The sequence below is a fragment of the Streptomyces sp. NPDC043876 genome, assembly GCF_056435825.1.
This window is the reverse complement of record NZ_JBWKDV010000003.1, coordinates 674,313-730,483: the sequence shown is the minus strand read 5'-3', so window position 1 is coordinate 730,483 and position 56,171 is coordinate 674,313. Positions and strand designations below refer to the sequence as shown.

Genomic DNA, 56,171 nt, shown 5'->3' with positions numbered 1-56,171 from the left:
GCCGTCGCGCAGGACGTCGGCGCGGGGGCCGGGGCCCTTGCCGGTCTTCTGGTTGGCGCTCGTCACCAGGGCGTCGAGCTGGGCGTCCGGAAGTTTCGTGAAGGCGCGGTAGCCGTTGTTGGAGCCGATCACGCGGTGCTTGGCGTCGACCACGCGCACCTCCCCCATACCGGGGCGCCGGAGCAGCGCGTTGATGAAGTCGATGCGCAGCTCGCCGACCACGGCCGCGCCGCCGAGCGCGGGGGCCTCGGCGTACTCGGTGATCAGCGGCTCGTTGCCTTCGTCGGTCACGGTCAGCGCTTCGCGCGAGCCCGCCTTGGTCCCGCCGTGGTGGGGCTTGGCGCCGGCCCGGGCCAGAACGGTGCCGTCGGGCTTCAGTACGTACAGCGAGGCGTAGCGGGCGTGCTCGCCGCGGGTGCGCTCCAGTACGGCCGTCAGCTCGGCCGGGGTGTCCTTGGCGGTCAGGACGGAGGCGACGGAGGTGAGGTCGGCGTGTCCTTCGTTGAGGGCCCGGCGCACCCGGTCGGCGACGGTGTCGGTGCGTTCGCGCTGGTCGTCGACGATGGTCTGGGGCACCTTGACGGCGGTACCCGCGCGGTTCAGGGTCAGCAGGAGCGGCGCGGACCACCCGAGCAGGAGGACCGCGCACACCAGGAGCAGGGCCCGCGTGCCGATCCGGCCGCGGCGGCCCGGTCGCGGGCTGTCGGCGGGCGCGCCCGGTTCTCCGAGCAGCTGGCGGCGCAGCCGGTCCAGGGCGGCGCCGATGCGGGCCGCCTCGCCGTACTTGGGGAGGGTGACGGGGCGGTTGAGGTCACCGCGGCCGATCCGGCGGCTCTCCAGGAACAACTGGAGCAGCGGGCGCTGCACGGTGACGACGAGCAGGGCCACGGCGAGCGCGCCCAGGGCCAGCAGGGCGCCGGCCGCCGCGACCCAGAAGAAGGAGTCGCCCACGGCGGAGCGCTGCTCGGTGGCGCTGACGAACGAGACGACGCTGAGGCCGAGGGCGGTGGCGTCGGTGCCCACGCCGGGCGCCGGACCGGAGAGCTTCGCGTATCCGCCCACGGACCGGCGCCCGGCAGCGGAGTCTCCCAGCAGGGAGCCGCTGACGCCGGGGAAGCCACCGGATCCGGGGTCCTTGGACTGGAGCGGGTTGCGCTTGGCCTTGTCCGCGGCGGTCCGGGCGAAGGTGGTGAGCTGCTTGCCCTCGCGTTCCGAGCTGCCGATGCCGCTGCTGCCGAGGACCTGGCCCGAGGCGTCGAGGACGGCGATGGCGCGGCCCTTGCCCAGGCTGACGCCCGGCACCTTCAGGGTGCTGGAGGCGACGAGGAGCTGTTGGGGGTGGCCCTGCCAGGACAGCAGGCCGAGGGTGAGGAGGCGGACCTCGCCGTTCTCCAGCCGCACCATGCGGGGGGCGAGGCCGTTCTCGGCGCTCAGCGTGGTCAGGTCGAGGGCGGTCAGCGGAAGGTTCTCCCCGCGCTGTGCTTCGAGCCGCCCGGACTTGATCTCGATGACGGCCGTGCCGCGCCACTTCTGGTAGACGCTGCCGAGCTTGTCGAGGACCGAGTCCGGCGAGACGGGCTCACCGGCGCCGAACAGGGACGTGGTCCGGCCGATGTCGGTGATGCTCTCGTCGAGCGAGGCGCGCAGGGCGATGGCGCCGTCCTCCGCGAAGTGCTGCTGCGAGGTGAGGACGGCGGGCGGTACGGCTCCCCTGCCGATGTGACCGAGCTGGAACGCGGTGAGGGCGGCAAGGGTCAGCAGCAGCACGGACAGGGCTGCGATGGGCGGCCGGATGCCGCCCAGCAGGGACATGTCCGCCCTACGGCGGGTCCGGCGCCGCCGCTTCGATCGCGACGCGGCCAACACGGGCTCCTCTTCGTTGTGTCCTGGAGCCGGTGCGGCACGAGGGGGAATGGTGGCGGGTCCGGACAAAGGGAAGGTTTGGTACCAGCCACCATGTGGGCCGAATGCGCCACTCCGCTATCTTCATATGACTATGAGTGCGCCCTTGACCACGCGGATAACAATTGCACTACTGTGCGCATCGCTTGCTGCGGTATGTGCTCTTTGGGTGGTTTTCGCATATAGGCCCCACGGGGCACCGCCCGCCGGACCGTCCGCGTCCGGCCCCGGCCCCCGCCCCACCCCCGACAACGACCTGGAGCACCGGATCGGCCGCTTCACCGCGAGCTTCGGTGAGCGCGGCGGCTACCGCGTCCCCACGACCGGGGAACGGGCGGCGCTCACCCGTGGCGTCGCCCTCCTGCTCGACGGAGATCCGGACGCGGCCAGGGCGCAGCTCGCCACCGTCGGCTTCACCCTGAACACCGTGACCGACTCCGTCAGCGGGCGCCGGTACGCGGAGGTCGCGGACGGCGACGGCGCATCGGGGCGCGACGCCCGCGGCTGGGGCCGGGTGTACGTGGACCTCGACCACGCCCCTCTGTGGTCGGTCCAGGTCCCGCACCCCATCGCGGACGCCCGTACGGAGCTGCTGGGCGCGCGGGTGCTGCGCGGGGCGCCGGGCGGGGTGATGGTGCTCGCCGGGGCCCACCGCAACGCGGGCGTGGACGGGTCGGCGGACATGGCGCACCGCACGGACTCCTTCTTCCACGGCGTGGTCGACGAGCTGATGCGGCGGCACCTGCCGGGGATCCAGCTGCACGGTTTCGCCAACGAGTCCTTCCCCGGCCGTGACGCGGTGGTGTCCACCGGAGCGGGCGACAAGGCGGCGGCGGACGCGAAGCAGCTGACCGCGGCGCTGAGGGGCGACGGACTGACGGTGTGCACGGCGTACGCCGAGAAGTGCCGGCTCTCGGGCAAGGAGAACGAGCAGGGCCAGGTCGCGGCCGGGGACGACGTCCGGTTCCTGCACCTCGAACTGAACCGGTCGGTGAGGGGGGACGACGCGGCCCTCGACCGCACCGCAGCGTCGATCACGACCCTCACCGGCCGCTGGTCCCGGCCGGACGCCTGACGTCGGCCGGGCTCGGTCCGCCCCGGCCGCGTCACGGCCCCGTCACGGCAGGTCGGCGGGCGGCGGTCCCGGCTCCGGTGCGTACACGTGCGGGCCGTCGCCCTGCCACTCGATCACCGCCGAGTCGCCGTAGACGACCAGGTCCGGATCCTCGACGCCGAGCCGGCGGAGGAACTCGACGATGTCCTCGTCGCGGTGCGCGACACCGAGGATCGTGTCCACGCCGCGCACGCGGATCGTCACCCGTCGGCCCCCGCTCGACGCGATCCGGTGCACGACGATCGGTGCATGCTCCATCCCCTCAGCGTGGGGGCTCCCGCCCGGTCCGGCACGCCGAGGAGGCTGTCCGGGCGCGGGGCGGGCGGGCACGGCATGCCTATTACAATCTCGATCTTCTGATGATCAGCTGAGGCGTCTGACGGGGGATGGAACATGCGGTTCACGCAACGGGTGCCGGTCTTCGCGGCGGCGGTGCTCGCGCTGCCGCTGCTGGCGGGCTGCGCCGGCGGCGGCACGACGGGGGCGGCGGGAGCGGCCGGGGCCGTGCCGCCGAGCAGCGGGGCTCCGGCGGGCGGGAACGCGGCGGGCGGGAGCGCCGGCGACCCGACGTTCCGCGGCAAGGATCTGGTGATCAGCGCCGGCTGCACCGTGCCCGCCTCCCGACCCGCTTCGGTGTGGGTCCAGGGGTTCGACCCGTCCACCTGGAAGAAGGTGGCCTCGGTGGAGTTCACGCTGCCCGCTCAGGTGGTGATCGACAAACGGGCCCGGGAGGAGCTGAGCGCCCTGTACTCGCTGTGCGCGGAGAACCTCCCGCACCAGGAGCCGGCCGACGGCCTCGCGGCCACCGACGCGGCCTTCGGACCCCGGGTCCGCCAGCTCTTCGACCGTGACTTCACCAAACTCGCGGTCGTCACCGCCGACGACCGGACGGGCGCGCGCCACGTCGGTTACGTCGACCGGGCCGGCAGCTTCACCGACCTCACCGGCGACGGCGGCGGCGACGGCTTCGCCCCCACCCCGAAGGAACAGGACGCCCTGTTCTCGCCCGACGGGGCGAACGTCTGGTTCACCTACCTCGACGCCGCCCGCCGCCAGCACATCGCCACCCGCTCCACCTCCGGGACCCACCAGCTCACCGAGCAGTGGGCCGGGGAGCGGCCCGCCGCCGTCCACAGCGTCCTGATGCTCGGGGGCACTCCGCTGCGGGGCGTACTCGGTGACAGCCCGCACTTCAGCCCCGACGGCAAGCGGGTCGCCGATTTCATCCTCGGGCGCGGCCGCGGCATCGCCCCGGTCACCGCGAGCGGCCCGCTGACGACCGGCAGCGTCCTTCCCCTGCCCGACAGCGAGTGCCGGCCGTCCGGGTGGCTCGACCACCACACCCTGCTCTGCGCGCACGGCGAGTCGGGTGCGGGCTCCCAGCACCTCAACAACGTCTGGACCGTCGACGTCGACCGGCTGCGCGCCGACGACGAGCGAAAGCCCACGGACGGCGCCGGCCCCGACCTGCTCCCGGTGACCGACCGCAAGAACCTCCCGCTCGCCGTCTCCGCGGACGGCAAGCGCCTGCTCCTGCGCTCGGTCCAGGGGACGGTCGAGCAGCCCTACGTCACCGACCTCTCCCCGGGGGCCCGACCCCAGCAGATCACCGCTCCGGACGCGGCCACCGCCCTCGGTTACGGCGATGTCGTCCTCGAATGGCGTTGATGCCGTGAGGGCGGAGGCCTGACCGGTCGAGGCGGAGCGAGGGCCGTCCCGATGGGCGGACCGGTACGCCACGCGAGTGAAGGTGCGCGTCGCCGCGCCGAACCCATCCGCTCCTCCCGGCCGCGCTGGAAGTCTGGTGGGCCTGGCCGTGGTGGCCTGGCCCAGCAGGCCGGCGGAACGCTTGGAAAGGATCATCCGTGGCAGTGACATCGACCGAGCCGATCGCACCGGTTCCCACGCCGGGGCGGACGCGCGGGCAGGTGGTGGTGTCGTGGCTGACGACGACCGACCACAAGAAGATCGGGCACCTGTACCTGATCGCGTCCTTCGGATTCTTCCTCGTCGGCGGTGTGCTGGCCCTGCTGCTGCGGGCCGAGCTGGCCCGGCCCGGGATCCAACTGATCTCCAATGAGCAGTACAACCAGATCTTCACCCTGCACGGCACGATCATGCTGCTGTTCTTCGCGACTCCCACCTTCGCCGGATTCGCCAACGCGATCATGCCGCTGCAGATCGGCGCGCCCGACGTGGCGTTCCCGCGGCTGAACATGCTCTCGTTCTGGCTGTTCTTCTTCGGCGGGCTGATCGTCGTCGCCAGTCTGCTCACCCCGCAGGGCACGGCGGACTTCGGCTGGACCGCGTACACGCCGCTGAGCAGTGCGGAGCGTACGCCGTTCGTCGGAGCCGATATGTGGATCATGGGCCTGGCGCTGTCCGGGTTCGGGACGATCCTCGGTTCCGTGAACTTCGCGACCACGATCATCTGCATGCGCATGCCCGGGATGACGATGTTCCGGCTGCCGATCTTCACCTGGAACGTCCTGCTGACCTCGGTGCTCGTGCTGTTCGCGTTCCCTGTGCTGGCAGCGGCGCTGCTGGTGCTGGAGGCGGACCGCAAGTTCGGCGCGCACGTCTTCGACCCGACGAACGGGGGGCCGATTCTGTGGCAGCACCTGTTCTGGTTCTTCGGGCACCCGGAGGTCTACATCATCGCGCTGCCGTTCTTCGGGATCATCACGGAGATCATCCCGGTGTTCTCGCGCAAGCCGATCTTCGGGTACCTCGGTCTGGTCGGGGCCACCATCTCCATCGCCGGCCTGTCCCTGACGGTGTGGGCGCACCACATGTTCGCCACCCAGGCGGTGCTGCTGCCGTTCTTCTCGTTCATGACGTTCCTGATCGCGGTGCCGACCGGGGTGAAGTTCTTCAACTGGATCGGCACGATGTGGAAGGGGTCCATCTCCTTCGAGACGCCGATGCTGTGGTCGGTCGGTTTCCTCGTGACGTTCCTCTTCGGCGGTCTGACCGGGATCATCCTGGCCTCGCCGCCGATGGACTTCCACGTCACCGACTCCTACTTCGTCGTCGCCCACTTCCACTACGTCGTGTTCGGCACGGTCGTCTTCGCCACCTTCGCCGGCTTCTACTTCTGGTGGCCCAAGATGACCGGCACGATGCTCGACGAACGCCTCGGCAAGGTCCACTTCTGGACCCTGTTCGTCGGCTTCCACCTCACCTTCCTCGTCCAGCACTGGCTGGGGGCCGAGGGCATGCCCCGCCGCTACGCCGACTACCTGGCCGCCGACGGGTTCACGGCGCTCAACACCCTGTCCTCGATCGGGGCCTTCCTGCTGGGCGCCTCCACCCTCCCCTTCCTGTACAACCTGTGGAAGACGGCCAAGTACGCCCCCCGCGTCACCGTCGACGACCCCTGGGGCTACGGCCGTTCGCTGGAATGGGCCACCTCGTGCCCCCCTCCCCGGCACAACTTCGTCACGCTGCCCCGGGTCCGCTCCGAGTCGCCCGCGTTCGACCTCCACCACGTCGAGATCGCCGAACTCGCACGCCAGGAGAACGACGGACAGCGCGACGCGATCGATCAGGACGGAGCCGACGCCCCGCGCCACAGCGGCCCGGGCGACCAGCCGCGCGCCTGAGCGGCGGACGAGGCGGAAGGGAGGGGTGCACGCGGTGCGCGAGGACACCAGCGGCGTGGAGGCGGGCCTGGCCCGTCTGGAGGGCTACCTCATCAGCCAGGCCGCCCGCCGGGAAGCCCACCAGGAGGCACTTGCGTTCAGCCGCCGCCTGACCTGGCTCGGGCCCGGCGAGCAGCGGGAGATCGCCGCCCTCCTCGAGGAGCGGCACCTGGCATGGAAGCGGGAGATGCTCCGCGCGGTGATCGCCCGGAGCCAACAGCTCCGTACGGAGTACCAGGCCCGCTACGAGCGGCTGCGCCGACGCCTCGCCCTGATCACCGCCCTGGGCGTCGCAGGGACCGTGGCCCTGCTGACGGCCGTGTACCTGATCGCGCAACGCTGAGCGGCACGATGGCGTCAGCGGCGGTCGCACCATGCCGGTGTGCCCATGGTGCTCATCCCCTCATCGGCTGATCCGCTTCCGTGAGGTGGTCCCGGCCGGCCCGGCAACAGGTGTGCGTGGCGGTGCAGGCGCCGGCCGTCTCCTGCGGGTGCCGGCTCCGCGCGCTTGGCCCCCCGCATCAGCATCAGCAGCCCGAGGATCTGATCGTGCCGGCCGCGCCGCAGACCCTCACGGCTGCCCACCCGCTCGGCGCCGTGGTGAACGTGCACTGCCATGGCAACCCCCATGCTCTTGGGTACTACGGTTTTCTCCGCGGCTACCCGCTCCGGATCCCGTAAGCACGACGGCAGGTCCGACAAACTGCCCCGAAGCCACTTTCAGCCTGTTGGCCCATGTCCAATGGCCGCTTTGCAGCAACGGTCCTCTCATGGAGTCGGGCGGTCGTCCCCCATCCGGCCGCCACGGAAGAAGGGCCTGGATCATGTACGAAATGCGCGCAGAGTCACCCGGCCAGTCCGAAACCCTCTGGCACGTCCTCTCCCGCGGCCAGACGGCCGCCACGCTGTGCGGCTACCGACTGCCTCAGGAGCAGACGGTCACCGCGCTCGTGTCGGAAGGCGCAGCGGAGCGCTACTGCGTCCGCTGCATGACCGCCTTCCGGGCCGCCATGGAGCAGCACGCGCCCCGCGCGGCCGAGGGAGGAAGGGAGCCGGTGGTCGCGTAGACCGGATCACCCCCGATGACCCGCCCGGCCCGAGCAGCCTCCCCGCCGGACGAGTGTCCCGGAGCGGGTCGGGTATGCGCCGGTCGTTACCGAAGGGGTGGCCGCCCACCCCTTCACCGTGCGGATCGCCCGGGTGGGCGGAGGGAGAGATCCTTGATGGGCATGCTCGACAGTCTGCGGCCCCACCGCGGACACCTGTGTTCACTGATCGGCTTCGCCGGTTACACGGCCGGCTGGGCGATGGTGCGACACCGGACCGGACGGCCTTGGCCCGCCCCCTCCCGCCCGTGGGAACTCCTCCTCACCGCGACGGCCACCTTCCGGCTCAGCCGCCTCCTCGGCAAGGCCACCGTGACGCGGCCCTTGCGCGCGCCCTTCACCACGGTGGAGGGCGTCGGCGCTCCGGCGGAATTCAACGAGACCCCGCGCGAGGAGCCGGGCAAGAACGCGGTGGGTGAGTTGATCAGCTGCCCGTTCTGCCTGAGCGTGTGGGTGGCGGCCACCCTGACCGGCGCCCGCGCCCTGTGGCCGGAGGCCACGCGCACGGCGACGGAAGCGCTGGCCGCCGTGGCGGTCTCGGACGTCCTCCAGTTCGGGTATTCCGAACTGACGCAGCGCGCGGACCACTGAGCTTCCGCCGGCCGTCAACCCGCGCGCCCGGGGGCGCAAGGGCGGCTCGTCCGCGGAGGCGGCCGTGGACGACAGCCCCGGAGCTCGCCGTCAGGCCGACGCCTCCCCTGCCGGGCGGTGGCAGCGATCGCCTACGCCCTGAACCACCCGGGTGAACCGGAGGGATCCGCATGCTCCGCGAGCCGCTCGGCCACGGGGCCGCGTGAGCCGTGCGCGACGCGAGCCGGCCGGGAATTGCGGGGTTTCGAGGCGGGCCGCCCGGGTCACACGTGAAAAGGCCAGAAGGCCCGCCACCTGCATCTGGAGATGTAATGTCCGAAAAGAATCCGGTCAAGGCCGTAGCCGAGAAGATCGCCGACGTCATGCACGCCGGCGCGGCGGACGGCCCCGAGGAAGGGATTCCCGGCAAGCCGGCTCCCGTCTCTCCGCAGCTCGCCGAACCGGTGGAACCGGTGCAGCCCCTGCCGCCGAAGGCGGATCAGAGCGCACCCGAGACGGTGAGCCCGACGGGTCAGCCCACCGGCGCGGAGCACGCCCGCATGGCGCAGAGCGGCGCCTACCTGACGACCGCGCAGGGCGTCCGGCTGCGGGACACCGACCATTCGCTGAAGGCGGGGGCGCGGGGGCCGGTGCTGCTCCAGGACCACCACCTGCGCGAAAAACTCATGCACTTCGACCACGAGCGGATCCCGGAGCGTGTGGTCCACGCCCGGGGCGCCGCCGCCCACGGCGTCTTCCAGTCGTACGGGACCGCCCAGACGGTCAGCAAGGCCGCCTTCCTCGCCGCGGACGTCGAGACGCCGGTGTTCGTCCGCTTCTCCACGGTGCTCGGTTCGCGCGGCTCCGCGGACACGGTGCGCGACACCCGCGGCTTCGCCACGAAGTTCTACACGGAGGAAGGCGTCTTCGACCTGGTCGGGAACAACATCCCCGTCTTCTTCATCCAGGACGCGATCAAGTTCCCCGACATCATCCACGCCGGCAAGCCCCACCCGGACCGGGAGATCCCGCAGGCGCAGAGCGCGCACGACACGTTCTGGGACTTCGTGTCCCTGCACACCGAGGCCACGCACCACACCCTGTGGAACATGTCCGACCGCGGCATCCCGCGCTCCTACCGCATGATGGAGGGCTTCGGCGTCCACACCTTCCGCCTGGTCAACGACCAGGGCGCCACGACCTTGGTGAAGTTCCACTGGAAGCCCAAGCTCGGCGTGCACTCCCTGGTATGGGAAGAGGCGCAGCTCCTCGCGGGCGTCGACCCGGACTTCCACCGGCGGGATCTGTACGACGCCATCGAGGCCGGCGCGTTCCCCCAGTGGGAGCTCGGCATCCAGATCTTCCCCGACACCGACGACCAGATGTTCGAAGGCATCGACCTCCTCGACCCGACGAAGATCGTGCCGGAGGAGCTGGCTCCGGTGCAGCCGGTCGGCCTGCTGACGCTCAACGCGAACCCGTCGAACTTCTTCGCCGAGGTGGAGCAGGTCGCCTTCCACGTGGGTCACCTGGTCCCCGGTATCGACGCCACCGACGACCCGCTGCTGGCCGGGCGGATGTTCTCCTACCTGGACACCCAGCTCACCCGGCTCGGCGGCCCGAACTTCGGGCAGCTGCCGATCAACCGTACGCACGCGCCCGTCAACGACATGCTCCGCGACGGCTTCCACCAGAGCGCCGTCCACCGGGGAGTCGCCCCGTACAAGCCCAACAGCCTGGACGGCGGCTGTCCGTTCTTCGCGGGAGCCGACGCGGGCGCGTTCATCGACGTACCGGTCGAGGTGCCGGCCGGACGCAAGGTCCGGGAGGCACCCGCCTCCTTCAGCGACCACTTCTCCCAGGCGCGCCTCTTCTGGCTCAGCATGTCCCCCGTGGAGCGCGAGCACATCATCGCCGCTTACACCTTCGAACTCGGCAAGTGCTACGAACAGGCTGTGAAGGAACGCACCTTGGGCGTCCTCGCCAACATCGACCCCGAGCTGTGCGCTCAGGTCGCGGCCGGGCTGGGCCTGCCCGCACCCGCCGCCACCGAACCCCTCGCAGAGGCCGCCCCGAGCCCCGCCCTGTCGCAGGTCGGCGCCACCTGGCCGCTGGACGGACGCGTCATCGGCATCGTCACCGGCCCCTCGGCCGACCTGGCGGGCGTGCGCCAACTCCGCCAGGAAATCCTGGACGCGGGCATGGTGCCCCTGGTCATCGCCCCGGCCGGCGGCGTGCTCGGCTCCGACGGTGACCCGATCACCGTCCAGCGCACCTTCGCCACCGCCCGTTCCGTCGAGTTCGACGCCCTGGTCTTCGCCGGCGTCCCGGGAGTGGGAGCCGACGCGTACGGCGCCCGCGACGCCAAGGCCGGGGCTCCCGGTGCCCCCGTCGGCGACCCCCGGGTCCTCACGCTGCTCACCGAGGCGTACCGCCACGGAAAGGCCCTCGCCGGGTGGGGCGGCGCCGAAGCGCTCTTCGAGGCCGCGGGCATCTCCGTGGGCGAGCCGGGTGTCATCGTGACGGAGCAGGCTCAGGCGCTGTCCCAGCTGTCGGAGCTCCTCGCGGCACACCGCGTCTGGGAACGCTTCCCCGCCGCAGCCTGACGCGACCGCCCTCCCCTCCGGGGGACCGGCGAGCCCCGGACCCCGAAGGTCCGGGGCTCGCCGCGTGTGACGCACCCGGCCGCTCACACCGGCTGCGGGGCGCGGCCCGTCGTACGGCGTCGGCGTCGCTCCTCGGCACGGCCGGTGGCCCGGTACCACGAGGCGGCCACGACGACGGCCAGGGCCGCTTCGACCAGGTCGCCGCCGTAGTACATGAGCTGCGCCCCGGCGTGCAGGTCGGCGGGGCTGAAGACGGTGCCCGGGGGCGACGCCGCGTACAGCGTCCTGGCCAGCGCCGCGTGCGCCGCGCCGACGACCAGCAGACTCGCGCCCCGCACGCCCACGCTCCAGCGGCGGCGCACGGGTTCGAGCCGGCAGACGGCGAAGGTGAACAGCAGGCCGGCGACCAGGACGTGTACGTGGACGAGGGCGTGCAGCCACGGAGCGTCGCGCGCGGCGGCCAGGAGCGGGGTGCGGTACACCAACCAGAGCCCTCCGATGTCCAGGAGGCCTGCCACCGGGGGGAAGAGGAGCCATCCGATCGGGCGGGAGCGGACGAGCGCCAGCAGTGCGCGTCGCGGCGCACCGGAGGGCAGGACGCGCAGGGCGAGGGTGACGGGGCGGGCCACCGCGAGCAGCAGCGGGGCCGCCATGGCGATGATCAGGTGCTGCGTCATGTGGGCGGTGAACGGGCCGCCGGGCGGCTCCCCCGTGACCGCCCAGAGCAGAGCGGCGCCGCCGGCGGCGAAGGACACGTCGCGTCCCCGGCTCCAGAGGTCCCCGCGCCGTCGTAGCCGGCGTGCCGCGAGGAAATAGGCGGCGCAGGCCGCCGGCACGGCCACTGCCGTGACCGCTTCGAACGGGCCGGGACCGGCGGCCGGGCCGGGATGGGAGTGCGCGAGGATCACGGCGCCGACTCCCCCGCGCCGCCGCGCCGTGCCCGGACGGCCAGCGCCGCGCCGCCCAGCAGCAGGACCAGCGCGGCCGCGTTCCAGGCCCAGTCGTACGGAGTGACGTCCACGCCGTACCGGATCTGGTGCAGGCGCAGGAGCTTGTGGTCCACGATCCCGTCGAACAGCTGGAAGAGGCCCAGCCCCAGGCAGAACCCGGCCCGGGCATGGCCCCCGGCCAGGGTCCGGCGCCGCCGGAGATCGGCGTAGAGGAAGAAACCGGCGACCAGGGCCAGCAGCTCGGCGGTGTGCAGCAGGCCGTCGGACAGGAGGCCCACGCCGCTGGTGGAACGGTCGTAGAAGTGGTGCCATCCCAGGATCTGGTGGAAGACGATCTCGTCGACGGCGGCCATGACCGCCATGCCGATCAGCCCGCACACCAGGAGCGAACGCCGCGGCTCGGGCGGCGCCCCCGGTGTCGTGGGTGTGGGGGCCGGTGAACTCATGGGGACTGCCTTCCGCCGCGCTTGAATGGGTCTGCTGACGGATACGCCTACCCCGTTCGGCCGGTAGCCGCATGGGCATCCGGCCGGCGGGGAAGGCGCCTCGCTGACCGCACCCCGCTCGACCTACCCGAACGGCCGGTCCGGGACGAGGCCCGGACCGGCGAGGAACGGTGGCACCGATGGAGCCGAGACGACCCAAAGCCCTTCGCGACGCGGCGCTCGACGCCCCGGCGGAACGCGTGCACCCGTCACACCGCGCCGGCGGTGGACCGGGCGCGGAAGGCCGCCGCGACCGGCCCGTGAGCGCGCCGCAGGCGCCCGCGCAGGGTGTCGCGCCCGGGCCGGAGGACCTGCGGGAGCTGGCGGACTGGGTGCGCATCGCGTCCGTCTCCAGCGACCCCGACCGCGCCGACGACGTACGGCGCTCCGCCCACTGGCTGGTGGAGGCGATGCGCCGGACCGGCGTGCCTCGTGCGGAGATCTGGGAGACCGACGGCCTCCCGGCCGTCTACGCCACCTGGCCCGCGGCCGACCCCGGCGCACCGGTCCTGCTGGTCTACAGCCATCACGACGTCCACGCCGTCGACCCCGGCGAATGGCGGGTCACCGAGCCGTTCTCGCCGCTCCTGCGGGACGGCCTGCTCCACGGCCGGGGGGCGTCGGACGCCAAGGGCCAGATCATGGCCCATCTGTGGGCCCTGCGCGCGCACATGGCGCGGCGCGACGCTCCGGCGGTGACGGTGAAGTACCTGATCGAGGGGGAGGAAGAGATCGGCTCGGTGCACCTGGCCGACCTCCTGTCGGAGCACGCCGGTGATCTGGACGCGGATCTCGTGATGGTGTCCGATTCGATGCTGTGGTCCCTGGAGGAGCCCACGGTGTGCGTCACGGTGCGCGGGTCGGTCACCGCCTCCCTCACCGTCCGCGGCGCCGACCGCGACCTCCACAGCGGCGCCGTGTCCGGCGCCGCCGCGAACGCGGCGGTCGAACTGGGCCGCCTGGTCGGCCTGTTGAGCGACGCGTCGCACCGCGTCACCCTGCCCGGCTTCTACGACGCGGTGGCCGAACCCGGCCCGGACCTGCGCGCCGGCATCGACGCCCTGCGCTTCGACCTGGCGGACTGGCGGGCCCGTACCGGCACCTTCGACGCCCCCGGCGAGAAGGGGTTCACGGTGCCCGAGCGCCTGTGGACCCGCCCCTCCGCCGAGGTCGCCCGCCTCACGGCCGGCCGTACCGACGCCCCGGCACTGGGCCTCGTCCCGGCGGAGGCCGGCGCCGACCTGCTCTTGCGGCTCGTACCCGATCAGCGGGCCGACGAGGTCGCCGACCAGTTGCGCGCCTGGCTGGCCGGGCACCGGCGGCCCGGCTTCAGCTACGACCTCGACGTCTCCTCCACCATCTCGGACCCCTACCGGACCCCGGTCGGCCACCCCGCGCTCGCCGCTCTCACCCGGGCCGTCAGCGATGCCTACGGGTCCCCCGCCCGGCACATCGGCAACGGTGGCGCGGCTCCCGCGGCGCAGCTCGCCCGCGCCTGCGAGGGACCGGTGCTCTTCTTCGGTACCGGCCTCCCCGAGGACGGCTGGCACGGCCCCGACGAGCGCGTCGCGGTCCGGGCCCTTCGCCTCGGGGTAGGCGCGCTGGCCCGCTTCCTCGACACCGTGCCCGCGCGTCCCTGACCGGTCGGCGGCGGACTACGTGAGGGCGGTCATCACCTCCCGCGCCGCCCGCGCGCCTTCGGTGGCACCGCCTTCCATGAAGCCCTGGAAGTCGTAGCTGCAGTGTTCGCCGCCGATGTGGACGTTGCCCTGGGCGGTGCCTTCGTAGCGTGCGTAGCGGTGCAGGTAGCCGGTGGGCCAGTAGGAGTAGGCGCCGAGCGAGTACGGGTTGCGGTGCCATGCGGACAGCTGGGCGCGTCCGGTCCAGGCGGAGCCTGTGTGCGGGAAGAACGCGTCGATCCCGGTCAGCATGCGCTGGGCGAGGTCCCGTACGTAGGGGTCGCTCTCGGTGGCGAAGGGGGTCGCGGGGGTGAGGGACCCGGCGAGGCTGCCGCCGCCGTACTGGAGGAGGATGCCGCCGGTGCCGGGCTGGACCTTGGTGGTGTCCCAGGTCTGCTGGACGGCGGAGTCGGTGAAGCAGTCTCCGGCGGAGATGCCGGGCCAGGGGCCGGTGCCGCGCCAAGGACGGCTGCTGAACTGCATGTTGAGCTTGGTGCAGTAGCCCATCCGCGCGTCGCGGAGCAGATCGCGCATGAGGGGGTCGAAGCCCGCCCGGGTGGTGTCGATGCGCTGGAGGACCGGGAGCGGGAGGCACAGGACGGTGTGGTCGGCGGTGGTGGTGCGGGTGGCGCCGGAGTCGTTGAAGGTCAGCGTCTGGGTGCCGTCGGCGTTGGCCCGTACGGCGAGCAGTTCGCGGCCCATGACGATCGATCCGGTGGGCAGGGCGGAGGCGATGGCGTGCGGAAGGCGGTCGTTGCCACCGGTGATGTGGTAGCGCTCGTTGGACAGGCCCCAGACGTTGAAGTTTCCCGGGTTGGGCTGGTAACCCATCAGCAGGACGAGGGCGAGTGCGGACTGGGCGGTGGTGTCGGCGCCGTATTCGACGGTGTAGGCGACGTCGATGAAGCGGCCGAGCCGCGAGCCGTGGCCGCCGGGGACCCGGCTGTCGATCCACTCGTACAGGCTCATGTTGTCCAGGGCCGTGCCGGTGGGGGTGGTGGTGTTCCAGCTGACTTCGCCGGAGTCCTGCAGGTCCCGGTGCAGGGCCTGGTAGACGGCCTTGAAGTCCTCGTCGGCCTGGGTACGGGAGTAGTACGCGCCGCCCAGCCAGAGGACTTCCTCCGCGCCGTTGGGGCCGCCGCCGAGGAAGTCCTCGGTGGGCAGGTTGAAGCGACGGCACAGTTCGAGGATCTTCTTGTGGCTGGTGTCGATGAGCTCGCCGCCGATTTCGGAGGTCTGCCCGTACGCCCAGTGGTCGCGCTGGGTCCACATCCGCCCACCGACCCGGGACGGGTTGGCCTCGTAGAGGGTGCAGGGGATGCCGGCGTCCTTCAGCGTAAGGGCGGCGGTGAGGCCGGAGATGCCGGCGCCGACCACGGCGACGCGGGCGGAGGTCAGCGGCTTCTTGCCGGGGGCCGGCTCGGCGGCGTGCGCGGGCGCGGGCCCGGCCGCCGAGACGGCGACGGCCGTGCCCAGGCCGAGGGCGGCGGCCCGGGTCAGGAGTTCGCGGCGGCTGGAGCCGCGGACCTCCGCGGTCGGCATCCGCAGGCGGTCGGCGGCGGCGCGGTCGGCGGCGAGGCGGCGCAGCGCATGCATGAGGGGCGTACGGGCCATGGCGGAGCTCCTAGACGTTCGCGGCGGGCGAGGACGGGGACGTGGAGCGGGAGGGGGTCTCGGCGGGAGCGGCGGGCTCGGCCGGATCGGTGGGCTCGTCGGCGTCGGTGCGCTCGGTGGCGTCCTCCAGGACGATCCGGCCGATGACCTCGTAGCGTTCGGGAGCTCTGACCTTGAGGTAGAAGCCCAGGCCGAGGCCGCCGAGGAAGACCGCGCCGACGATCCAGGGGATGAGGGTGAAGACGACGGAGCCGGCTGCCGTGCCGGCGGCGGTCTCCATGTTCAGGACCAGCAGGACCACGACCGCGGTCATGCCGATCCCGCCGAGCAGCGGCGCGGTGAAGGTCCTGAACCAGTGCCGGTCCTCGGGGTGGTGCGTGCGGAAGTAGCCGATGACGGCGAAGGAGCACAGGGTCTGGACGATGAGGATGGCCATCGTGCCGAGGATCGCGAGGAGGGTGTACAGGTGCAGGTAGGGGTCCTGCCCGGTGAGCCAGAAGCCGGCGACGATGGTGGTGGCGATGGCGCTCTGCACGACGGAGGCGAGGTACGGGGATCCGTGCCGGGGGTGGGTGTGGCCGAGCTTCGGCGACAGGAAGCCCTCGCGGCCGATGGCGTAGAGGTAGCGGGCGGCGCACTGGTGGAAGGCCATGCCGCAGGCGAAGGAACCGGTGAGCAGCAGCCACTGGAAGGCGTTGACGGCCCAGGGCCCGATGAAGGTCTGCGTGGGGGCGAAGAAGAGGTCGAGGGGGCTGGCGGAGGCGGACAGCTCGACGGACTTGGCGAGGCCGTTGCCGGAGATGGTCATCCAGGAGACGTAGATGTAGAAGAGGCCGACGCCGACCACGGAGATGAGGGTGGCCTTGGGGATGACCCGCTTGGGGTCCCGGGACTCCTCGCCGTACATGGCGGTGGACTCGAAGCCGACCCAGGACCAGAAGGCGAAGAAGAGGCCGAGTCCGGCGGAGGTGCCGGTGAAGGCGTTCCTCGGGTCGACCGGTTCCAGCGGGATGCCGTCCGGGCCGCCGCCCGCGAGCAGCACGGCGGTGGCGACGGCGAACAGGACGGCTATCTCGCCGATCAGCATGACGCCGAGCGCCTTGGCGGTGAGGTTGATGTCGAAGTGCGCGAGGACGGCGGTGACGCCGAGCATGGCGGCCGCGTAGAGGATCCACGGGAGGTCGACGCCGAGCTGGTCGTGGACGGTCGTCCGGGCGAAGTAGGAGAAGACGCCGACGATCGAGGCCTCGAAGACGATGTAGGCGAGGACGGCGAGCATGCCGGAGGCCATGCCCGCGATCCGGCCGAGCCCGTGGGATATGTAGCCGTAGAAGGCTCCGGCGGCCGTGATGCGCTTGGCCATGGCGACGTAGCCGACGGCGAAGACCGTGAGGACGAGGGTGGCGAAGAGGTAGCCGGCCGGTGCGCCGGTGCCGTTGCCGAAGCCGACGGCGATCGGCAGGTTTCCGGTCATGGCCGTGATCGGTGCGGCGGTCGCCACCGCCATGAAGACGACGCCGACCAGGCCGACGGAGTTGGCCTTCAATCGCTGGACGGGCGGCGCGGTGGGAGCGGGTGACGATCCGTCGGTGATGCCGTCGCTCATGGGGCCTCTTTCCTTGTGAGGGCGCCACTCTCTCCCCGGGTGACCCACGCCACAATCGGCAGGGAGTCCGGTTATCGCCCCGCAGACCCGACGGGTTGTCGGGGACATGACGAGCTTTCCCCTTTCCGTGACCGCCGCGTGATCCAGCTGGAATCCGAAGGGGGCGGTACCGGCCATTCCGCTTCACGCGTACGCAACTTCGTTCAAAACAGGTTAAGTTGACCTCCCGCCCAGCGGGAGCGGCAACCCCGAGAGACAGAAACAGGCATGCACGCGAAGAACGAACCGGGGCAGGTACCGTCGGCGTCCGGTGGGGGCGGGGCGCCCGCGCGGGGCGTGGGCGGGCACCAGGACACCCCGGAAGCGGCGCGGTGGTTCGAGGCCCTCGCGTCGTACGCCCCCGCGGCCGGCTTCATCCGCGACGGGCAGGGCCGGTACCTGTGGGTGAACGCCGCCTACGCCCACCTCTACGGGATGGAACCGCACGCGGTCGTCGGCCGGACGGTCGAGGAGATCGACGCCCCCGACGACGCCGCCATGTTCCGGGCCCTGGACCGCGACGTGCTGGCGTCGCGCCGGCCCGTCCGGCACACCCTCGTCTTCCGGCACCCCGACGGGACGCCCCGGCAGGTGACCGGGCACCGGTTCGTCCTGGACCTCGGCCAGGGCCCCCGCGTCGGAGGCATCTACACGGACGTCACCGACCAGGCCCGGGCCCTGGAGGACAAGGCCGCCGCGGTGGAGGAACTGCACGCCCTGTGGGAGCGGTCGGGCCTCGCGATCGTCACCCTGGACCTGCGCGGCCGCGTCCAGCGGGTCAGCGGGGAGGTCGCGGCCCTGCTCGGAGGCGACCGCGCCGCGCTGGAGGGCAGCCGCGCCCTGGGGCACGTGCGCGGGGACGGCCGGGCGGTGCGCCGCGCGTGGGCCGACCTCGTCGCCGGAAAGGCGTCCCGGCGCACCTGTTCCGTGGTCTGCGCCACGGCGTCCGGCGAGAGCAAGGTGCTCCGCGCGGATCTCGCGGTCGTCCGGCGCCAGGGGGCTCCCGACCGCGTCTCGGCCGTACTGACCTCGCACAGCGCCGCGTTCGGCGCGCCCGTCCCGACGAGCCCCGTGCAGCTACGGGTCCTCTCCCTGATGGCCGGCGGCCGCTCCAACGCGGCCATCGCCGCCGACCTGGGACTCTCGCGCCAGGCCCTGGACTACCACCTGCGCCGGCTGCGCGTCGCCCTCGACGCGGACTCGCGCCCCGCCCTGGTGGCGCGCGCCTACACCCTCGGCATCCTCGACCCCCGGGTCTGGCCGCCGCGCGCGGCCGTCCCGCCGTATCAGGGCTGACCGGCGGCCGGATGCGCCCCCTCCCGGCGCAATCGCCGCAGGACGACCCCCACGACGAGCAGCAGCAGGCAGGTGCCCGCCGCCGCGTGCACGAGGAGGGCGTCGAGGCGGTCCGCCGCCAGGTAGGCGCCGACCGCCAGCGCCACCAGTGCGCACACGCCGCGGTCGATGATGGACTCCACCGACAGCAGGGTCGCCCGGTAGGGGGTCGGCGGGATCGCCGCGTTGATCAGGTTGCGCTGCACCGGGTACGCGAGGCCCGCCGCGGCGGCGAACACGCACAGCCACACGATCGTGCCGAGGCTCCCGGCCAGCGTCGTGGCCGCCAGGGTGACGGCCATCACCACGCTGAGGGCGGTCACCACCGTGGTGTCGGAGACTCTGCGGCGCAGCCAGCCGGTCCTGGCCGAGCCCACGGCCTCGGCGACCGTCATGGCGGACAGCACCGCACCGTGGTCGGCGACCGGGAGGTGCTTTTCGAGGAGCAGTGGCTGGAAGAGGTTGACCTGGCAGATGCGGGCGAGGGTGAACACGGCCACGCCCTGCACCATCAGCGGCCCCAGCGCCCGTGAGGTGCGGAGCACCTTCGCGGCCTGGCGGGCCGAATCGAGGAGCCCGGCGCGCTCGGCGGGCGGATCGCCGCCCCCGCGGGGAGCCGGGATCGACGGGCGGGACGTGAGCGCGGGCAGGGCGGCCGCGCAGGCCAGCGAACCGAGCGCGGAGACGGCGGTCAGCACGTAGGGGGCTTCGTGCCGGACGTGCATCAGGACGCCGACCAGCGGCCAGCAGGCGATCTTGGCCCAGAGGCCCAGCGCGCGGGCGGTGCCCTCCGCCTGGACGTAGTGGTCCTGCGCGCCGTGCTCGTGCAGGTACTCGTACAGGTAGGCGCTGGAGGCCCCGGACACCAGCGAGCGGGCGACGGCGATGGCCAGGAAGTGCGCCATGAAGCCCGCGAAGGACGGCGAGGCGACGGGGAGGAGGTTCGCCGCGATCATCGCGGCGGCCCCGAGCTGCATGCAGCGGCGCTGTCCGATGCGGTCGGCGATGAAGCCGGTGGGTATCTCCAGCAGGCAGAACGCCACGTAGTACACGCTCTGGATGCCGAAGATCTGACTGTCCGACAGGCCCGCCTGCTTCTGGTACTGGTAGAAGACGGGCATCCACCACAGCAGGTTGAACAGCAGCTGGAACCCGTTGTTCAGCCGGATCACGCGGAGCACCGCGGCGGGCGGCCGGACGCGGCGTTTCACGCGGGTGGGCAGGGAGAGGGGCATGGAGGTGACCTTCGGGTGGGACGACGGTGCGGCCGTGGACGTGCGGACGGATCAGGCGCTGTACGGGCGCAGCTGGAGGATGCGCAGCTCGCCCTCCGGCCCGAGCAGCCACTCGATGTCGAGCGGTCCCGCGAAGGTGTAGTCCGTGGCGAAGTGGGACTGGAGCAGGCGCCCCGCCAGTGCCAGCCGGCCCAGGTGGGCCCGCGTGTCCTGGGGCAGGTCCTCGGTTGCCGCGCCCAGCGAGAGGGTGCGGCCGCCGCCCTCGACCGTGTTGTACAGGTACTGCAGCGGCATCGTCCGGCCGTCGACGACGTCGGCGGTGGATCCGTGCGCGCAGTTGAGGTACACGTTGCGGAAGTCGGCCCGGTTGGTCGGATTGCAGGTCACCATGACGCCCCCGAGCGGGGACGGCTCGTAGCGCTGGACGATCACCCCCATGTAGGTGTCGTCCAGGGAGATGCCGGCCTGGTGGCGCAGCCGCACGCTGCGCGGGGAGAGCAGTGAGGCCCAGACCTGGCGGATGGCGTCGAGCACTCCCGGCAGGTCGGCGACCTTGGTGTGGGATTCGTAGATCCCGGCGGCGGAGAAGCCCGGCAGGTCCTCGGCGTTCGAGGAGGACCGCACGGCGAAGCGGCCGGTGCCCGCCAGGTGTTCGACCAGCTGCGCGTCCAGGGCCTGCACCAGGTCCTCGGGCACCGGGAGGGTGCGTACCAGGTGCTGCAACTGGAGGCAGACCGTGTCGGCGGCGTCCAGGGAGTTCAGCTCCAGGGCCATCTTCAGCTTGCCGATGCTCTGCTGGACGGCCGGTGAGGAGTCCAGGAAGCGCTGCTGGACGGAGAAGGGAATGGCGATGCCCGCCGGCGCCTGGATGTGCCGGGAGAGGAACTCGCTCGCGTACTGGGCGAGTTCGCCGCCGTCGGGCATGTCGAGCCGGGCGGCCAGGTGGCCGAGCAGGTCGGCCCGGGGCGGGCGGGGCACGGAGTAGTAGCCGGTCAGCCGGGACGAGCCGTGGCGCAGGACGTGGTGCAGTTCGCCGAGGTTGGCCGCTTTGGTGCCGTAGCGGTTGCGGTCGCCTGCGCGTAAGTCGGAGAGCGGCACGAGGGGAACGTCCGTCACGTGCGGCGCGTCGAGGCGGATCCGCTGCGTGTGCCACGTCGGTTCGGCGAGGTCCGCGGGCTCCTCGGCGCGCTCGATGACGAACCCGTCGGCGGTGACCTCGTACCGGACCCAGGCACCCTCCAGCTTCTCGTCGGCGATCGTGTCGAGGACTCCGCGGACGATGGCGTTGGGGATGCCCCACCCGGCCGCCAGCATATTGGTGTGCGACAGCGGGGTGGTGGGCTGGGCGTTGACCAGGCCCGCGAGGCGCGGGATGTCGTCGGGGACCACCGGCATGGCGACGATGTCGTACCAGGTCAGGTCCGCGCGGGCGGCCAGGTACTCCTCGCGCGAGGCGAAGGCGCGGAGCCGGCCGGTGGCCGAGGCGAGCGTCAGCGGCACGAACGGCGCGGTCGCCATGAGCGCGTGGCCGCGCGCCCGGGGCACCACGGTCTCCGGCACCGCCGCGAGGGCGCTCTCCTGCCCGTGGTTGGCCGGTTTCACCAGCAGTTCCAGCGCGGGATCGAGGTGGGCCCGTACGAAGGAATGGAACTCGATCAGCAGCTCCGCGCCCATGGTGTCGGCCTCGGTGGTCTCCAGGACCATGAACGGCTCGTCGCGCTCCGGGCCGCCCCGGGAGTGCAGCGACAGTACGCCGAGCAGGAATCGGCGCTCGGGGTTCTGGTAGACGTCGTGGTTGAACTGGTCCAGCTGGGCGTCGAGTTGCTCCAGGGTGAGGCCCTGGATCTCGGTGGCTATGTAGTTGACGTGGAAGGAGTGCACAGCGCTGTCGAGGATGTGCCAGAGTCCCTGGTCGCGGTCCACGACGACCTTCACGTACGGGTGCCCGCCCAGCACCCCGGCCAGCCGCTCGAAGAGGGGCAGCGTGAGCAGGGTGTCCACGGCGGCGCCCCGGGGGGCGGGCGCGGCGGTGGTGGTGGCTGCTTCGTTCGTGTGCGTCATGCGGTGCTCCCGGGCGTCGAGCGGTCGGCGGAGGGGGCGGGGGGCTCGGTGGGGGCGGCGGACGGGGCGGTGAGGGCGTTCGGCAGGGCGGCGAGGATGCGGCCGCAGTCGGCCAGCAGCTCCGGTGCGGACCGCGCGGTGAGGAAGCACAGGGCGGCCATGGAATTGGCTCCGCCCGCCTCCTCGTAGGGCGGGACGGGGCTGCCGGGCGCGAGGCTGTGTTCGCGCACCGGCTCCACGCGGGATCCCGGTGCGAGGAGGGCGGGCCAGTCGACCGCCTCGAAGTCCCAGGCCGGGAGCTCGGTCCAGGGTCGGCCCTCGGGGTCGACGGCGAGGATGACGAGCGATCCGGCGGCGCCCTCCCCCTCGGTCAGCATCCGCTCCGGGTAGGCGACGTCCCGGCCGAGCAACTGGCGCACCAGCATGCCGATCATGTCGAGTCCGAAGACGGCCTCCACCTGGCGGGTGGTCATGACGCCGCCGAACCGGGCCGCGGTCTCGATCAGCCACATCTCCCCGTCCGCACCGAGCTTGATCTCGGTGTGGGTGGCGCAGGTGTCGAGTCCGAGCGCGTCGACGGCGGCGCGCGAGACGTCCTCGATCCGGCGCTGCAACGCCTCGGGGAGGTCGACCGGAGCCAGGCTCGCCCGCTCGGTGAAGGGCGCGACGGTCGGCATCCGCCCGGTGATGCACAGCGGGTGGTAGCGGCCGTCGGCGACGATCCCCTCCACGCTGACGTAGTCGCCCCATTCGGGCCGGTCGAACCAGTGGGAGGCTTCCCCCGTGACGATCTCCTCCAGCAGGAAGTCGCTGACGCCCTCGTCCGCGGCGTGCAGCTCGGCGTAACCCTGCGCGGACGAGGCCTCCATGACGGAGCGTCCGGTCTTCCAGGCCTCCTCGGCCTGCTGTTCGTTCCAGACGGTCAGGTGGGCCGTGGAACCGGCGCTCCAGGCGGCCTTCAGGAGGAGCGGCGGCCTGAGGGTCTCGAAGGCGGCGGCGATGTCCTGCGGGGCGTGGATCTCCGCGAACCCCGGCACGGGCACCCCCGCGTCACGCCAGATCCTGCGCATCAGCCGCTTGTCCCGCGCCCCGGCGACCCGCTCGCCCGCACCGCGCAGGCCGAGCCGGAGGCAGGCGTGGGCGACGGCCACCACCGCGTACTCCGACAGGGTGAGCACCGCCTCGGCGCCGACGCGGCGGGCGTGGGAGCAGATCAGATCGACCAGTTCCACCCCCTCCCCCGGCGGGGCCGTGGTGACCGACGCGCATCCGGGCAGCCACACCGACTCGGTGATCCGGGGCAACGGCGCGAGCGCCAGGACGTGCACCTCGGCGTGGGCGGCGATGCGCGGGAGCGCGTACTCCAGGGGAGGGCCCCCCTTGGCATAGACGAAGAGGATCGGGGTCATGGTGCTCCTGGGTCGAGTGGGACGCCGAGTGCACTACGGCGTCGTCGGCGGACGATCCGTACGCGGTGTCACCGCGCACGGACCATGGGTAACTAGACCACGCCGGAAAACGGCGGACGCACAGATGTACGCCTACTCAGTTAGGCGTTCGCCAAACAACCGTGCGCACCAAGTGGGGCCGCTATGGAGCTGTTTCAGCCAACGGGCGGGGCCCGCAGACGATGTCTGCGGGCCCCGGCGCCACCTCTCCCCCGTCGCCGCTACGGGGCCGGCGGCTGCTGGCCGCCGGAGGTGTGCCGTACTTCCTCGGCGGTGTCGCGGCCGGCATCGCGCAGTCCTTCGGCCGTCTCCCGGCCGGCGCTCTGCGCGTGCTCGGTGGTGGTGGTGACGGCGTCCTGTGCGGCGCTCTTCACGGATTCCACCGCCTGGGCGGCCGGCTCCCTGAGCTCGTCGCGGACTTCCTGGCCCGCCTGGAGGGCCGACTGCTTGACCGGTTCCAGCAGTTCGCCGGAGTGCTCGCGCAGCTGCTGTCCCGCTCGCTCCTCGGCCTCGGTGGTGGGCAGGAGGGCGGCCGCGAGCATTCCGGCGCCGAAGGCCATCAGGCCCGCGGCCAGCGGGCTGCCCTGGGTCTGCCGCTTGATCTGGGCGGGGGCCTGCTGGACGGCCTCCTGCACCTGCTGGCCGGCGTCCCTGCCGGCGTCCGCGATGCTGCCGGTGGCCTGGTGCAGGCTTCCGGAGGTTTCGTGTGCCGTCCCCATCACGCGCTCCTTCACTCCGCTCACCTGCTGCCGCATCGAGTCGACCTTGCGGCGCGCGACCTTCCGCGGGGTCATCCTGTCCGCGAGGAGGTCGACGTTGCGGGCCAGGTGCGCGCGCCGGTACTCCACGTCGTTCCTCAGTTCGTCAGGTGTCGTGCCCATCGGGCGTCCTCCTTCAGCGTCTCCACGGTCTGTTCCGGCTTGAGATTGACGGCGCGCATGCGCTTCCGGCCCATCGAGTACAGCACCGCCCCCACCGCTGCCCACAGGACCGTGACGATCAGCGCGGCCAAGGCGAGGTCCATCACGTTGGCCAGGGCGAACACGACGGTGAGACTGCCGAGCAGCAGCACCAGGTGTCCGGCGTAACCGGCGCCCCCGAGCATGCCGACCGCTTTCCCGGCCTTGGCGGACTCCTGCTTGATCTCCGCCTTCGCCAGTTCGATCTCGTCCCGTACCAACTGGGACAGGTCCTGGCCGATCTCGCCGATGAGGTCGCCGATGGACGGGTCACCGGCTGCTGCCGGAGGGGGAGCGGCCGGGGCGGTGGGCCGTTCCTGCGAAGAGAGGGCCACGTCAGATCCCCTCTCCGGTCCGTCCGGGGGCGCCTCCGTACTGCGGCGTGCCCGTCGGCGGGTACGGCGGAGGCGTCGGGGCCGGTGTCACGTGCGGAGGCTGGGACTGGCCGTAGGTGTCGAGCGGGTCCGCGTAGCCCGTGGGGTAGCCGCGGGGGTCCGCGCCCGGCAGGTCCGCGGAGCCGGCGCTCGGCACGGCGCGCGGCCGGTCGGCGGCGGGGGTGGCGGGTGCGGCGGCCCGGCTGCCGTCCTCGTGCTCGGACGAGGCGGCGGCGCTGACGCCCTTGCCCGCGCGTGCGACCACGAAGCCGGCCAGAGCGGCGCCCGCGAGGAAGACCCCCGGGCGACGGCGGGCGAAGCTCTGCAGGTCGCTGACCAGACCGTCCGGCCCGCGCTTCTCCATGTGGGCGGCCACCTGGTGGCCACCGTCCGCTATCTGGTGGGCGACGCCCGTCATCGTCGAGTCGGGCTTGCCGTTCTCGGCCATGTCCCGCAGTTCCTGCGAGAGCCGGCGCACGTTCTCCGCCAGGCGCTGCGTCTGCGTCTCGGCCTGGCCGGTCAACTGCGTGCGCAGCTCTCCCACCAGGTCGCGCGCCTGCGCCGAAGCCTCGCCCACGACGTTCGCGGCCTGCTCCTTGGCCGTGCCACCCACCTGGGCGGCCTTCTCGCCGACCAGTGCGGCGCTCTCCCCGGCCTTGTCCTGAACGGTGTGCGCTACTGCCGTCGTCCGGCTTTCCTCTTGACGGCTCGCATCCTGGAAGTCACTCAAGGCTCCTCCTCATGAATTCGATCGGTTCAACCGTTCCACGGGGCGCTTGCCCAGCTTTCGGCCGAGCACCCACGGTGCCCGGCACCGTTTTCACCCGAGCGGCAGCTGAGCGGGACACGCCGCACCCAGCCGGGCCGGGGGTGCCTGCCGTCGGCCTCCGGGGCCGCCTCACGCCGCCTGGTCCATCCTGCGGAAACCGTGGTCCAGGTCTTCCAGGAGCCGGCTCGCGTCGGTCAGGAGGGCGCCCTTCAGTGCGGACACCGCGGCCTCGCGGTCCCGGCGGCCCGCGGGCTGCCGCTGGGCCCGCTCCAGCGCGGCGTGCGCCTCGTCAAGCGTCTTGCGCAGGAGGGCGGGGTCGGTCCGGCCCCGTCGGCCGACATCGTCCAGCGCGCGGGCAGCGGTGCGCAGCAGCGCCGTGTAGGCGGTGCGGAACGAGGGCGACAGGGCCGCGTGGTCGCCACTGGACAGGGCGTGGTCGAGGCTGCGGCTGGCCGAGCGGAGGTGGTCCAGGCAGCGTTGGGCGACGTCGAGCGCCGTGTGCGCCCGCGTCAGGGCCTGTTGGGCGTCCTCGATGCTGCGCCGCGGGTTGAGGCGGCTGTTCTCCCTCTCGGTGTCGACGGCCTCCCGGATGCGCTCGGCCTCCGCCGACAGAGTGCGCCAGTCGGTCCGCAGCCGCTGGACCCGGTCGGCGTCCGGGGCATCCGCTTCGAAGGCGTCGGCCAGGTCTGCCAGGCGCTGCTCGATCCCCGTGAACAGGTCGGCCACCGCTTGCTGGCGCTCAAGGGTGTGCCGGGCGGGTGCCAGCACGAGGTGCGCGGTGGTCCCGCAGGCGACACCTATGCCGACGGACGCGACGAGAGGGCCGATGTAGTCGATCCGGCCCTGGCCGGAGGAGAAGGCGAAGAATCCGACGATGGCGACCTGCGTGCCGTGTGCGCCCAGCGGACGCAGCCGGCCGACCGCCAGGGCCAGCAGGGTCAGCAGTCCGAAGGACCAGCCGTGGATGCCGATGGCGGCCGCGAGGGCCGCGGCCAGGGCGGCCCCGACCGTCATCGCGAACAGGTACTGCGCGCAGTCGCGCAACGACCGGTACACCGTGGCTTGCAGCGCGACCAGCGCGGTGAACGGGGCGAAGGTCGACACCGTCGGCGGAAGGAGGTAGCGGGCCAGTACCCAGGCGGTCATCGCGGCGACCACCGTCTTCCCGCCCAGCACGAGGTCGTCGCGCTCGGTGCCGGGACGGCGGACCCCCCGCCGCACGTACCGGGCCGCTTCCCGTATCGATCTCCACAGCGTTTCCCACGTGGGCATGTGCCACCTCCGGGCACCCGCCTGCCCGGAGGTGGACGACCCACACGCGCAACGCGGCTACGGGACCGCCGTGGGGCGGGTCGAGGGCGCCAGCGGGCGGCCGCGCGGGACCGGGACCGAAGGAGCGAGTGCGCTGCCCGACGACGGCACCCGGGCCTGCCCCTGGCGGAGCGGGCGGCCCGGGTGGACCGGCCCGGCGTCAGCCGGGCACGGCGTACGACTGGTGGTGCGGGGGCCGTGGGCCCGTCTCAGTTGCCGATGCCGGAGCTGCCGATGCCCGAGTTGCCGATGCCGTGGCTGCCGATGCCCGAGTTGGCGATGCCCGCGTTGCCCAGACCCCAGTTGCCGACCCCGGCGTTGCCGACGCCGTGGTTGTAGGCCCCCGCGTTGCCGACACCCGAGTTGCCGATGCCGGCGTTGCCGACGCCGTCGGCGCTGGCCGCACCGGCGCCGCCGATGGCCAGCACGGCCGCGGTGCCCAGCGCGGCCGTCACGCGGAGAAGAGTCGTGCCCATAGTCCTGTACCTCCTATTTTGGGATGATCTGCCCCTTACCTCTACCACGCGGCCGTACCGGATACGGGGATGCATGTCCGCGATGTCCCCCCGATGCCGTGCCCGGCGGACGACGGCGTGCGGGGCGCGGCTACGCGGCCGGGAGGAGATCGGCGAGGAGGGCGGCGAATTCCTCGGGGCCGAGGATGCGGATGCCCAGCTCTTCGGCCTTGGCGCGCTTGGAGCCGGCCTTCTCGCCCGCCACCACGAGCGTGGTGCGCTTGGACACCGACGAGGACGCCTTTCCGCCGGCCTGCTCGATCAGCTCGTTCATCTCGTTGCGGGACAGCGACGCAAGGGGGCCGGTCATGGACCCGGTCACCACGACGGCCTCCCCCGCCAGCGGGCCGCCCGCCGCCTCGCCGCCGGTCGCGCCCGGCGCGCCCGGCGCCTCGCCGTCCGCAGTCGCGCCCTCGGCGTCGTCGGGCGAGGTCGCGGGCTTCTGCGGCTCGGTGACCTGCGTGCCCACCTGCTGGGCCTGGAGCTTGTCGAGGAGCGGGGCGAGTTCGACGAGTTCGGCCGCGATGACGCGGGCCTTCTCGGCGCCGATGCCGCCGACCTCGGCCAGCGCCTCGGCGTCGGCGGCCCGGATCGCGGCCATCGAGCCGAAGTGCGCGGCGATCCGGCGCGACATCGTGCGCCCGGTGCCGCGGACTCCCAGGGCGCAGAACACGCGGTTCAACGCGGCCCCGCGGGCACTCTCGATCGCCGCCAGGAGGTTGGTCGCGCTGGTCTCCCCCATCCGCTCCAGCCCGAGGAGCTGCTCGCGGGTCAGCGTGAACAGGTCGGCGACGTCCTTGACCAGTCCGGCCTCGACCAGCTGGATCGCGCGGGTGCCGCCGAGGCCTTCGATGTCGAGCTGGTCCCGGCCGGCCGCGTAGATCACCGAGGCCACGGCCTGGCAGCCGCGGCCGCGCACGCACCGCCACCGCTGCTCGGAGGTGTCGATCGCATCGCCACACCGGGGGCACGCCTCGGGGAAGGCGATCGGGCTCTCGGCGCCGGTGCGCTGGTCGGCCAGCGGCGCCTCGACCCGGGGGATCACGTCGCCCGCCCGGTACACGAAGACCAGGTCGCCGATCATGAACCCGCGACGGGTGATGTCGGCCGGATTGTGCAGTGTGGCGTAGGTGACCGTCACCCCGTCGATGACCACCGGTTCCAGGACGGCGCGCGGGGCGATGATCCCGGTGCGGCCGACGTTCCACTCGACCGCCAGCAGGCGCGTCACCTTGTGTTCGGCCGCCAGTTTGCGGGCGACCGCCCATCTGGGGGCGCGCGAGCCGTTGCCGGCCTGCCGCTGGTCCTCGGCGGTGTCGGCCTTGACGACGACGCCGTCGATGCCGAACGGCAGCTCTCCGCGCAGGCCGGCGATCACCTCGACGCGTTCCTGCACCTGCTCCACGGTCTCGCACAGCGTCGGGGCGGCGGCCGTGCTCGCCGCGGTGTTCGCGCCGAGCGCGGCCAGCTTCTCCAGGAGAGCGACGTGGCCGAGCTCTCCCAGACCGATCCCGCTGTAGGCGAAGAAGGTCAACTCGATCCGGTACGGGCGGTCCTTGGCCCGCAAGGTGCCGGCCGCTCCGCTGCGCGGGTGGGCGAAGGCGGTGGCCTCGTGGGCGAGCCGGATCCGGTTGGCCTCCTCGAACTGCGCGGTGGTCAGCAGTACTTCGCCGCGCAACTCCACGTCGATCGGCTCGGTGAGAACCGGCGGCAGCCCGAGGACGGCGTCGGCGGCGTGGGTGATGTCCTCGCCGGCCAGGCCGTCGCCGCGGGTGAGGACCTGGACGAGCCGGCCGGCCGCGTACCGGGCGGCCACCGCGAGGCCGTCGAGCTTCGGCTCCACGCACCACCCGGCCACCGGGCGCCCGAGGCGCCGTTCCAGTCCTGCGGCCCACTCGGCGAGTTCGTCGGCGTCGAAGACGTTGTCGAGGGAGAGCATCGGCACCGAGTGCGGCACGTCGCCCTGCACGGCTCCGCCCGCCACCTTCCCGGTCGGCGACTCGGCGAGCGCCTCGTCCGGGTGGGCCTCCTCGTAGGCGGCGATGGCGCGCAGCAGCGCGTCGTACTCGTCGTCGCCGAGCGGGGTGGTCCCGTCGCCGTAGTACGCGGCCGACGCCGCCAGGGCGGTGGTCACGGCCTGCGCGTAGGCGGCAGGAGAGAGCAGGGCGCTGTTTTCGGTCATGGACGTCATCATCGGGCCCGGCACTGACAACGCCACCTCCCGACGCCGCCACGGGTTGTGACCTGCGCGGATGCCGCTCGTTCGGAGGTGCGGCGCGGCCCTCACCGGCTGAGCGCACGGCGGGTATCGTCGTCCGGTCACGGGCGGCAGTCGCGCCGCCCGTTCAACCCAGGGGTGCCCACATGACTGATCCGACCCGCATGACCGATCCGACCCACACGACGACCGATCTGGCTGCGCTGCGGGCCGGCCTCGCCTCGGGTGAGCACCGGTTCGCCGACACCTTGGCCTTCGTCGCCGAGCACTACACGTATCAGCCGCAGGCCTTCCGCAACGGCGAGCTGGACAATGCCGCGGGGACGAACGAGGGGTCCTGCAAGACCCTGGGGCTGGCCCTGCTGGAAGGGCTGAGCGACCAGGAGGCGCTGCTGGCCTTCGGTGAGCACTACCGCGATGTACTGGCGACGCCGGACGGCACCGACCACGGCAACATCCGCAACCTCATGGCCCACGGTCTGGGAGGCGTGAGCTTCGCCGGGCAGCCGTTGGCCCGCCGAAGCCGAGCGGTGGCATCCGGATCAGCGTGACCGTCCCCCGAACGCCGCAGCGCCCCCTCTCGCCCCGGACGGGGAGAGGGGGCGCCTTCGTGCGCCGGGAGGTCAGTCCAGCGGCAGCGACTGGTGCGCGGCGACGATCGCGTCGATGCGCTTCGCGAGGTCGAAGTCCGCGTCGGTCAGCCGGTTCCCGGAGTCGGGCGTGGTGATCGAGACCCGCAAGTGGTCGATGCGCAGGTCGAGATCGGCGTGGTGGCCGATCCGCCGGGACCGGTCGGCGATCGTGACGATCGCGGCCACCGCGGCGTGGTAGCGGATCGGATACGTGCGGGTGATCGCGTTGTCTATCTGCTCCCACCCGGTCAATCTTGCCAGGTGCTCGGCGATCTGCTCGTGCGTCATCGGCTGCGGTGCGCCCATGTCAGCTCCCCTCGTTCACGGGCACCGGGCTCTCGGCGACGTCCCGGTACCGGCCTACCGGGGCATCGTGTCACGGGCGCACGCCCGACCCGCAGTTGCCCCGTTCACGGCGAAACCGCGGCGGGTGGCGCCCGGAGCGCACTACGGAGCGCGCGCCGTCTCGATGCTGTCGGTGACGAGGAACAGGTCACGCGCCTGGGTCAGTTCGAGGACGCGCGCCAGGGACAGGGGCACCGGACCGACGATGACCAGCTCGCAATTGCGCCGCAGCCGGAACATCTCGTTGAGCATGGAGGAGTCGGCGAAGGTGATGTGGCTGACGTCCAGCACGATGCGCCGGATGGCGGGATCACCGAGGGCCGCGCTGCCGGCTTCACGGACGGGCCCCAGGGTCTGCTGGTCGAACTCGCCGAAGCACACGATGACGCGTGACCCGTCGTAGAGGTCCGGGAGGACCAGGACGTGCTGCTCGCGTGGCTCCCTCTCCTGGCGCGGCGGGCTGGAGCCGTACATACCGGCCCGTTTCAAGTCGTGGATGATCGCCCACGCGAGGTCGTCGGGGTTCGGCTCGTCCGGATGGACCGCGGCCAGGTACGAGGCGATTCGGGCGGCGATCGCCTTGGCCGCTTTCGCGTCGCTCATCTGTGCCCCCTGCTGCTTTCTGCCGCGTCGGCACGCGAGCGGCTGTGGGGAGGGAGTGCCGTGGTTCAGCATGTCATTGCCTCGTACCCCCTGTCGGCCGAGCCAAAGGAGGGTGCCCGGTTGCCAGAACGGTGACGGATGGAGGATGGTTGCCATAAGGAAAGTATTCTTCTTCGAGGCTGTGAGGTGAGGGGTTCGCTCAGCGGGCCCTCAGCGATGTGGTGATTCCCACCCAGGAAGCCGCCCCCGCGGGGCGCGCACCGTGGATCCAGGCCCCCTACCCGGTCATCGCGGCCGACGGTCAGGGAACTCTCACGTTCACCAACGAGGTGGCCGGCCTCCTGTTCCCCCGGGCACGGCCGGGGGCGGTCATGGCCGACGTGGTGCCCTCCTGGCTGTCCTCGGCCCACACGCGCCGCTGCGCACCGGCCGCCGCCGACGCGGAGCCAGGGCCGGACGTCCGCGTCGAAGGCTCCGTCGGCGAACGGGCGTACGAGGCGCATCCGACGGTGCGCACCGACGGGACGGTGGTGTGGTGGCTGGTCGACGACACGGACCACCGGCTGGCTCGTGAGGCGCTGCGGATCGAACGGGAGCGCACGGCCTTCCTGGGGGAGGCGTCGAACCTGCTGCTCTCCTCGCTGAACCTGGACCGGTGCGTGGAGGTCACGGCCCGGATGGCCGCCGAGCACCTCGCGGACGCGGCGCTGGTGGTGGCGCCCTCGCACGGGCGGGACCTGCCGGTCGTGACCTGCGTGCGGGGCGGGTCGCCCAGGTCCTCCCGCGTGGCGGACCGGGCGGAGGTGGTACCGGGGCTGGCGGAGGCGCTCCAGGGGTTCCCGCCCGTTCCGTCGCGGTGGATCGACCCCGCGAGCGCTCCGGCCTGGCTGGTTCCGGAGGATTTCGGGGCGGTGGGGTCGATCGTGATCACGCCGCTGCCCGGGCACGGCGTTCCCGCCGGCGCCCTGGTCCTGCTGCGCCGTGCGGGTGGTACCGGGTTTTCCGAGGGGGAAGAGGTCTTCGCCCGGCTGTTCGCCGCGCGGGCGGGCGCCGCGATGTCGGCCGCCGGGCTGTACGCCGAGCAGGCCTCGATAAGCGAGACGCTGATGCGCGAGCTGCTGCCCCCGCTGCTGCGCCAGGTCCACGGCGTGGACTACGCGGGCGGCTACCGGCCCTCGCAGGACCACGAGCGGGTCGGCGGGGACTTCTACGACGTCCACCCCGCCGCCGTCGAGGGGGACGCCTCGCTGGTCGTCCTCGGCGACGTGTGCGGCAAGGGCCTGGAGGCGGCGGTGATGACGGGGAAGATCCGCAACACCCTGCACGCCCTGCTGCCGATGGCGGACGACCACCAGCGCATGCTGAGCCTGCTGAACACCGCGCTGCTGAACACGCACCACGCCCGCTTCGCGACCATGGTCCTGGTGTCAGCTACGCGGGAGGGCAGCACCGTAGCGCTCCGGCTGACCAGCGCGGGCCACCCGGCCCCGCTGATCCTGCGCGCCGACGGCCGCGTCGAGGAAGCACCCACGCACGGCACCCTCGTCGGGGCGCTGCCCACGGTCAGCGCGGAGACGGCGGACGTGCGGCTGGCGGCCGGCGAGACGTGCCTGCTCTACACGGACGGGATCACCGAGGCCCGTGGCGGGCCGCTGGGCGATGCCATGTTCGGCGAGGCCCGGTTGCAGGAGCTGCTGGCGGAGTGCGCCGGGATGGCGGCGGAGGCCGTGGTGGAGCGGGTGCAGATGCTCGCCTCCGAGTGGGTGGGCACGGGCGCGCACGACGACATGGCCGTGGTGGCGATCTCCGCGCCCCGCACCCACCACCTGAGCGCGGTGGACGGACACACCCGGGGCCGGTTCACCGCCTGACCGCTGCGGAGGCCCTGCCGACGTTGTCATCCCTGGCGGGGCCCGCAGACGGTAGAGTTGAGTGACAGTTGCTTGACAGCAATATTTTAGGCAATGAAGCGGTTCACGGTCGGCGACGGCCGCGGCGCCGCTTCGTCGGCATCCGTCGAGCGCGTCAGCCTGTGCCGGCAGACCTCCTCGGCGAACCCGCACTGCCTAAGAGGCTCCCCGAAGGAAAGACGCGACGATGACGAACTTCCGTGCTGTGGAACGCGCCCTGCGCACCGCCGCACCCCACGACCTTCTGCACACGGTCCGCAGAGAACTCGTCGAGCACTACGGCGCGTACGAGGTCGACCTCCTGATGGCCGACTACAGCCTGAGCGTCCTGCAGCAGGTGACGGCGCTCCCCCACACCGCGGAGCCGCTGTCCGTGCAAGCCACCCCCGAGGGGCGCGCCTTCGGCAGCCAGGAGCCGTACGGACAGTCCGCGCAGGGCAATGCCATGGACCTGCACCTGCCGGTGACCGTACGGGGGGACCGGCTGGGCATCCTCACCGTGCGCATGCCGGAGCCGCTGTGCACCCCGGAGATCGTGTCGGAACTGACGGACGTCGCGGAGCTGCTGGGGCACGAGATCATCGTCGCGGAACGGGACACGGACCTCTACCTGCAGGCGCGCCGGGCCACCCGGCTCACCCTGGCGGCCGAGATGCAGTGGCAGTTGCTGCCCGGTCGGGCCTGCGCGCGGCCGGAGTACGCCATCGGGGCGCAGCTCGAACCCGCCTACGACATCCACGGCGACAACTTCGACTGGTCCACCACCGCGGAAACCCTCACCATGACCGTCACCAACGGCATGGGCCAGGGGATCCAGGCCTCGCTCCTGACCAATCTCGCGATCAACGCCCTGCGCAACGCCCGCCGGGCCGGTGTGGGCATCGCCGATCAGGCCGCCCTCGCGGATCAGGCGCTCCACGCCCAGTACCGCGGCCGGGAGTACGTCTCGACCCTCCTGCTGTGCCTGGAGCTGGCCACGGGCCACGGGCAGGTCGTGGACGCCGGCTCGCCCCAGCTGTGGCGGTACCGGGAGAGAACCGTGGAGCGGGTCCACTTCGAAGCACAGTTCCCCCTCGGCATGTTCGAGGAATCCCGGTACACGGTGCAGAGCTTCGACGCGCTCCCGGGAGACCGCCTGGTCTTCGTCAGCGACGGCGTCTACGGAGCCGCCGACAAGGGAGGGGTCGCCTACAGTGAACGCGCTCTGGCCCGCGCCATCCATGCGACCGCCCTGCTGCCCGCCGCCGCGGTGCCCCGCGCGATCCTGGAGGAGCTGACGGCCTACCGGGACGCAGCAGCCGAGGACGACGCGCTGGTCACGTGCCTGGACTGGTTCGGCCGGCCGGCGGCCGTCTGACCGCGGGGAATCCGGTTCACGCGGTGTCGGAGAAGTCGCGGGCCGCGCCCGGCGCCGCGCCGCGCTCCGGCGCCGCCGCGGCGCGGAAGGCGGCCAGGCCCTGGGCCAGGGCCTCGCGGTTCCGGGGGGACATCCGCTCCAGGACTTCGGCCGTCTGCCGCGCCCGCTGAATCCGGGTTCCCTCCAGAACGGCCCGTCCCTGCCGGGTCACGCTCAATTCGATCTCGCGGCGGTTCGTCGGGGCGCGCGTGCGCTGGATGAGGCCGGCCGCCTCCAGGCGGTCGCACAGACGGCTGATCGCCGGGGGCGCCGAACCGAGTGCCTCGCCGAGGTCCCGCAGGTTGATGCCGACCTGCTGTTCGATGACGGTCAGCGCGCGCATCTGCGACGGCGGGACCGCTCCCCCGGTGGTGGCGTCCTGCCCCGACCGCCACAGCACCTCGAGCAGTTCCACCACCGCGCAGGCGTCGAGGGCCCCCGACTCGTGGGCAGGAGGGTGGAAAGCTCTGGGCATCGCACCACTGTGTCACCTGGGCGCCCTTTTGTCAGGCCCAGTCGCTCGCGCACGTCCGGTACCCCGGACACCGAGCGCCCTTCCGCTCCTCAGGAAGGCAGCGCGGTGTGGTCCCTGTGGCCCGTCGTGCGGCGCTCTTCCTTCATCTCGGCCTCGTAGAGGTGGTCGCGGCCGTCGGCCAGGGCGCGCACCACTCCCCGTTCGAGTTCGCGGAAGGGCTCGTAGTACGTGCGGTTGTAGGCCTCGACGATTTGGAAGGTCCAGTGGCCGGGGATCACGTTGCGCCCCAGGACCTCCCGCTCCACGTCCTGCGCCCACTGCTCGTGACCGGCGTCCTTCAACAGCTGGACGGCCCGGTCCAGCTCCAGGTCCGCCGTTCCGGTCAGCTGATGGAATCCGTACAGGTGGCCGCGGGCGCGCTCCACCGTCTCCAGGGCCTTCGACAGCGACCCCAGGGCCTCGACGGTCAGGTCGTCGACCCCTTCGGGGCGCTGGTGGTCACGGTCCGGGCCGTCCTCGCTCCAGGTCATGTTCCGCTTCTGCCCCGGCCGGCTGCCCGGGCAAGCCCCCGGGGGCCCGTTTTCCCCCGAAGAGCGCTCACTGATCGTTTTAAATGAGGCCCCGCCCCCGGGCGCCGCGTCACGGGAGGTGGATGAGGCGGCTCTCGTAGGCGAAGACCACGGCGTGGATCCGGTCCCGGAGTTCGAGCTTGTGCAGCAGGCGCCCCAGATGGGACTTCACGGTCGCCTCCGCGAGGCCCAGGGCGGCCGCGATCTCGCTGTTGGACCGGCCGCGGCCCACCTGGACGAGCACCTCCCGCTCACGGGCGCTGAGTCGGCTCAGCCGCTCCTCGCGCTCCGCGCCGCTCCCGTCGGGGATGTGCGGACGGAAGTTCTCCAGCAGCCGCCGGGTGATCCGCGGCGAGACCACCGCGTCGCCCGCGGCCACGCCGCGGATCGCGGTGAGCAGCTCCTCGGGCCGGGTGTTCTTCAGCAGGAAGCCCGAGGCTCCGGCCTTGAGCCCGGCGAAGGCGTACTCGTCCAGGTCGAAGGTGGTGAGGATCAGCACCCTGCTGCGCGGGGAGGCCCGCACGACCTGCCGGGTCGCCTCGATGCCGTCGGTCCCGGGCATCCGGACGTCCATGAGGACGACATCGGGGCGCAGCTCCCGGGCGAGGCGTACGGCCTGCGCGCCGTCCGCGGCTTCGCCGACCGGCGCCATGTCGGGCTGGGCCTCCAGGACCATGCCGAACGCCATCCGCAGCAGAGCTTCGTCGTCGGCGATCAGGATGCGGATCGTCATACGGACGCCCCGGCTCCGGCGCTGCTGACGCTGCCGGCGGTGTCCGTGCCCTCACCGCTGCCGCCGCCGCTGTCGAGGAAGAGGCGGGTACGGACCTCCCAGCCGCCGCCCGGGAGCGGTCCGGCCCGCAACGTGCCCCCGTAGGCGGCCGCGCGCTCGCGCATGCCGGGGATGCCGTGGCCCGGTGGCGCGGCTCCCGGGCGCGGCGGGCGGCCGGTGTCGGTGACCTCCACCGTGACGGCGTCGGCCGAGCAGTGGATCCGGACCGTCGCGCGCGTGCCGGACGGTGTGTGCTTGAGGGTGTTGGTCAAGGCTTCCTGTACCAGGCGGTAGACGGTCAGTTGCGCGGTGGCGGGTACGTGCGCGTGGCCGCCCCGGACGTCGAGCCGGGTCGGCAGCCCGGCGGCGCCCATTTGCTCGCCGAGCGGCTCCAGTTGGGCGATGCCGGGCAACGGGTGGCGCTCGGCGTCCGGTTCGTCGGTCCGCAGGATGCCCAGCGAGCGCCGCATGTCGGTCAGGGCCTGCCGGCCCGTCTCGGAGATCTGGAGCATCGCGGAGGTGGCCCTGTCGGGCGCTCGGTGCTGCGCGTGGACGGCGGCATCGGTGAGCGCGACCATGACGGACAGGTTGTGGGTGACGATGTCGTGCATGTCCCGGGTGATGCGGGTCCTCTCCTCGGCGACGGCCAGCCGCGCCCGCTGCTCCTGCTGCTCTTCGAGTCGTGCCGCCCGTTCCTCCAGGACCGCGAGGTAGGCGCGCGTGGTCCGTACGTTCATCCCCAGGACGGCGGCGGCGACGACCATCGCGGTCACCGCGACGAAGGGGGTCAGGAACGCGCCGTTCGTCGCCCAGCGCAGGCACGCCAGCAGGGCCCCGCCCTCCACGAGCGCGGCGGCGGCCAGCGTGCCGCGCCGGCCCGAGTGCGCGGCCACCGCATGGAGCGACACCAGCAGGGCGACGTCCGCCGGCAGGGGCACGTCCATCAGCCACTGGACGAAGGCCGCTGCCGCCACGGCGCCGAACACCGCGACCGGGGCCCGGCGTCGCCACAGCAGGGGCAGCGTCAGGGCGGCGGTGAGCCCGATGGCCACCGGGAGCTCGCGCGCCGCGTGCGTGGTGACTACGTTGAGCAGGAGCAGCGCCGCGAGCAGCGAGTCACCCGCCGCGGGCGGCAGCCGCAGGTCCCGGAGGCGGGGGCGCGCCGGCCGGGCCCGGCTGGGTTCCGCGACTGCCTCGGTCACCACTCGTCCCTGTCGGTTCAGCGTTGCTCCAGTGTCATGCGGGCCCCCGGCGGTGCGGGCCGAAGCCGGTCGCGCACCGGGCAGGGGCGCCGCGCGCCGTACCGGTCGTACCGCGGTCCTGTCACCGTAGGCGGCGGTGGGGCGTCGCACATGCGTCCGGCGGCTGATCGCACGGCGGCGGGCTACGACCGCAGGAGGAGTTCCCCACCTCCCTCGGTCGTAGTGCGGCCGCTGATCCCGCGTGCCCGATTGCCCTTCCGGTGGCAAAGGGAACGGCCGCGGACTGCGACCCGGGTGACGGGCGGGGGCGACCCGGGAGCGATGTGGCGGCGCCGGCCCGGGGCCGAGCATGGGCCGGGTGACAGAGATCATTGCGGGGCTGTACATGTCGCCCCTGGAATTGCTTGCCGTAGTGGGCGCCTTCGCACTCGTGGTGGTGCGCTGGCTTCCCCCCGCCGCCCGGCCACGCGTCGCCCTCGCGGCGGGGGCGGTTCTCCTGCCGTCCGTGATCGCGCTGAGCGTGGTGGGGATCCGCTGGCAGATGCTGCCGGTCCTGGCGGGCGCCGTCGCCGCCGCGGCGCCGCTCGCCCTCTCTCCCCTGCTGCGACTGCGCGGGCTTCGGGGAGGCGTTAGCGGTCGGCCGGCGTGGCGGGCGCGCTGGTGGCTGGCGCTGCCGGCATCGGTTGCCTGCGCCGGGCTGCTGGCCGCCGGGCCCTTGGCCGCCTGGGCCTTCCCCGTACCCGTGTTCCCCGAACCGTCGGGCCGTTTCGCGGTCGGCACCCGCGTGGTGCAGTGGACCGATCCGCTGCGTCCCGAGACCTTCACCGCCGATCCGGACGACCGGCGTACGGTCGTGGTCCAGCTCTGGTACCCCGCGCGGAAGAGCCCCGACGGCGCTCGGCGGGCCCCGTACCTCGGACGTACGGTGCAGGAGGCGCGCACCGTCTCCGAGGCCCTCGCCGGCCAGGTCGGCCTGCCCGGTTTCCTGGTCGACGGCCTTCCGCGGGCCCGCACGCACGCGGTCCCGGACGCGGCGGTGGCCGACGGGGGCGAACGGTTCCCGGTCGTGCTGTTCTCTCCCGGTTCGGGGGGAGTCCGTACGCAGAACACCGCCTGGGCGGAGGAACTGGCCAGCCACGGTTACGTGGTCGCCGCGCTGGACCACCCGTACGACTCGGCCGCCGTCGTCCTCGCCGACGGCCGGACGATCCGCGCGGTGACCGCCTCCACCGGGGACCGGGACGAAGACGACGAGCTGGCGGCCCACTGGACCGCCATCCGAGCCGCTGACCTCCGCTTCGTCCTCACCCGGCTGGGTGATCCGAACCAGGGCGGCCCCGACGCACTCAACGGAGGGGGGAGGACCGACCCCCTGACCGGGCGTCTGGACACCGGCCGGGTCGCGGTCACCGGGCACTCCATGGGCGGCGCCGCCGCTCTGCAGGCGGCGCGCCAGGACGACCGGTTCGGCGCCGTCATCGATCTGGACGGCTACCCGCACGGCCCCCTCTCCCCCGCCCTGCGCCGGCCGACGCTCGCGCTCACCCAGGCCATCACCCCCGCAACGGACCCCCGTTACGTGCCCCAGTTGTCCGAGGCCCTCCGGCGCAGCACGGCGACGGGTTACCGGCTCACCGTCCCCGGCGCCGCGCACCTCAGCTTCATGGACGGCCCCCTGTACCTGCCGCCCGTACCCTCGCTCGTCGGCACCCTGGGCCGCACCAGGAGCCCGCACGTCGTCGCCGCGACCACGCTCGCCTTCCTGGACACCACCCTGGGGCACCGGCCCGGTGACCGACCCACCGACCTGGCCGCCGACCTGTCGGCGTACGGCGACCTCACCGTCTACCCCCCGGACGGCAGCCGCTGATCGGCTCCGCGGCGGCCGCGACCGGCCCCCGGCCCGGGCGGCGAGGGCGGGCGTCAGGGCCGGCCGGCCCGCGCGGCGGCCTCCTCCAGCTCGGTGACGGTTCCGGACATGATCGTCCGTACGTGCTCGGTGATGTGCCGTACGGGCCAGTCCCACCAGGCCACGGCGAGCAGCCGGGCGATGTCGGCGGGTTCGTAGCGGGTGCGGATGAGCCGGGCGGGGTTGCCGCCGACGATGCCGTAGTCGGGGACGTCGGCCGTGACCATCGCGCCGGCGGCGATGATCGCGCCGTGGCCGATGCGTACACCGGGCATGACCGTGGCGCCGTGACCGAACCACACGTCGTTGCCGACGACCGTGTCGCCCCGGCCGGGCAGGCCCGTGATCAGGTCGAAGTGCTCCGCCCAGGAGCCCCCCATGGTGGGGAACGGGAAGGTGGACGGTCCGTCCATGCGGTGGTTGGCGCCGTTCATGATGAACCGGGTGCCCGTACCCAGCGCGCAGTACTTGCCGATGACGAGCCGCTCGGGACCGTAGTGGTACACGACGTTGCGCGTCTCGAACGCGGTCGGGTCGTCCGGATCGTCGTAGTAGGTGAAGTCACCGACCTCGATCAGGGGCGACGACACGAGCGGCTTGAGCAGCACCACGCGCGGGTGCTCGGGCATGGGGTGCAGCACGGTGGGATCGGCGGGAACGGGCGGCATGGCGGGGGCGGTTCCTCTCCGGTGGGCCTGCGGCGACACCTGTCGCCTTGAGATGCCGGCCCGGCCGCCGCGCTGCGGACCGGGGGGCGCGGGTCCGTACGATCGTAGGACGGCGGCCCGGCGAACTCGATCACGAATACGATCAGGCGGGCTGCCGCCCCCCGTTCCGTTGCCCCTCGGGAGCGTCATGGCCTTCAGCCGGTCCCGGGTCCTCGTTCCAGCGGCCCTCGCCGACGCGCAGACCGGCGATGCCTGGCGGGCGTGGACCGCTGCTCTGCCCACCCTGGCCGGGGAGTTGCTGGAGCGCTGGAGCCTGCGACGGGACGGGTCGCCCGTGCACGGAGCCGTCGCACTCGTACTGCCGGTGCGTCGGGCGGACGGCTCGCCCGCGGTGCTCAAGCTCCAGCCCGTTGACGACGAGACGCGGGACGAGCCCGTCGCCCTGCGCGCCTGGGGCGCCCGTCACGCGGTCGCACTGCTGGACACCGACCCCGACTCCGGGGCCATGCTCCTGGAGCGTCTCGACGCCGCCCGCTCCCTCGCGACGCTGCCCGACGGCGCCGCGGCCCTGCGGCACCTGTCCGAACTGCTGACGCAACTGGCCTCCGTTCCCGCCCCCGCCGGCCTGCGGAGACTGTCCGACATCGCCCAGGGCCTGCTCGACCGGGCGCCCGCGTACACCCGTTCTCTGGCGGACCCCTCCGAGCGTCGGCTGCTGACCACGTGCGCCGCAGCGATGGGGGAACTGCTCGACGAGCCGGGCGACCGGCTGCTGCACTGGGATCTGCACTACGGCAACGTCCTCGCTCCTCTTGCGCCCCCGCTGCCGTCCGGCGCTGCGTCCGGTGTTCCGTCCCTTCCTCCGTCCTCGCAGGACTCGCGGCGGTCTCCCTGGCTCGCCATCGACCCCAAACCCCTCGCGGGCGACCCCGGTTTCGAGCTGCTGCCCGCACTGCGGAACCGGTGGGACGATGTGAGCGGCGCCGCCGACGTGCCCAGGGCCATTCGCCACCGCTTCCACCTGATGACGGACGTCGTCGGTCTCGACCGGGAGCGGGCGACCGGATGGACACTCGGGCGCGTCCTGCAGAACTCCCTCTGGGACATCGAGGGCGGCGCGGTCGCACTCCAGCCCGAGCAGAAGGCCATCGCCCACGCGCTGCTCGGCGCCTGACGCCCCCGAACAGAGCAACCGGAGAGCACGATGGACCTGATCCTCGATCCCCCGAACGGCGTGGACCCGCTGCGCCTCGGCATGGCCTTCGACGAGGCGATGGCCGCCGTAGCGCCGTGGGGTGGGCCCCGGGTGATCGGGGGAACCCCGACCCGGCCCAAAAGGCGCGCCGTGGGGTCCTTCGACGGCGTGGGCTACACCGCGTTCTTCGACGAGGACGCGCGTCTCAGCGCGGTCGAACTGTGGTGGCCGGGCGAAGGCAGAACGTCGAGCACCCGGGTCCTGCTCGGCGGCCACGACGTGTTAGCCGCACCTGCCGAAGAGATCCTGCGGCAGGTGCGCACACGCGGCTGGACCGTGACGGCCGCGGACACGGAGAGCCTGGTCGTGCCCGGCGTCTCGCTGGGATTCACCCGCCAGACCTCGCAGCGCGTCCCCCGTGACGCCGCCGGACTCCCGGTGTCCTTCACCTCGGTCCTCGTCGCGGGCGCCCACTACTACGACGTCCTCACCACTGCCTAGTGCCGGCATCACCCGGATACGGCCGTCACCCGGATACGGCCGGATGCCGAGCCGGGGACAGCGGTCAAGGGTCAAGGGTCAGCGTGGGCACTTCTCCGCAGGATCGTCCTCGGGCCACAGACCGAGCATGTCCAGCAGGACACCCAGCTCCGCGGGGCCGACGGCCCGGGACGCCAGGACCCGGCGGGCGGCAGCCCGGTCCACAGCGTCCGCCCGTGCCAGGAGGGCCGGCTCGTCACAACCGAAAGGATCTTTCACCTCACCGATGCCATCACAGTCCCGGCACTTCCGCAGCCGGGGAGCGCAACCGCCGTCACCACGACCCGATCGGTGAGGTTGGACCGGATGGACGGGCGACGGCGGGGCAGGAGGGGGGCATGGCTGTCCTACGGAAATTCGCCCGCCCGCTCTTGGCCGCGCCGTACGTCGCCGGGGGGCTGCGTACCCTGCGGCGTCCCGAGGCCTCGGCGGAACTCGCCCAGCCGGTCGTCCGCGCGATCGGCAAACGGTTCCCGGCTCTGGCCCAGGATCCGTTGATGCTGGTCCGCGTCCACGGCGCCCTACAGGTCGGAGCGGGGGTGATGTTCGCGACGGGGCGCATGCCGCGCCTGGCCGCGCTCACGCTCGCCACCACGCTGGTACCGACCACCGTGATCCGCCACTCCTTCTGGACGGTGGAGGATCCGCAGGAACGCGCCCGGCAGCGCCGCCGCTTCCTGGAGGACCTCGCCGGACTGGGAGGGCTGCTCATCGCCGCCGCCGACACCCACGGAAAGCCGTCCCTCGGCTACCGCTCCCGGCACCTGCTGGACCACACCCACCCGGTGCGGGCCCTGCGGGACTCCGCCGGCCCTGCCGCGAAGAGCAAGGCCGCGCAGGTCCTGGCCGTGGCGGGACCCTTCACCGGACGGTGAACCGGAGGGTCGATCCGCCGTGGCGGGCGCGGCCCGGGGCCGCGCCGGCCACACGCCGGGTCTACGAACGGTCAGCTGCCGTCACGGCCGTCACGGCTCCCGCCGCTGCGCTGGCGCAGCGAGATGCGGTTGCCGTCGGGGTCCACCGTTTCGATGCGGACGCCGAAGGCGTACTCCACCGGCTCCGGCTCGTCGAAGGTCACCCCGCGATCGCGGAACACCTTGAAGTCCGCGCGCAGGTCGTCCGACTCCAGGATGACCGGGCCGGGCGTCGCGCCCGGCTCGATCGGCCGGCCCGCGGCCGGAGCGTGCGCCCACAGCAGGATCTCGACGGGGCTGCCGGGGACCCCCACGGTGAGGAAACGCCCGCCGGGGTTGGGGAAGTCGATGCGCTTCTCCAGACCCAGCTGCTCGGTGTAGAACCGCAGCGCGCGGTCCTGGTCGGTGACGTACAGCGTCACGTACATGACCTTGGTCAGCATCGGGTGGCCCTTCCGTCGACCGGTCTCTTCCAACTCCCTGACGGACCCCGGCGGGCGTATGTGACGGACGGCGGAGGAAATCTGCTGAACGGCGCCTTCCGCCCGTCCCGTTGAAGCCTCAGGCCACCTCCCCGGCCTTCGCCACCTCGGCCGTCGTGGCGTCGGCCGTCGTGGCGTCGGCCGGGGCGACCGCGGCATCCGGTCGCGGCTTGCGCAGGAGCGGGACCGTCGCACACGCGGCGAGCAGGGACGCCGCGGCCACCGCGTACCAGCCGTGCCGGAACGCGGAGACTACCTCGCCGGAAGCCGGGGTCCCGAGGATGCCGACCAGGATCGCGACGCCGAGGACCGCGCCGAGCTGGCGGCCCATCGAGGTGATGGCCGATCCGGTGGCGAAGCGGGCCGGCGGCAAGGCGGCGGCCGACGCCCCGGTCAGCACCGGGAGCGTCATGCCGACGCCGAGGCCCGTCAGCATCATGCCGGGCAGGAGCGAGGCCGCGTAGGCCGGAGCGGTGTCGAGCGTCGCGGCCCACCACAGGATGCCGGCCGCGAACAGGACGGTTCCCGCCAGCGCGATGCGGCCCGCACCGAACCTGGCGACGGCGGGCCCGATCCGCAGCGCGACCGGCGGCACCAGCAGGGGCCCCGGCGCGATGGCCAATCCGGTGCGCAGAGCCGAGTAGCCCCATACCCCCTGGCACCAGAGCACCGCGCCGAGCAGCATCCCGGCGAACGCCACGGTGAACAGCGTCAGCGCGGCCGCGGCGGATGCGAACGCCGGAACGCGGAGCAGCGGCAGTTCGATGATCGGCACGGGGTGGCGGGCCGAGCGCAGGACGAACCACACGCCGAGCAGCACCGCGGCGCCCAGGCCGCCGGCCGTGCCGGCGCTCACCCATCCCCAGTCGGGCGCCTTGACCAGGGCGAGCGCGAGCGTGGCGATCGAACCGGTGAGCAGGGCGGCGCCGAACAGGTCGGGCAGCGGGCCCTTCCGCGCCCCGGCGCGTCCGGGCGACGGCAGCACCTTGACGCCGAGGACGAAGGCCACGACTCCTACGGGCACGTTGACGATGAACACCCAGTGCCATCCCGCCTCGACGAGCAACCCGCCGACCACCGGCCCGAGTCCGGCCGCGATCCCGCCGATCGAGGCCCAGGCCCGCACCGCCCCGGCGCGCTTCTCGGGGGCCGTCGTATCGAGCAGCAGCGCGAGCGATGTCGGCATCAGCAGCGCGGCGCCGGCGGCCTGCACGAGCCGCGCCGCGACCAGCGCCCCGACGCCGGGGGCGAGCGCGCAGCCGACCGAGGCCACGGTGAACACCGCGAGTCCGGTGAGGAAGACCGGCTTGTGGCCGGAGCGGTCGGCGACGCGTCCGGCGACGACGAGGAGGGCGGCGAAGACGATGGCGTAGCCGTTGAGGACCCAGGAGAGGGAGCCGAGGCCGCTGCCGCCGAACGAGCGGCCGATCGCCGGGAGGGCGGCGTTGACGATGAAGAGGTCGAGGTTCGACATGAAGACCGCGGCCGCGACCACGGCGAACACGACGCGGGAGGCCGTTGGTGGGTTTGAAATTCCAACTATCATGGACCGGAGGCTAACCAGGGGAGTTTGAAAACACAACGCACTCAGGCGAGAATGGCGGCATGACCGCGAACGCGAAGCAGGAGAAGCATCCGGTTCCGCAGCCGGAGGTTCCGTACCGGGAGGTTCCGCACCCGGAGGTGCCCGGCCGGCCGTGCTCCGTGGCCGCCGCGCTCCAACTCGTCGGCGAACGCTGGGCCCTCCTGGCGATCCGCGAGATCTTCTACGGCAACCAGCGCTTCGACCGGATCGTCCGCAACACCGGCGCCCCCCGCGACCGCCTGGCCGCCCGGCTCCGCGCGCTGGAAGAGGCGGGCGTGGTCCAGCGCCGCGCGTACAGCGAGCGCCCCTTGCGCTTCGAATACCACCTCACGGAGGCCGGCCGCGATCTCGCGCCGGTCATGCGCGCGCTGCTGACCTGGGGAGATCGCTGGGCGGTGGACGCTCCGCCGGTCGCCTTCCGGCACCGCGGCGAGCCCGGCTCCGGGCATGGCGCCGAGCACGACCTCGACCTGACGTCGACATGCCGGACGTGCGGCGAGGAGGTCGGGGTGGGGTGCCTCACGATCGACGTGCGGGCACCCGGATGGGACCGGTCCGGGCCGACCGAAGGCTCCTGAGCTCAGCGGCGACCCCGCAGCGGGTGTCAGCGAGGCAGACCGGGAGTGCGGAGTCCGATGAAGTACGGCTCGCGGCGCAGGGTGAACCCCATCGACAGGTAGAGCCCCACGGCGCCGGTGTTCTGGGCCGCCGCGTGGAGGAACGCGCTGTCGCCACGCTCTTCCACGGTCGCCACGACCGCCCGGATCAGCCGCCCGGCGAGCCCCGCACCCCGGTGGTCGGGGTGGGTGCACACCGCGCTGATCTCGGACCAGCCCGTCGGCCGCATCCGCTCGCCGGCCATCGCGACGAGCCGGCCCCCGCGACGGATCCCGAGATACGTGCCCAGCTCGACGGTGCGCTCCCCGAACGGCCCGGGCCGGGTCAGCCCCGTGAGCTCCAGCATCTCCGGCACGTCGGACGGCCCCAGCACCACCGCCTCCGGCTCCTCCTTGCCCCCTACGGCACGGCCGTCCAACTGCACGCCCGGCAGAGACATCAGGGTCTCCCACCCGCGGGGCGGAGCCAGCAGCCCCGTCACCCACAGCTCCTGCCCGGGACCGGCCAACGCGGCCAGGTCCGCCCAGGCGCGCGGGTCTTCGGGATCGGCGAGCGCGGCGAAGGGCGACACGGCCGCCGGATACCGGGCCGCGAGCCCGGCGGGTCCGGTCTCGGCGAAGCGCCGGTGCGGACCGTCGAGCGCCGCCCAGACCGGATTGTCGAGGACGGCGCCGAACCGGGACTCACGGGGCATGAACGGGCTTCCTTCCACATCGTGCACGCACTCCCGACGGCGCGGGGTGCCGGGACAGGCCGAAGGCCGTCCTGAACGGCCCCCGCGGACATTGTCGGTGAGGGTCCCGAGCGCCGGCACGGCGGGCCGGTCTTCACGCCCCGCCGCCCCGACCGGGGAGGCCAACGGAACGCGTACCGGGACCGGGAACGTGACGGAGCCCGGGAGCATGTCCAGCTCCCGGGCTCCTGCGTGCCACCCAATTGCGCACACCGGCGGCTTTTAAGAGGCAGGGATCATATTGAGGCCGACGTGTTCTGCCTTTGAACTACCGCGCCACGAGAGAGGCGCAGGAGGGACTTGAACCCCCATCCGTCGGTGATCGTCCCTGCTCGGTCGATCCGGTGTTCGGCGGCGAATACTGAGACTGGAGCGATAATCTGAGATTCAAGGGGCCGCCTCTGCCAGGCTTGGGCCACCCCGGCACGTGGTACCGGGGGAGGGATTCGAACCCCCAACTGACACCCCTGTTTCAGCTTCAACATCAGTTTCAGCTTGCGCTCTCGCGCACCCCCTGCGACACAGGGGGCGTTCTTGGGGCTACCCGAAGAGGTAGCCGAATACCGCGTCGCCGACCCGCTGGTCGGTCACCTCGGTGCCGTTGGCCTCCTCGCGGGCGAACTTCACCGCTTGCTGGAGACGTTCCACCCGGTCGAGCAGCTCGTTGACGCGGCGGGCCGGCAGCGCACCGGAGAACTTGACCGTGGTCCAGTAGCCGACGGCCACGTCCTCGTAGTAGACCTCGACCTGCGCCGGGTGCTTCTCGGTGGCTTCGGCCTTGACGTGGTTGCGCGGCACCTTTTTGGTGCGGATCGTGCGCACGGCCTCGGTCTTCCAGGCGTCCGTCGAGGGGTCGAGGTTCCAGGACTCCGAGGCGTCGAGCACCGGGAGCTTGCGCACGAAGGTGTGCAGGTCGGTGAGCTGCTTCTCCAGGAAGAGCAGGTAGGGCACGGGCACCTGGGCGAGCAGGACGTTCCCGTCGACGACCACGTCGGCGGCGGCGCTGCGGTTGGCCCAGTCCTTGGTCGCCGTGACGTCGAAGAGCCGTGTGAGGGTGGCCGCCGTCGACCGCAGCACGTCCTCGGCCTTGACCTGGACCCGGGTCGACTCGGGGGGCAGCTGTTCGCCCTCCTCGTCCTTGGGCTGGTACGTACGCGAGATGCCGGCCAGGAGCGCGGGCTTCTGCACGTCGTGGTGAGCCTGGGTCAGCTCTTGGAGGGACTTGGACTTGACGCCCTTTTCGACTGCGATGATCTGATTCAGCTTCGGCACGGGATCAACGTAGAGCACCACTCGTGCGATCAGCATCTGATTTTCCGTCGCCGCTCGCCGCCGCGCGCCTGAGCCGTCGACTCCGGGCATGCGGTCGTGAGGTCATGAGGTCACCGCGGAGAGGGACAGCCCGTCGGCGGTCGCTCCTGTCCGCGTCACCGTCCCTGCGCAGGTCAACGGGCCTGTGCGGCGACCGGCCAGATACGGCCGGTCGGTCGGCCTGGTTGTCGGGTGGCGACCCGGCCAGTCTCGGAGGCGACGACCGGAGCGACCGGTTCCGAGAACAGGGGGACACCATGCCGACGACCGCGGTTTCCGTCCGACCGGAGGTCACCGCCCTCACTGCGCCCGAGCGGCGGGTGCTGTATGCGGCGGGCTGCGGTTTGTGCGACGCCGAGATCGCCGAGGCCCTCGCGCTGCCCGAGGCGGACGTGGTCGAACTGCTCGGCCGCGTCCTCACCAAACTGGCGCTGGCGGACCGGGCCGCCGCCATAGTCCACGCCTTCGACTGCGGCCTCGTGCTCCCCGGCCACGGCCCGCGCCGCCGCGCAGCGCCCCCGGAACCGGTCCCGGCTTCCGGCCGACCGACCGCCGCCCCCACCGCCCGTCCGCGACTGCGGCTCTCGCTCCTCGGGCCGCCGCAGGCCCACCTCGCCGGGGAACCCGTCGACCTGGGCCCGCTGCGCCAGCAGGCGGTGCTCGCGATGCTCGCCCTTGCCCCCGACCGGCCGCTCAGCCGGACGCAGTTGCTCGACGGCGTGTGGGGCGGCGGATCCCCCGCGGGCAACGTCGTGCCGGTGTACGTCTACCGGCTGCGCAAGCGCCTCGGCACGGCCCCGGTGATCGAGCACGACCGACGGGGCTACCGGATCGGCGCCGGCCGGATCGAGCACGACGTGACGCGGCTCGACTCGCTCACCACCGCGGCCGAAGCGTCCGCGCGGGCCGGGGACCTCACCGAGGCGGTGCGGCTCTTCACCGAGGGCCTGGCCCTGTTCCGCGGCGAGCCCCTGTCGGGCCTCCCCGGCCCGTTCGCCGAACTGGAGCGGCTGCGGCTCGGCCGCCACCGTGTCGACCTCACGCAGCGCAAGGTCGACTGCCAGCTCCGCCTCGGCCTCCCCACCGAGGCGATCGCCGAACTCTCCGCCCTCGCCGCGGCGGAGCCGCTCGACGAGCCGGTCGCCGCCCTCCTGATGCACACCCTCCACCGCAACGGCCGCCAGGCCGAGGCCCTTTCCGTCTTCAGCCGCACCCGGCGCCGCCTCGCCGAGGACCTCGGCGTCACCCCCGGCACCCCCTTGCGCCAGGCCCACCGGACGATCCTCTCGGGCCGCCCACACCACTGACGGGCCGGCCCGTCGCGTCCTCACCCCGCACTCGGCTCCCTGCGCTGAGCGTCAACGATCCTCGCGCCGAGCGTTCAGCATGCCGACCGGTCCAGGCCTAGATTCGGCGACGTCCGGATCGACAACGGTGAGCGGCCCGGCAGCACCCCTGCCACCAGGCCGATCCCGGCTCCCGGTCGCCACCACCCTGGGGGAACCATGCACATCGCACGCAAGATCGCCGCCGTCGCCGCATCCTTCGGTGTCGCGCTCACCGCCGGCCTGGTCTTCGCGGGAAGCGCGCACGCCGGTGGCAACGGCCAGCAGATACTGCTCCTCAACAACAGCAACGCCACGTCGGTGCTCGTATGGGGACACGACCAGAACGGCAACTCCGTCAAGCAGTGCTTCCCCCTGTCGGGATACAAGACGTGGATCTCCGGGTGGTGGTGGAAGGGGGCCATGTCCACCTACTGGTACACGTCTTCCACCAACTGCTACTCCAACAACACCTCCCGCGGCTCCTCCTACCCCACGGACATCCCCACGACCTCCAGCAACGACTGGCAGGCCATCGGGCCCATGGGCAACACCACGCTCCCCGAGAACCGGCAGATCGAGTTCTTCGACAACCAGCACATCGCCAACTCGGTCATGGTCGTCGGGTACAACCAGAACGGGACCCTCGTCAGCGGCTGCTGGGCGACACCCGGCTGGAACACCCCGCTGAGCGGCTGGTGGTGGAAGTTCGGCCCGAGCATCTACCTCTACAGCAGCAGCGATTGCAGCGGCGCCTCCAGCATGAAGGTCTCCACGGGGCTCGGTGGCACGGACGGTGCCTGGTACGGCGCCACGAACTGAGTCCGGGCGGCTCCTGCCCCCTGTCCCTGCCGCCGACCAGCAGGGACAGGGGCCACGCCGGCCTCGGTGTCAGTCCGCTGAAGTATTCTTCCGGCCACTGAACACCGACTCGGAGGACCCAGAGACTTGACCGGCCTGCCTGCTTTTCCGCTGCCCTTCACCACCTCCCGTTCCATAGCGTTCGCGACCCCCCGGACGCTGCGGGAACTCCAGATGATGCAGTGCAGCGCACACATTCGGGCGAAGCCGGGGTGGGTCGAGAAGATGGACGACGCCGGCATCGTCGCCCGGTGGACGCACGAGGCGCTCGCCCAGGGCCTCACCGAAGCGCAGATCCACTACGTGCTCGCCGAACTCCCCCATTACGCCGCCCTGCGGGACGGGGAGACCGGCATCGAGCCGTCCGCGGTCGACGGGGTGTGGCAGTCGGACACGCTGGTGGACGACGCGCTCCGTTCCCGGCTGCGCGAAGCGGTCCGGGTCCTGGAAGAAGTGCCCGAAGCGGAACGGGACTGGCACCCCGGGTCCGGCGGCCAGGTGCTGGACCTGGTACACCCTTCGCTGTTCTGCCTGGTGCGGGAGGTGAGCGGCGGGCCCGAGCGGGCATGGCAGAACCCGACGGACCACTTCTCCAAGTACGAGTTCTCGGAGAAGTTCCAGTGGCTGCCCACGGACATCGACGTGAGTGACGACGGCGACGTCGCCCTCCTTTCCTACGTCAACAACCTCCACCCCGAGAAGCACCGCGAACTGGTCGCGGTCCTGCCGGACGTGCTCGCGCGGTTCCGTCCGCTGTGGGAGAACGTGCTCACCGATCTGCGCCATCCGCGACCGCTGCGGATCGAGGCCGATCCGTACGGGTGGTACGACTCCCAGCCGGAGTATCCGAAGAGGACGTCCTACAGCGACGACGGGGCGTACTGGGACGCACGCAGTGCATGGGAAGAGGCCCACGAAGCCTGGTGGGAGAACCGCCGACCGGTCGTCCCGGACGCCCCGGTCTTCACCCCGCCCGAGGTGCCCGACGCGTCCGACCGGGTCGACCTGCGCGGCCGCCGTCTCCAGGTCATCGTCAAGCTCGCCACCATCCACCTCACTCCGGACCGGCCCGAGTACGCGGGCGGTTCGTGGCACGTCGAGGGGATGCTGAACGAGCGCATCGTCTCGACCGGCATCTACTACTGGGACAGCGAGAACATCACCGAGAGCCGGCTGAGCTTCCGGGCGGCCCTCGACGACCCGCACTACGAGCAGAACGACGACAACGGCCTGCGCGAGGTCTACGGGCTGGAAGACGAGGACGCGCTGAACCAGACACTGGGCTCGGCATCGACCCCGGCGGGTCGCTGCCTGGCGTTCCCGAACCTGCTGCAGCACCGCGTCGGATCCTTCCGCCTCACGGACCCGGCCCGCCCGGGCCACCGCAAGATCCTCGCGTTCTTCCTGGTCGACCCGTCGCAGCCCATCGTCTCGACCTCCGACGTACCGCCGCAGCAGCCGTGGTCCGCCACGTCGACCATGACGCTCGAGCAGGCCAAGGCCTTCCGCGAACAGCTCATGCAGGAGCGCAAGTTCTTCGTCGACGAGCACAACGAGCAGCTCTACGAGCGCGAGTTCTCCCTCTGCGAGCACTGACCCGGGAGTTCCGCGGGCCCGCGGGCCGACTTGCCCGCGGCCGGTGGCCGTGAGCGCGGCCGGGGCCCCCGGAACGGCGCCCCGAGGGCCCGCCGCTCGGCGTCGGCCAGGCCCGCGGGGACGGCCCGTCGGCGCCCCGCCCGGTCCCGTACGCTGGCGGTATGCGCATGCGCCCGACCCTGAGCTGGACGCCGACCGGGGACCAGCTGCCCGGTTCCACGGACCTGGGCCCGGTTGCCGACGCCCTCGGGGCCGGCGGTGTGCTGGTGCTGAGCGGGGCGGGCATCTCCACGGAATCCGGCATCCCGGACTACCGCGGCGAGGGCGGGAGCCTGAGCCGGCACACCCCGATGACCTACCAGGAATTCACCGCCAGTGCTCCGGCCCGCCGCCGGTACTGGGCGCGCAGCCACCTGGGCTGGCGCACCTTCGGCCGGGCCCGGCCGAATGCCGGGCACCACGCCGTGGCGGCCCTCGGGCGGCGCGGGCTGCTCTCGGGGCTGATCACCCAGAACGTCGACGGCCTGCACCAGGCCGCCGGGAGCGAGGGCGTCGTGGAACTGCACGGCGGGCTCGACCGGGTCGTCTGCCTGTCCTGCGGTGACCGCAGTCCGCGCGGGGAGCTGGCCCGCAGGCTGGAGGAGGCGAACGCGGGCTTCGCGCCGGTGGCCGCCGGACTGAACCCGGACGGTGACGCCGACCTGTCCGACGAACAGGTCGGGGACTTCACGGTGGTGCCCTGTGCCCGGTGCGGCGGGGTCCTCAAGCCCGATGTGGTGTTCTTCGGCGAGGCCGTGCCCGCGCGGCGGGTGGCGCGCTGCCGGGCGATGGTGGACGAGGCGGCCTCGTTGCTGGTCCTGGGCTCTTCACTGACCGTGATGTCCGGGCTCCGCTTCGTGCGCCAGGCCGCGCAGGCCGGCAAGCCGGTGCTGATCGTCAACAGGGATCCGACCCGGGGTGACGCCCATGCCGTCACCCGGGTTGCGCTCCCCCTGGGTGCCGCGCTGACCACCGTGGCGGACCGGCTGGGCGCCGCCGCCACGGGCCCGGGCCCGGCCTGACCACCGGCCCCGAGTGCCCTCCCTCCCAGCCCGTCCGGCGTGTGAGGACGTCCTTTCTGCTCGCGCGCCGTGCGACGAGATGCGGATGCGACGGGCGCCCCCGAGGCTGGAGAACGTAAAGGGGCTCCCCCGGCCGCGAGGGAAGGGAACCGGACATGGCGGGCAAGGACGACCTGACCAAGGGCGACGAGGTCACGTGGAAGAGCCACGGTCAGACGGTCGAGGGCAAGGTCACGAAGAAGATCACGGACCGCAGGCGGGCCGCTGGCCGGACCGTCGACGCCTCGGAGCGGGAACCGCAGTACGAGGTGGAGAGCGACGCCTCGGGACGCTCGGCCGTGCACAAGCCGGGAGCGCTGCGCAAGAAGGGCCGTCGGTCCTCCTGAGCCCGCTGCCGACTCGGCGGCCGGGGCGGGGCCGCGGCGCCGCGGCCCCGCCCCGCCCCGCCCGGTTGGTGCCGTACGGCAGGCGTACGCCGCTCAGGAGGCCGGGGGCGGGTCCTCCGGGCCTTCGCGGTCCGTGCGGTCCCGGCCGCCCTTCGGGTCCCCGGGTTCCTCGTCCTGGGCCGGGCCGATGCGGATCTCGAAGCCGTCCGCGTACTTCTCGCGGCCTGCGATCACCGCTTCCTCCACCGCCTCCTCGGCGAGCTCGCCGCGGACGATCAGCGGGTCGTGGCGCAGGTCCCGCAACAGGGCCCAGCACATGCCGATCATCACCAGGGCGAACGGGGCCGCGACGAGGATCGTCAGGTGCTGCAGGCCCGCGAGGGCGTCGCCCTTGCCCTGGCCGACGAGCAGCATCACGGCCGCCACGCCGCCGGTCACCACTCCCCAGAAGACGACGATGATCCGGGCGGGCTCGAAGGTGCCCTTCTGCGAGAGGGTGCCCATGACGATCGACGCCGCGTCGGCGCCGGAGACGAAGAAGATGCCGACCAGGATCATCACCAGCAGGCTCATCGCGCCGGCGAGCGGGAACTCCTGGAGCACGCCGAAGAGTTGGGCCTCCGGTGTGGTCGCCCCGCCCAGGCTCCCCTGCTCCTTCAGCCGCATGGCCGTGCCGCCGAAGACGGCGAACCAGACCAGGCTCACGGCGCTGGGGACCAGGATGACGCCGCCGATGAACTGGCGGATCGTGCGGCCCCGGCTGATGCGCGCGATGAACATGCCGACGAAGGGCGTCCAGGAGATCCACCAGGCCCAGTAGAAGACCGTCCAGCTGCTCAGCCACTCGGCGACGTCACCGCCGCCCGTGGACGCCTCGGTCCGGCCGACCAGCTGGGGCAGCTGGTCGATGTACGCGGCGAGGGAGGTGGGGGTCAGGTCGAGGATCAGGATGGTGGGGCCGACGACGAACACGAAGACCGCGAGGACGACCGCCAGCACCATGTTGATGTTGGAGAGCCACTGGATGCCCTTCTCGACGCCGGAGACCGCGGAGAAGACGAAGCAGACGGTGAGCACGGCGATGATGGCGACGAGCAGCCCGGTGCCCGCTTTGCCCAGCCACCCCACCTCGTGCATGCCGCTGCCGATCTGGAGGGCGCCGAGTCCCAGGGAGGTGGCAGAACCGAACAGGGTGGCGAAGATGGCCAGGATGTCGATCACCCGGCCGGCCGCGCCGTCGGCGTGCTTCTTCCCGATGAGCGGGACGAAGACGGCACTGATGGTCTGCCGCCTGCGGCGCCGGAAGGTGCTGTACGCGATGGCCAGACCGACGACCGCGTAGATGGCCCACGGGTGCAGCGTCCAGTGGAAGAGCGTGGTGGCGAGCGCCGTCTGCATGGCGTCCGCCGAGTCGGCGGGCTTGGTGCCGGGCGGCGGGGTGGTGTAGTGCGCGAGGGGTTCGCTGACGCCGTAGAACATCAGGCCGATGCCCATGCCGGCGCTGAACATCATGGCGACCCAGGAGATGGTGCTGAATTCCGGCTTCTCGTGCTCCTGGCCCAGCTCGATCCGTCCGTACCGGCTGACGGCGAGCCAGAGGGCGAAGACGACGAACCCGGAGGCGACCAGGACGAAGGCCCAGCCGCCGTTGTGCATCAGCCCGTTCAGCAGGGTGTCCGACACGCTCTCCAGCGAGTCGGTGGCCGTGGCGCCCCAGATCACGAAGCCCAGGGTCAGCACGGCGGTCACACCGAAGACCACCCGGTCTGTGACGGGCTCCTGGTCCTCGTAGGGATGGCGGCCGGGCAGGGCGGCCTTCACGGGCAGCCGTAGCCTCTGCCCCGGTTTGCGTTGCTCCTGAGACACAGGCGGCACCTTTCGCGATCATTGCCCGGTATGGGTCCTGATATGCCGTACCACGGCGCGGGCACGTGTTCCGGGCACAACAGGCGCGAAGCGGGTGTCCTTCTCCGGGGGATAGGCCGCACGGGTGGCGGGCGGACGGGTGCGGGAGCCGGGTCGCGGGCGTTGCGCGGCGGCCGACGCTTCCCGGCGCACGCGGTGCGGCTACGGCAGTCCCGCCCCGTCCCGCGCGAGGATGGCACCATGGCTGACACCTTCACCACACGAACCCTTGACGTGACGACCGGCAGCGGGGAGACGGTGCACGATCTGACCGCCGCCTGCGTGGAGTTCCTGCGGGAAGCCGCGGCCGGACGCGACGGACTCCTCAACGTGTTCACGCCGCACGCGACGGCCGGGGTGGCCGTCATCGAGACGGGGGCGGGCAGCGACGACGACCTGCTGGAAACGCTGCGCACACTGCTCCCGGCCGACGACCGGTGGCGCCACCGGCACGGCTCCCCCGGACACGGCCGCGACCACGTCCTGCCGGCCTTGGTGCCGCCGCACGCCACGCTGCCGGTGGTGGGGGGCGAGCCGGCGCTGGGGACCTGGCAGTCGGTGGTCCTGGTGGACACCAACCGCGACAACCCCGAGCGCACGGTGCGGCTGTCCTTCCTCGGCTGAACGCACCCGAACGCACCGTCTGCGCCGCCTGCGCCGACTGCATCCTTCGGAGTACCGTGCTTTCGGCCCTGGGGAGGACGATCCAGCGGTCGGGCCGCGAGAGGGTGGATCCGTGCGAACATCCATCGGATACACCATCGAATGCATCGGCTACGTCCTGGGAGCCCAAGGGCTCCTCGGCTTCGCCTCCCGGGCCTTCTTCGGTACGGAGTGGGGCTGGTTGCACAGGGTCGTCGACCTGCCGGCCCCCGCCTACCTCGGCGTCCTGGCGCTGGGGGCGGCGCTCGTCGTCGCCGGAGTGAAGACGCGGAAGACGCCCGGGCGCCGGACCGCTGCCTGACCGGCGCGCGGCCGGGCAGGAACACGGCCGGGCAGGAACACGGCCGGGCAATAACATGTCACCGAGGAAGAAGGAGTAGCCGGCATGGCGATTCAGCGGATGGACAACGTCGGGATCGTTGTCGAGGACATGGACGCCGCCATCGCGTTCTTCGTGGAACTCGGAATGGAGCTGGAGGGAAGGGCGGAGGTCAAGGGTCCCGTCGCCGACCAGTGCACCGGGCTCGACGGCGTCCACTGCGACATCGCGATGGTCCGTACCCCGGACGGTCACAGCCGCCTCGAACTGGCGAGGTACCGCAGCCCCGCGGCCATCAGCGCCGGGCCGCCCAACCCGCCGCACAACATCCTGGGCACGCACCGCGTCATGTTCGCCGTCGACGACCTGGAGGACACGGTCGCCCGCCTGCGCCCCCACGGCGCCGAAGTCCTCGGCGAGATCGCCCGGTACGAGGACAGCTACCTGCTCTGCTACGTGCGCGGGCCCGAGGGCATCATCGTCGGCCTGGCCGAACAACTGAGCTGAGTACGACGCCGCGGCCCCGGTCCGTGGCCCCGAGGTAGGTCGCGTCCGTCCTGCGAGCCCTGCCGAAGGGTGCCCGTGGCGCGGTTCGGGGTGGCCGGTAGCGTGCGGGCATGGTGATGACGGGGAAGCGACGGGTCCTGTACCGGCAG

At 72.4% G+C, this 56,171-nt stretch carries 54 protein-coding genes (2 of these 54 cut by a window edge); 26 read left to right on the top strand and 28 right to left on the bottom strand.

Features of this window, described 5'->3' with window-relative positions:
- On the bottom strand, positions 1-1,866 hold the 5' portion of the coding sequence (locus AC0693_RS12765; protein WP_478801717.1) for a HAMP domain-containing protein. The gene continues 408 nt to the left of window position 1, outside the view; 1,866 of the gene's 2,274 nt are visible here — the first part of the coding sequence; the start codon lies at positions 1,864-1,866; its stop codon lies off the left edge, out of view.
- A 205-nt stretch (positions 1,867-2,071) separates the two neighbouring features.
- Between AC0693_RS12765 and AC0693_RS12760 the strand changes: the two genes are divergently transcribed.
- Positions 2,072-2,977, top strand: coding sequence for a hypothetical protein (locus AC0693_RS12760; protein WP_469316865.1), 906 nt, complete (start codon positions 2,072-2,074; stop codon positions 2,975-2,977).
- A gap of 42 nt (positions 2,978-3,019) precedes the next feature.
- Here the strand turns inward: AC0693_RS12760 and AC0693_RS12755 are convergent, their stop codons facing one another.
- Positions 3,020-3,274 (bottom strand): hypothetical protein, encoded by a 255-nt coding sequence (locus AC0693_RS12755; RefSeq protein ID WP_469316864.1) that lies wholly within the window; start codon positions 3,272-3,274, stop codon positions 3,020-3,022.
- Positions 3,275-3,409: 135 nt separating this feature from the next.
- Here AC0693_RS12755 and AC0693_RS12750 point away from each other — a divergent pair, with 135 nt between their 5' ends.
- The 6 genes from AC0693_RS12750 to AC0693_RS12725 all read left to right on the top strand — a co-directional run bounded on the left by AC0693_RS12750 (position 3,410) and on the right by AC0693_RS12725 (position 10,942).
- Entirely contained in the window at positions 3,410-4,684 is a 1,275-nt protein-coding gene (locus AC0693_RS12750; RefSeq protein WP_478801716.1) for a hypothetical protein, read from the top strand.
- Between the two features lie 203 nt (positions 4,685-4,887).
- On the top strand, positions 4,888-6,621 hold the full coding sequence (gene ctaD / locus AC0693_RS12745) for an aa3-type cytochrome oxidase subunit I (protein WP_478739383.1): 1,734 nt from the start codon (positions 4,888-4,890) through the stop codon (positions 6,619-6,621).
- 34 nt (positions 6,622-6,655) lie between these two features.
- The gene (locus AC0693_RS12740) at positions 6,656-7,003 is read left to right on the top strand and encodes a hypothetical protein (RefSeq protein ID WP_469316862.1); all 348 of its coding nucleotides are present in this window, start codon (positions 6,656-6,658) and stop codon (positions 7,001-7,003) included.
- A gap of 490 nt (positions 7,004-7,493) precedes the next feature.
- Positions 7,494-7,727: a hypothetical protein gene (locus AC0693_RS12735; RefSeq protein WP_469316860.1), complete on the top strand. Its 234-nt coding sequence runs from the start codon at positions 7,494-7,496 to the stop codon at positions 7,725-7,727.
- A gap of 156 nt (positions 7,728-7,883) precedes the next feature.
- Positions 7,884-8,357 (top strand): DUF1360 domain-containing protein, encoded by a 474-nt coding sequence (locus AC0693_RS12730; RefSeq protein WP_468469647.1) that lies wholly within the window; start codon positions 7,884-7,886, stop codon positions 8,355-8,357.
- 311 nt (positions 8,358-8,668) lie between these two features.
- Positions 8,669-10,942, top strand: coding sequence for a catalase (locus AC0693_RS12725; RefSeq protein WP_478801715.1), 2,274 nt, complete (start codon positions 8,669-8,671; stop codon positions 10,940-10,942).
- A gap of 83 nt (positions 10,943-11,025) precedes the next feature.
- Here the strand turns inward: AC0693_RS12725 and AC0693_RS12720 are convergent, their stop codons facing one another.
- Both AC0693_RS12720 and AC0693_RS12715 read right to left on the bottom strand, forming a co-directional pair.
- The gene (locus AC0693_RS12720; RefSeq protein WP_478801714.1) at positions 11,026-11,850 is read right to left on the bottom strand and encodes a cytochrome c oxidase assembly protein; all 825 of its coding nucleotides are present in this window, start codon (positions 11,848-11,850) and stop codon (positions 11,026-11,028) included.
- Positions 11,847-12,338: a DUF2243 domain-containing protein gene (locus tag AC0693_RS12715; RefSeq protein WP_469316856.1), complete on the bottom strand. Its 492-nt coding sequence runs from the start codon at positions 12,336-12,338 to the stop codon at positions 11,847-11,849. Before AC0693_RS12715 ends, AC0693_RS12720 begins: the two co-directional genes overlap by 4 nt.
- A gap of 179 nt (positions 12,339-12,517) precedes the next feature.
- Between AC0693_RS12715 and AC0693_RS12710 the strand changes: the two genes are divergently transcribed.
- The gene (locus tag AC0693_RS12710) at positions 12,518-14,017 is read left to right on the top strand and encodes a M20/M25/M40 family metallo-hydrolase (RefSeq protein WP_478801713.1); all 1,500 of its coding nucleotides are present in this window, start codon (positions 12,518-12,520) and stop codon (positions 14,015-14,017) included.
- A 15-nt stretch (positions 14,018-14,032) separates the two neighbouring features.
- On the opposite strand, the gene AC0693_RS12705 is transcribed toward AC0693_RS12710, so the two are convergent.
- Both AC0693_RS12705 and AC0693_RS12700 read right to left on the bottom strand, forming a co-directional pair.
- Positions 14,033-15,670 carry a flavin monoamine oxidase family protein gene (locus AC0693_RS12705; RefSeq protein ID WP_478801712.1) on the bottom strand — a complete coding sequence of 546 codons (1,638 nt, stop codon included), beginning with the start codon at positions 15,668-15,670 and terminating at the stop codon, positions 14,033-14,035.
- A 10-nt stretch (positions 15,671-15,680) separates the two neighbouring features.
- On the bottom strand, positions 15,681-17,276 hold the full coding sequence (locus tag AC0693_RS12700; RefSeq protein WP_478801711.1) for an APC family permease: 1,596 nt from the start codon (positions 17,274-17,276) through the stop codon (positions 15,681-15,683).
- 267 nt (positions 17,277-17,543) lie between these two features.
- On the opposite strand from AC0693_RS12700, the gene AC0693_RS12695 reads away from it, so the two are divergent.
- Complete coding sequence (locus tag AC0693_RS12695; protein ID WP_469335189.1) at positions 17,544-18,611, top strand: helix-turn-helix transcriptional regulator; 1,068 nt, start codon at positions 17,544-17,546, stop codon at positions 18,609-18,611.
- Here the strand turns inward: AC0693_RS12695 and AC0693_RS12690 are convergent.
- From AC0693_RS12690 to ligA, 9 genes are all read right to left on the bottom strand, one after another.
- Entirely contained in the window at positions 18,602-19,885 is a 1,284-nt protein-coding gene (locus AC0693_RS12690; protein WP_478801710.1) for an MFS transporter, read from the bottom strand. The genes AC0693_RS12695 and AC0693_RS12690 overlap by 10 nt on opposite strands.
- A 51-nt stretch (positions 19,886-19,936) precedes the next feature.
- On the bottom strand, positions 19,937-21,946 hold the full coding sequence (locus AC0693_RS12685; protein ID WP_478801709.1) for a PEP/pyruvate-binding domain-containing protein: 2,010 nt from the start codon (positions 21,944-21,946) through the stop codon (positions 19,937-19,939).
- Entirely contained in the window at positions 21,943-23,355 is a 1,413-nt protein-coding gene (locus tag AC0693_RS12680; RefSeq protein WP_469316848.1) for an ATP-grasp domain-containing protein, read from the bottom strand. Before AC0693_RS12680 ends, AC0693_RS12685 begins: the two co-directional genes overlap by 4 nt.
- A gap of 260 nt (positions 23,356-23,615) precedes the next feature.
- On the bottom strand, positions 23,616-24,275 hold the full coding sequence (locus AC0693_RS12675) for a DUF3618 domain-containing protein (protein WP_469335198.1): 660 nt from the start codon (positions 24,273-24,275) through the stop codon (positions 23,616-23,618).
- Positions 24,251-24,688: a phage holin family protein gene (locus AC0693_RS12670; protein ID WP_478801708.1), complete on the bottom strand. Its 438-nt coding sequence runs from the start codon at positions 24,686-24,688 to the stop codon at positions 24,251-24,253. Before AC0693_RS12670 ends, AC0693_RS12675 begins: the two co-directional genes overlap by 25 nt.
- A gap of 1 nt (position 24,689) precedes the next feature.
- Positions 24,690-25,457, bottom strand: a complete 768-nt coding sequence (locus tag AC0693_RS12665; protein ID WP_469316845.1) for a hypothetical protein — start codon at positions 25,455-25,457, stop codon at positions 24,690-24,692.
- A 168-nt stretch (positions 25,458-25,625) separates the two neighbouring features.
- Complete coding sequence (locus AC0693_RS12660) at positions 25,626-26,768, bottom strand: FUSC family protein (protein WP_478801707.1); 1,143 nt, start codon at positions 26,766-26,768, stop codon at positions 25,626-25,628.
- 248 nt (positions 26,769-27,016) lie between these two features.
- Positions 27,017-27,283: a hypothetical protein gene (locus AC0693_RS12655; RefSeq protein ID WP_469316843.1), complete on the bottom strand. Its 267-nt coding sequence runs from the start codon at positions 27,281-27,283 to the stop codon at positions 27,017-27,019.
- A 130-nt stretch (positions 27,284-27,413) separates the two neighbouring features.
- Positions 27,414-29,504 (bottom strand): NAD-dependent DNA ligase LigA, encoded by a 2,091-nt coding sequence (gene ligA / locus AC0693_RS12650; protein ID WP_478801706.1) that lies wholly within the window; start codon positions 29,502-29,504, stop codon positions 27,414-27,416.
- 182 nt (positions 29,505-29,686) lie between these two features.
- Here ligA and AC0693_RS12645 point away from each other — a divergent pair, with 182 nt between their 5' ends.
- A complete protein-coding gene (locus AC0693_RS12645; protein WP_478801705.1) occupies positions 29,687-30,091 on the top strand; it encodes a HopJ type III effector protein in 405 nt (134 codons plus the stop codon).
- Positions 30,092-30,163: 72 nt separating this feature from the next.
- Here the strand turns inward: AC0693_RS12645 and AC0693_RS12640 are convergent, their stop codons facing one another.
- Complete coding sequence (locus AC0693_RS12640; RefSeq protein ID WP_468469680.1) at positions 30,164-30,478, bottom strand: 4a-hydroxytetrahydrobiopterin dehydratase; 315 nt, start codon at positions 30,476-30,478, stop codon at positions 30,164-30,166.
- 141 nt (positions 30,479-30,619) lie between these two features.
- Positions 30,620-31,120 carry an STAS domain-containing protein gene (locus tag AC0693_RS12635; protein WP_478801704.1) on the bottom strand — a complete coding sequence of 167 codons (501 nt, stop codon included), beginning with the start codon at positions 31,118-31,120 and terminating at the stop codon, positions 30,620-30,622.
- Positions 31,121-31,338: 218 nt separating this feature from the next.
- Here AC0693_RS12635 and AC0693_RS12630 point away from each other — a divergent pair, with 218 nt between their 5' ends.
- Both AC0693_RS12630 and AC0693_RS12625 read left to right on the top strand, forming a co-directional pair.
- On the top strand, positions 31,339-32,991 hold the full coding sequence (locus AC0693_RS12630) for a PP2C family protein-serine/threonine phosphatase (protein ID WP_478801703.1): 1,653 nt from the start codon (positions 31,339-31,341) through the stop codon (positions 32,989-32,991).
- A 226-nt stretch (positions 32,992-33,217) separates the two neighbouring features.
- Entirely contained in the window at positions 33,218-34,387 is a 1,170-nt protein-coding gene (locus tag AC0693_RS12625; protein ID WP_469316839.1) for a PP2C family protein-serine/threonine phosphatase, read from the top strand.
- 16 nt (positions 34,388-34,403) lie between these two features.
- On the opposite strand, the gene AC0693_RS12620 is transcribed toward AC0693_RS12625, so the two are convergent.
- The 4 genes from AC0693_RS12620 to AC0693_RS12605 all read right to left on the bottom strand — a co-directional run bounded on the left by AC0693_RS12620 (position 34,404) and on the right by AC0693_RS12605 (position 37,444).
- Positions 34,404-34,901 carry a MarR family winged helix-turn-helix transcriptional regulator gene (locus AC0693_RS12620; protein ID WP_469316838.1) on the bottom strand — a complete coding sequence of 166 codons (498 nt, stop codon included), beginning with the start codon at positions 34,899-34,901 and terminating at the stop codon, positions 34,404-34,406.
- An 89-nt stretch (positions 34,902-34,990) separates the two neighbouring features.
- A complete protein-coding gene (locus tag AC0693_RS12615) occupies positions 34,991-35,431 on the bottom strand; it encodes a hypothetical protein (protein ID WP_468469690.1) in 441 nt (146 codons plus the stop codon).
- A gap of 109 nt (positions 35,432-35,540) precedes the next feature.
- Positions 35,541-36,203, bottom strand: coding sequence for a response regulator (locus tag AC0693_RS12610; RefSeq protein ID WP_469316837.1), 663 nt, complete (start codon positions 36,201-36,203; stop codon positions 35,541-35,543).
- A complete protein-coding gene (locus AC0693_RS12605; protein WP_478801702.1) occupies positions 36,200-37,444 on the bottom strand; it encodes a sensor histidine kinase in 1,245 nt (414 codons plus the stop codon). Before AC0693_RS12605 ends, AC0693_RS12610 begins: the two co-directional genes overlap by 4 nt.
- Positions 37,445-37,802: 358 nt before the next feature.
- On the opposite strand from AC0693_RS12605, the gene AC0693_RS12600 reads away from it, so the two are divergent.
- Complete coding sequence (locus tag AC0693_RS12600) at positions 37,803-39,314, top strand: alpha/beta hydrolase family protein (protein WP_478801701.1); 1,512 nt, start codon at positions 37,803-37,805, stop codon at positions 39,312-39,314.
- 53 nt (positions 39,315-39,367) lie between these two features.
- Here AC0693_RS12600 and AC0693_RS12595 read toward each other — a convergent pair whose 3' ends face one another.
- Positions 39,368-40,021 (bottom strand): CatB-related O-acetyltransferase, encoded by a 654-nt coding sequence (locus tag AC0693_RS12595; protein WP_478801700.1) that lies wholly within the window; start codon positions 40,019-40,021, stop codon positions 39,368-39,370.
- A gap of 187 nt (positions 40,022-40,208) precedes the next feature.
- Between AC0693_RS12595 and AC0693_RS12590 the strand changes: the two genes are divergently transcribed.
- Positions 40,209-41,195: an aminoglycoside phosphotransferase family protein gene (locus AC0693_RS12590; protein WP_478801699.1), complete on the top strand. Its 987-nt coding sequence runs from the start codon at positions 40,209-40,211 to the stop codon at positions 41,193-41,195.
- Positions 41,196-41,225: 30 nt separating this feature from the next.
- Positions 41,226-41,717 (top strand): hypothetical protein, encoded by a 492-nt coding sequence (locus AC0693_RS12585; RefSeq protein ID WP_478801698.1) that lies wholly within the window; start codon positions 41,226-41,228, stop codon positions 41,715-41,717.
- A 78-nt stretch (positions 41,718-41,795) separates the two neighbouring features.
- Here AC0693_RS12585 and AC0693_RS12580 read toward each other — a convergent pair whose 3' ends face one another.
- Entirely contained in the window at positions 41,796-41,975 is a 180-nt protein-coding gene (locus AC0693_RS12580) for a hypothetical protein (RefSeq protein WP_478801697.1), read from the bottom strand.
- Positions 41,976-42,094: 119 nt separating this feature from the next.
- On the opposite strand from AC0693_RS12580, the gene AC0693_RS12575 reads away from it, so the two are divergent.
- Positions 42,095-42,631 carry a DoxX family membrane protein gene (locus AC0693_RS12575; RefSeq protein ID WP_469316831.1) on the top strand — a complete coding sequence of 179 codons (537 nt, stop codon included), beginning with the start codon at positions 42,095-42,097 and terminating at the stop codon, positions 42,629-42,631.
- Between the two features lie 71 nt (positions 42,632-42,702).
- Here AC0693_RS12575 and AC0693_RS12570 read toward each other — a convergent pair whose 3' ends face one another.
- Positions 42,703-43,113: a VOC family protein gene (locus tag AC0693_RS12570; RefSeq protein ID WP_478801696.1), complete on the bottom strand. Its 411-nt coding sequence runs from the start codon at positions 43,111-43,113 to the stop codon at positions 42,703-42,705.
- A 118-nt stretch (positions 43,114-43,231) separates the two neighbouring features.
- Entirely contained in the window at positions 43,232-44,698 is a 1,467-nt protein-coding gene (locus tag AC0693_RS12565) for an MFS transporter (RefSeq protein ID WP_478801695.1), read from the bottom strand.
- A 59-nt stretch (positions 44,699-44,757) separates the two neighbouring features.
- Here AC0693_RS12565 and AC0693_RS12560 point away from each other — a divergent pair, with 59 nt between their 5' ends.
- Complete coding sequence (locus tag AC0693_RS12560; RefSeq protein ID WP_469316828.1) at positions 44,758-45,315, top strand: winged helix-turn-helix transcriptional regulator; 558 nt, start codon at positions 44,758-44,760, stop codon at positions 45,313-45,315.
- Positions 45,316-45,341: 26 nt separating this feature from the next.
- Here AC0693_RS12560 and AC0693_RS12555 read toward each other — a convergent pair whose 3' ends face one another.
- Both AC0693_RS12555 and AC0693_RS12550 read right to left on the bottom strand, forming a co-directional pair.
- Positions 45,342-46,049: a GNAT family N-acetyltransferase gene (locus AC0693_RS12555; RefSeq protein WP_478801694.1), complete on the bottom strand. Its 708-nt coding sequence runs from the start codon at positions 46,047-46,049 to the stop codon at positions 45,342-45,344.
- 579 nt (positions 46,050-46,628) lie between these two features.
- On the bottom strand, positions 46,629-47,360 hold the full coding sequence (locus AC0693_RS12550; protein WP_468469746.1) for a DUF7873 family protein: 732 nt from the start codon (positions 47,358-47,360) through the stop codon (positions 46,629-46,631).
- A gap of 296 nt (positions 47,361-47,656) precedes the next feature.
- On the opposite strand from AC0693_RS12550, the gene AC0693_RS12545 reads away from it, so the two are divergent.
- The 5 genes from AC0693_RS12545 (at position 47,657) to AC0693_RS12525 (ending at position 52,628) form a co-directional block, all read left to right on the top strand.
- Positions 47,657-48,706 (top strand): BTAD domain-containing putative transcriptional regulator, encoded by a 1,050-nt coding sequence (locus tag AC0693_RS12545; RefSeq protein ID WP_478801693.1) that lies wholly within the window; start codon positions 47,657-47,659, stop codon positions 48,704-48,706.
- A gap of 198 nt (positions 48,707-48,904) precedes the next feature.
- Positions 48,905-49,546, top strand: coding sequence for a hypothetical protein (locus AC0693_RS12540; protein ID WP_478801692.1), 642 nt, complete (start codon positions 48,905-48,907; stop codon positions 49,544-49,546).
- A gap of 126 nt (positions 49,547-49,672) precedes the next feature.
- Entirely contained in the window at positions 49,673-51,181 is a 1,509-nt protein-coding gene (locus tag AC0693_RS12535; RefSeq protein ID WP_478739054.1) for a DUF4246 domain-containing protein, read from the top strand.
- A 161-nt stretch (positions 51,182-51,342) separates the two neighbouring features.
- Positions 51,343-52,242 (top strand): NAD-dependent protein deacetylase, encoded by a 900-nt coding sequence (locus tag AC0693_RS12530; RefSeq protein ID WP_478801691.1) that lies wholly within the window; start codon positions 51,343-51,345, stop codon positions 52,240-52,242.
- Between the two features lie 155 nt (positions 52,243-52,397).
- Entirely contained in the window at positions 52,398-52,628 is a 231-nt protein-coding gene (locus AC0693_RS12525) for a hypervirulence associated TUDOR domain-containing protein (RefSeq protein ID WP_478739052.1), read from the top strand.
- 93 nt (positions 52,629-52,721) lie between these two features.
- On the opposite strand, the gene AC0693_RS12520 is transcribed toward AC0693_RS12525, so the two are convergent.
- Positions 52,722-54,455: a BCCT family transporter gene (locus AC0693_RS12520; protein ID WP_468466367.1), complete on the bottom strand. Its 1,734-nt coding sequence runs from the start codon at positions 54,453-54,455 to the stop codon at positions 52,722-52,724.
- Between the two features lie 279 nt (positions 54,456-54,734).
- Here AC0693_RS12520 and AC0693_RS12515 point away from each other — a divergent pair, with 279 nt between their 5' ends.
- From AC0693_RS12515 to AC0693_RS12500, 4 genes are all read left to right on the top strand, one after another.
- Positions 54,735-55,157 carry a YjbQ family protein gene (locus tag AC0693_RS12515; RefSeq protein WP_468465692.1) on the top strand — a complete coding sequence of 141 codons (423 nt, stop codon included), beginning with the start codon at positions 54,735-54,737 and terminating at the stop codon, positions 55,155-55,157.
- A gap of 112 nt (positions 55,158-55,269) precedes the next feature.
- Positions 55,270-55,497 carry a hypothetical protein gene (locus tag AC0693_RS12510; RefSeq protein WP_468465694.1) on the top strand — a complete coding sequence of 76 codons (228 nt, stop codon included), beginning with the start codon at positions 55,270-55,272 and terminating at the stop codon, positions 55,495-55,497.
- Between the two features lie 84 nt (positions 55,498-55,581).
- On the top strand, positions 55,582-56,022 hold the full coding sequence (locus AC0693_RS12505) for a VOC family protein (protein WP_468465696.1): 441 nt from the start codon (positions 55,582-55,584) through the stop codon (positions 56,020-56,022).
- A 110-nt stretch (positions 56,023-56,132) separates the two neighbouring features.
- Positions 56,133-56,171, top strand: partial view of a hypothetical protein gene (locus tag AC0693_RS12500; RefSeq protein WP_478801690.1) — the start only. Its footprint extends 549 nt past the window's final position; only the first 39 of its 588 coding nucleotides appear in the window; its start codon is at positions 56,133-56,135; its stop codon lies off the right edge, out of view.

Coding starts and splice junctions, on each gene's coding strand:
- AC0693_RS12755 (WP_469316864.1), bottom strand. CDS start 3,274: ATGGAGCATGCACCGATCGTCGTGCACCGGATCGCGTCGAGCGGGGGC.
- AC0693_RS12750 (WP_478801716.1), top strand. CDS start 3,410: ATGCGGTTCACGCAACGGGTGCCGGTCTTCGCGGCGGCGGTGCTCGCG.
- AC0693_RS12735 (WP_469316860.1), top strand. CDS start 7,494: ATGCGCGCAGAGTCACCCGGCCAGTCCGAAACCCTCTGGCACGTCCTC.
- AC0693_RS12730 (WP_468469647.1), top strand. CDS start 7,884: ATGGGCATGCTCGACAGTCTGCGGCCCCACCGCGGACACCTGTGTTCA.
- AC0693_RS12725 (WP_478801715.1), top strand. CDS start 8,669: ATGTCCGAAAAGAATCCGGTCAAGGCCGTAGCCGAGAAGATCGCCGAC.
- AC0693_RS12715 (WP_469316856.1), bottom strand. CDS start 12,338: ATGAGTTCACCGGCCCCCACACCCACGACACCGGGGGCGCCGCCCGAG.
- AC0693_RS12710 (WP_478801713.1), top strand. CDS start 12,518: ATGGAGCCGAGACGACCCAAAGCCCTTCGCGACGCGGCGCTCGACGCC.
- AC0693_RS12705 (WP_478801712.1), bottom strand. CDS start 15,670: ATGGCCCGTACGCCCCTCATGCATGCGCTGCGCCGCCTCGCCGCCGAC.
- AC0693_RS12700 (WP_478801711.1), bottom strand. CDS start 17,276: ATGAGCGACGGCATCACCGACGGATCGTCACCCGCTCCCACCGCGCCG.
- AC0693_RS12695 (WP_469335189.1), top strand. CDS start 17,544: ATGCACGCGAAGAACGAACCGGGGCAGGTACCGTCGGCGTCCGGTGGG.
- AC0693_RS12690 (WP_478801710.1), bottom strand. CDS start 19,885: ATGCCCCTCTCCCTGCCCACCCGCGTGAAACGCCGCGTCCGGCCGCCC.
- AC0693_RS12685 (WP_478801709.1), bottom strand. CDS start 21,946: ATGACGCACACGAACGAAGCAGCCACCACCACCGCCGCGCCCGCCCCC.
- AC0693_RS12680 (WP_469316848.1), bottom strand. CDS start 23,355: ATGACCCCGATCCTCTTCGTCTATGCCAAGGGGGGCCCTCCCCTGGAG.
- AC0693_RS12675 (WP_469335198.1), bottom strand. CDS start 24,275: ATGGGCACGACACCTGACGAACTGAGGAACGACGTGGAGTACCGGCGC.
- AC0693_RS12660 (WP_478801707.1), bottom strand. CDS start 26,768: ATGCCCACGTGGGAAACGCTGTGGAGATCGATACGGGAAGCGGCCCGG.
- AC0693_RS12655 (WP_469316843.1), bottom strand. CDS start 27,283: ATGGGCACGACTCTTCTCCGCGTGACGGCCGCGCTGGGCACCGCGGCC.
- ligA (WP_478801706.1), bottom strand. CDS start 29,504: ATGACCGAAAACAGCGCCCTGCTCTCTCCTGCCGCCTACGCGCAGGCC.
- AC0693_RS12645 (WP_478801705.1), top strand. CDS start 29,687: ATGACTGATCCGACCCGCATGACCGATCCGACCCACACGACGACCGAT.
- AC0693_RS12640 (WP_468469680.1), bottom strand. CDS start 30,478: ATGGGCGCACCGCAGCCGATGACGCACGAGCAGATCGCCGAGCACCTG.
- AC0693_RS12635 (WP_478801704.1), bottom strand. CDS start 31,120: ATGAGCGACGCGAAAGCGGCCAAGGCGATCGCCGCCCGAATCGCCTCG.
- AC0693_RS12625 (WP_469316839.1), top strand. CDS start 33,218: ATGACGAACTTCCGTGCTGTGGAACGCGCCCTGCGCACCGCCGCACCC.
- AC0693_RS12620 (WP_469316838.1), bottom strand. CDS start 34,901: ATGCCCAGAGCTTTCCACCCTCCTGCCCACGAGTCGGGGGCCCTCGAC.
- AC0693_RS12615 (WP_468469690.1), bottom strand. CDS start 35,431: ATGACCTGGAGCGAGGACGGCCCGGACCGTGACCACCAGCGCCCCGAA.
- AC0693_RS12610 (WP_469316837.1), bottom strand. CDS start 36,203: ATGACGATCCGCATCCTGATCGCCGACGACGAAGCTCTGCTGCGGATG.
- AC0693_RS12595 (WP_478801700.1), bottom strand. CDS start 40,021: ATGCCGCCCGTTCCCGCCGATCCCACCGTGCTGCACCCCATGCCCGAG.
- AC0693_RS12590 (WP_478801699.1), top strand. CDS start 40,209: ATGGCCTTCAGCCGGTCCCGGGTCCTCGTTCCAGCGGCCCTCGCCGAC.
- AC0693_RS12585 (WP_478801698.1), top strand. CDS start 41,226: ATGGACCTGATCCTCGATCCCCCGAACGGCGTGGACCCGCTGCGCCTC.
- AC0693_RS12575 (WP_469316831.1), top strand. CDS start 42,095: ATGGCTGTCCTACGGAAATTCGCCCGCCCGCTCTTGGCCGCGCCGTAC.
- AC0693_RS12570 (WP_478801696.1), bottom strand. CDS start 43,113: ATGCTGACCAAGGTCATGTACGTGACGCTGTACGTCACCGACCAGGAC.
- AC0693_RS12565 (WP_478801695.1), bottom strand. CDS start 44,698: ATGATAGTTGGAATTTCAAACCCACCAACGGCCTCCCGCGTCGTGTTC.
- AC0693_RS12560 (WP_469316828.1), top strand. CDS start 44,758: ATGACCGCGAACGCGAAGCAGGAGAAGCATCCGGTTCCGCAGCCGGAG.
- AC0693_RS12555 (WP_478801694.1), bottom strand. CDS start 46,049: ATGCCCCGTGAGTCCCGGTTCGGCGCCGTCCTCGACAATCCGGTCTGG.
- AC0693_RS12545 (WP_478801693.1), top strand. CDS start 47,657: ATGCCGACGACCGCGGTTTCCGTCCGACCGGAGGTCACCGCCCTCACT.
- AC0693_RS12540 (WP_478801692.1), top strand. CDS start 48,905: ATGCACATCGCACGCAAGATCGCCGCCGTCGCCGCATCCTTCGGTGTC.
- AC0693_RS12530 (WP_478801691.1), top strand. CDS start 51,343: ATGCGCATGCGCCCGACCCTGAGCTGGACGCCGACCGGGGACCAGCTG.
- AC0693_RS12525 (WP_478739052.1), top strand. CDS start 52,398: ATGGCGGGCAAGGACGACCTGACCAAGGGCGACGAGGTCACGTGGAAG.
- AC0693_RS12515 (WP_468465692.1), top strand. CDS start 54,735: ATGGCTGACACCTTCACCACACGAACCCTTGACGTGACGACCGGCAGC.
- AC0693_RS12505 (WP_468465696.1), top strand. CDS start 55,582: ATGGCGATTCAGCGGATGGACAACGTCGGGATCGTTGTCGAGGACATG.